Here is a 42,989-nt window from a genome sequence, read left to right as displayed (position 1 = left end):
AAGGCATAATTTCTGGTTTTACTCAGAAAATTAGTCTTTAAAAAGTGTAAACTATGTGCCTTTAACTTTGTAAAGGATGTGCCTTTAACGTACCCAGCTTGCACCTAACGTCTCGGCTATGGCAAGTAGGGCAGGCAAGGAAACTTTTCGTTTCCGTCTGCGCTCGTAGCCAAAGCTTTTTGTTTTGTGATTATTTTCATTTTTTTAATTGCCAAATCCAAAAGATTTGGCGGACTTAGTAAACACGCCCAAGACATTAAATATAGCCCTTTACGCCCTATTTACTATAGGTATTGTTACCTACAGTTATTTTAATACAGCTTTTCTAATGATAAATTTGCCTCTATGAGATATCTCAAAAAATCTTTGCCAAAAAATGTAATTTGAATATTTTCGTCATTTTCCTCCATTATAATTAGTCCATTCCTATGTAGGTATTTCAAGTATCTGTCATAAGTATATGATTTGTAGGCTTCAGGATAGTTTTTAGAAGCGTTGTCATAGTAAAGCTTTAGCGAGGTCTTTGATTCCACCGATGTATGATTTAACCTTTGTAAAAATCTTATTTGACTACCGAATATAGAATCATAAACCCTCTCAAAACTTTTAAACATAACCAACAGTTTGGAATATTTCTGTAACCTTTCCAGTTTATTTTGATATCCGTCAACTTCAGAAATTTTAGTTTCCTTTTCAATTATTTCTTCGGCTTGTTTAATAGAAACATTTGAATACATTCCTAAAGCATTATCCAAATAAGACTCATCATTTCCATCTCCTAAAAGTTCAAGAATAGAAGTGTCATTATTTTGGTCGTCCACAAGATTTGTTTCTAAAGCAGTCCCGCCGTAGCCAATTTTCTTTATATTGTTAATTAAGGTTTTAATTGGCTCCTTTAGTATTAGAAATATTATTATGGTAATTAACGGCCAGAAAATAGAGGCTATAAAATCTAGAATTAATTCGATAATGTGATAGTATTTCATAATTGTAGGTAACGTTTATGTATAAGAATAGTGCGGTTTTGTGTGCGAGGATTTTCCGAAGGAAAATCAGACGTAACAAAATTGCACTAGCCTTTGATTAAGCACTAATTTAAGCATTATTTTTATACGGTGTTACCTGTAGTAATTTTGTTAAATTCATTAGTCCAATGTTCGGTTTTAAATAAAAATTTGATTACAATAAATAATACAATTAAAAAAAACAGAATACTACTTAGATTAATTATTCCAGATAGTGTAGTGTTTTTTATTACCTCTTCAGGATGATTTCCGTATTTCATCCACATCATAGGAAAGTCAGTTGCTGAATGACAAATAATTAACAGTAATAAGGGAAAGCCAGAAATTCTGGACAAACCATATATGAGCCCACCAATAGTTGCTGATATTATTCCTATAACTCCTTGGTTATAATGTAGTACCCCAAATAGTATAGCACTTATTAATAAATATACAGGAAACTTTGATTTTTGAAATTTTCTAAATAAAATTCCTCTGAATATTAATTCCTCAGTTATTCCAATTGTTGTTGAAATCATTAATACGTAAAAAAAAGTATTCAATTCAAAATTGGTGATAGGGTTTTTCAAAAAAGCGATGAATAAAGGAATAATAAGTAATGTCCAAAGTGTTTTTCGATAAATTAGGGTAGGTTGAAAATTTAAAAGGTTTTTGCGGTTTCTATAAGTGTATATCAAGAAGAATAACAACGGTATAATAGATTCTAATAATTCTTTAATCAACTTGTTTTCTGAAAATAAGCGTGCAATAGAACTAGGAAGAATAACAGTAAATAGTATAGTAAAAAATGTAAATAAAATTAATTTAATTGTCGGCATTAAAAATTTATTTTTGGGATGTTCATTGATGTTGAGTGAGTTTTTTTTATTACAGGTAACGGTCTTGTGTATGAAATGTAGCGTGTAAAAAGACGCTAACTTTTCGGATTAGCACAGAGCCGAATTTTTATGTTTTGTTTTTAATTTTTCTATTCTAAAAGCCAAATTTAAAAATTTGACGGTCTTTGTAAATAAGTACAAACCTTTCGATTTAGCAATTATTAGCTATGTTTTATACACCGTGTTCTACACCGTTTTTATTCCGATGTAAACTTCCAATTCAACTTATTTTCAAGGATTTTTTGTTCCTTTTCAGTTAATCTCATAATTGCAATAGCCTGTCCGTATCCGTACCCATCATCAGATAAACAGTCCGTAATTCGGATACTTTTGCGTTCTAATTCTGCTTGACAAATCTTAAAAACACTTTCGTGAAGCCAGTCGTCTTGGTATTCAGGTTTAAACTTTATGAGCGAGTTGTTAGATTTGAAAGAAACTTCTATTGGACCAGTTTCAGATGTCCATTGTTCTTTTATATCAGTCGGGTCAAATTTTTTATTTGATAGTATTCCAAAAGCTTTTATTACTTCAATGTAGACGTTATTATCCATTGCAACGTCAGCCTCCAAGTCAATAAATAATAATTTGGTTCTATCGCATTCTGCAAGTTGGATTGCATCTAAATCCATTCCTGGGTCATATTGCTTTTCAAAAATCTCGGAATACCTCTTTTTTCGGTCAGCATAGATGGTATCATAAACTTCCAAATCACTCATACTTTCATAAACCTCAAAAAATCCAGCGTTTCGCAAAGTCTGAATATTTTCAAGAACTTGTTCCTTCGATATTTTACCTTCTTTTTTTGGTTGCAAGTTGCAAGATGTAAGTATTGTTAATCCTAAAATCAGAAATATTGTTTTCAATCTAATGTTTGTTTTAAATGGTGTAGAACGGTTTGCATATGAAACGTAGCGTTTAAGAATAGCTAATTTTCATGTTTTAGTTTGATATTTAAAAGTAAGAATAAAGCTCGAATGAACAATTTAAAAAGCTATGTTTTATATGCGTTGTTGTAAGGCGTAATTTTTTATAGTGAATTGTTCTTCAAAGCCTAATTTCAAATATAATCCTTTTCCCATATTAGATGATTGTAAAGTAATGTAATCACTATTAATTTCAATGGATTGATTTATTAAAAGTTTCATTATTTTTTCTGCATAACCTTTTCTCCTTTGTTCTGGTATTATTCCGACAGAATGAATACCAGTAACTTTGTTTGTTATATGCAGAATAGCTGTCCCAACGGCTTCATTTTTATGATAAGCAATATAATAATCTGTATTTTCTTGATATTTGTTTAATAACATAGGATTTATGAAATATCCAAAAGACTTAGAAAATAATACAGACCATAATTCAGTTTCTTTTTTTGTAGACACCTTTTTTAAACATAGGCTACTTGATTCAATAAATGAATGGTCAGGTTTTAATGACATTCCTATTTGTTCAAATTTAAGGTTGAATCCATTTTCTTCTAATAATTGAAAAGAATTATTATTGTGAATATTCCAATATGGAACTGTTAGGTTTGTAGAAATAGAAGATAGTTTTTCTTTAGCAAGAGCTATTTTAGTTTCATTAATATCGTTATGAAACCACAACCTATTGGGCCATTCTGAATCTTTCATTAAACAATAATCAAATTCTTTTTCGTGAAAACTAGCATTAAATGGTTCACTTACTGTTTGCCAAATAGAAATTAAGTTTTCGATATTTAATTTTATACTGTTCATTTTATATTGATTAATACGATTCCTAGAATCATTGATGACATTCCTATTGTCTTTTTTAATGTTATTGGTTCTAAAGGTAAATTTAACCAACCGTAATTCCCTGCAATTACAGCAAAGATTAATTGACCACATAGTCCTATTGAAATCATTGTAGAAATTCCAAGTTTAGGAATGGTGTAATAGTATAAACTTATTCCGAGTACACTAAAGAAGCCACCCGTAAACCATAAATAAATAGGAACTTCTTTTATTTGCATTATTGTCGGTAGGGATTTGTAATTAATAAGTACAAATACGAAAGAAAATAAAGTACTGCTGGAAAATGCAATCAAACTTGCTAATAATGGGTTTTTTAATAAAACACCCAATTGAGCATTTAAACCACCTTGCATAGCTAAAAATACACCACCAATAAAAGCTAAAATTAATAAAACATAATTATTCATATTGTTGTAAGCTTTTAGATTTAATTAGTTCACTAATACTTACATTTATCCAAGCAAAGACATAACCAGAAAATAAAGTAAAGGTTAATAAAAGAACGATATTTATATCTATTTGTGTTTTTGAACCAAACCAAATAATCATTCCTAAAAAGTAAGCAGGAATAGTATTTAAATATTTTAGTTTGGAGATATAAAATACTCCAATCATAACAATAAATACTATTAAAGGAAATCCTAATGAGCCAAGAGTTTCTGAAAAATAAGTGCCAAAGTATTGGATAATCATAGCTATTAAAATTCCAAAAACTTGTTGTACAAGAATCAGCAATGCTGTTTTAGTTTTTGTTCCAAATAGATAATAACTTACCCAAGCCATAAATAAAACCCAAGTAGGTAATCCAAAAAAGGATGCTATAAAAACAGCTATTGCTCCAGTTATCCCCATTGTTAATGCTTGTTTTAATGATTTCATTATGCAAAAAGAGATTTGATTGACTTTCTAACTTTTGGTGTGTGTTGGGAAGTGTCATTATCAGAACGATAACCAATAGTAGCAACAACAGAAGTGTTTAGCCCTTGTTTTTTAAGAGCTAATATGTCGTTGTATTTTTCTCTTTCAAAACCTTCCATAGGACAAGCATCTATTTTTAGTTCTGCACAAGCATTCAATAAATTTCCTAAGGCAATATAAGTTTGATTAGAAGTCCATTTGTCTTTTTCAATTTTAGATCTATTATTAACATCTGCTTTAATGAAATCTGAATAAGCTTTAAAATTAGATATATCAACTTGTTCTATTTCAGATTTTAAGGAGAAGTATTCATTTATATGTTCTTCTGTTATAATTGAATAATTGCAAAAAACAATTAAATGGGATGCCTCTGTTATTTGAGTTTGTCCGTAAGAAGCTGTTTTAGGTTTTCTCTTAGTTCTTGATTTTCTATAACAAAAACTTTATATAATTGGAGACCATAAGAAGATGCTGATAATTGAATAGCTTTCTTTATTATCTCTAAGTTTTCTGTAGAAACCTTTTTAGAAGTATCGAATTTTTTAGTGGCGTATCTCCACTCTAAATTATTAATTAAATTCATAATATCTTTCTTGTATTGATTAATAGCTCAAAGATAAAATGAGTAATAAAGTTGTGCCTTTACATATGTTGATTTAGAGGTTTTTCTTTAGATTCTTTCTTATTCTACTTAATTGAGTAGGTGTAATTCCTAAATGAGAAGCTATATGTAGTTTTTGTATTCTTTGGTCAATAGTTGGGTGTTTTTGTAATAGTTTTATATATCTATCCGTTGCATTTTCCATTACTAAAGAAACTTCTCTTTCTTCTTTTTCGATAATCCAGTTTTTTTCCAAGTAAGCAATATAAAAATTCTTTAAGTCTATATTTTCCTCTATGAATTGTCTGTATTTCTCATAATTAAGATTAATTAGACTTGTTTTTTCCAGAGCTTCCAATGTGAAATTAGAAGGAGTCTTGAGAAGGTATGAAACTGTAGAACCTGCAAAATCGGTTTCAAGAAAGATGTTTTTATTATAAATATTACCATCAAAATCTGTCACATATGCTCTTAAAGCTCCTTTACAGACAAAATGTACACTTTTCGCAATTTGCCCATTTCTTAATAAAACTTCATCTTTTTCTAATTCTTGAAATGTAATTATAGATTCAATTAATGACCAAGACTCTTCTGAAATTACTATATAGTTTTCAAACTTAGATTTTAATTCTGAAATGTATTTTTCTTTTGTCAATAGTGAGTTTTTTATGACTTACAACGTCTCGGCTAAGCGTAGTGCGGTAGTAAGGAAACTTTTCGTTTCCGTCTGCGCACGAAGCTAAAGCTTATTGTTTTGATTTATTTTTTCTATTCTAAAGCTAAATCCATAAGATTTAGCGACACTATAAATATACACAGACCTTTCGGTTTTCCCTAAAGTCCGCATTACGTTTAGGTATTGTTACCCAACGTTTTTTTCCGTCCGAGTTAATTTATCCGTCAGATTGGTAAGTCCATCTGCGTACCGATTGCGTTTGAGTAAAAAGTCAATTCACGCGGTATTTTTAAGTCCATCATTCCAAACGAGTTATTTTTTCGTCATACCAAACATCTTCATAACCTTTTCTGTCTATTTGAAATCTAAATCCGATATCAAGACTTAAATATTTTAGGATTTCTGGACACATTTCGATTAAGCAATGAGCATGTACAGGTCTGAAAAAATCATCTGCGTTAGACCATTCTCCGCTCCAAATATACCACCCGTTCATTGTTCCATGCGAAGGGTGTCGTAACCCATTTACAGGCTCAAATTCTAATTCGGTTCCTAAACCAATGAAAAGTTGTCCGTCGATTGGCGAAAAGTCTGAATTATATTTTTTGCAAATTGACTTTTGTACTTCAATATGTTCTTTAAATATCTCGATTTTCAAAATGTTGGGTAACGGCTTCGGCTATGGTTAGTACGGGAATTAAAAGTAATAAATTTCCGATTAAGGACTTAGCCAAAACTTTTTATTTTGTTTTATCTTTTTCTTTATTAAAGCCAAATCAAAAGATTTGGCGGACTTAGTTAAAAGCTCTAAACTTTGGGTTAAGCACCAAACCCGTATTAATTATAGCCATTGTTAGCGGCAGTCTTTATTTCGTCATTTTTGATAAAACACCTATAATTTCATTAACTAATTTCGGGTAATGTTCAAATGAACAAATAAAGTGTTGTGAATAAAACTCTTTTAATGTCGAGTAGTGAGAATTTTCTAATTCCCAGCATTTATTTACTGGTGAATTATATATACTGTATTCTTTATGTTTATGCTTTTTTTGAAAGTTTTCAAATTGGCTTAAATTTTCTTTTTCTTCAAAATTTAGAGTAAAATCCTTAAATATTTCTTTATGGTGTTCTGTGAAATCAGGACCAATCTCAGAATTATAAACGAGATAGGGTACTTTCTTCGCTAACTGTTCGATATTATCTACTTCACGAATTTTACTTATTGAAAAATCATCATCTAAAATATATAATTCAGCATTTGTTACTAATATTGAAATTATGTATGGTGGGTTAGTATCTACTAAATGTCCCCAAATGTTTGATTCAATGTCTCTTTTTATCAAATATGGTAGGGCATATTTAAGTTGTGAAATACCGTGTCTAATGTCTTTATCAAATACTTCTCCGCTTGTAATATTTATTTCAACTCCTTTTAAAGCGAAATCAAGTTTTTCTTCAAATTCGTAGATTAAGTCCTTTTCTATTTTTTTTAGTGAGAATTCGGCTAGAGATTTTATAGTATGCCCCAATGTGAAAGTTGAAAAGTCTGGTTTATTTACATCTGGAAGAAAAACCCATTTTTTACTTTCATCTCTATATTTACATTCAGTCAATAGTGTTAAGCTGGCATCAATTTTATCTTCAGAATCTATTGGAAAAAGGAAATAACCCTTTATATCTGTAGAAAATTCCTTTCTGCGTTCTCCATCTTTTCGGAAATATGAGTAGTCAAATGAAACACTAAAATCTAAATCAGATAGAATTTTTGCAACTTCATACTCCAATGGTATACTTGATGACAATAGTCTACTTTTCCATTTTTTTGAATCTTTCATTTATTTCGGGAGTATGTTTAGATTGCCGCTAACGCCTGAGCTAATATTAGTGCGGAGTAAGGAAGCCTTTTCGCTTCCGTCTTCGCGCTAAGCCTAAGCTTTTTGTTTGCGTTTTTTCTTTTTTTTATTATTAAAATGTCAAATCAAACTGATTTGGCGACCTTATAAAATTACACTAACGTTTTGATTAAACACCAAACCAACGCATTAATTTTAGGTTTTGTTAGGCAACGTTATTTATAATATTTTATTTCAGCATTAGTGTATTCCTCTGCGCTACTATTGTCCTTAGTTTTAAGTTTTATACAATTACCAATTTTGTCAAATCCCAAGCAAATTATATTGCTGGAGCTAATTATGCTTCCATTTGAATCGACTAACAATTGCTTGTCCATTAAGCCATTCCTATATTCCATTATGCTTTTTGGTAAATTAGACCCAAAAATCGATTGAATGTATGTCATTTTTTCTAGTTCCCCATTCTGATTATATGAAAATTCCATTGTTTTATGGGGCATTTTTTGGTATGTGATTTTGGTTGAATCCATAAATGAATTGTTGGTTGCCCTAAATTCGAATTGCTTAATTATTTTACCCTTGCTGTTGAAAGTGTTTTCAAATTTCGATTTCATTACAAGTACATGTGATGGATTGAAATAATTTTTTAAAATCAAGAGGTTATGGTTGTCATATTCAAAAACAAATATTTGAGATAACTCGGACTTAGAATATTGGCGTTGTTCCGAAATCATACCGTTTTCATTAAAGAAAAATTCATTATCAATTATAATTCCTTTTCCCTCGTTTTGATTACTAGTTAATTCTCCATCTTTTTCCGTTAAATGACTTTCGAATTTTAGATATTTCACTTGCCCTTTTAACCCGATTTTATCCAAATCCGTTAATATCCTCTTTTGGGTAGAACAATTTAATAAAATCGAACAAATCAGTAAAAGTAATAGTGGTATTCGCATGGATTTTAATGTTGCCTAACTTGTTATATCGAGAACAATATTCCGGTATATCCCTTACACATTTCGGGATAACAGGACATTTTGTTCTCGTTTACACCAAATATAATATTTGTAAGTAAATTATCATTTTAATTTATAAGAATAAAAAACTTTTTTGTAATAAAGAGGGGAAAACCTTTAATATTAAAAAGATTAGAATTTTCCGTAGTTTTGCAGCCTTAAATACGGGTTACCAATGAACATACAAGAAGTACTTACTACAAAAGTAAAAGAAGCTATAAAGGCAATTTTTAATGCAGAGCTGCCAGTGGTAGAGTTTCAGCCTACTCGTAAAGATTTTAGCGGAGACATTACTGTAGTTGTTTTTCCTATGTTACGCGTGGTAAAAGGGAATCCGGTACAAATAGGTCAGCAAATTGGAGAGTACCTTACCAAAGAAGTTGCCGAGGTAACAGATTTTAACGTCGTAAAAGGCTTTTTAAATTTAGTAATTGCAGATGCTTTTTATGTAAATTTCTTTAACAGCATTAAAAAAGAATCCCAATTTGGATATGCCAAAGCAAATAGCAAAGAGGCTGTAATGGTAGAATATTCTTCGCCAAACACTAACAAACCTCTACATTTAGGTCATATTCGTAATAACTTATTAGGATATTCCGTGGCAGAAATTTTAAAAGCTTCGGGCAAAAAAGTATATAAAACACAAATAATTAACGACCGTGGTATTCATATTTGTAAGAGTATGTTAGCATGGCAACGTTTTGGAAATAATGAGACTCCAGAAAGTACCGGTCTAAAAGGAGACAAATTAGTAGGCAACTATTATGTGAAATTTGACCAAGAATATAAAGCAGAGGTAGCAAATTTAGTTGCAAATGGTACGGCAAAAGAGGAGGCAGAAAAAGAAGCACCTATTTTAGTTGCTGCACAAGAAATGTTACGCAAATGGGAAGCTGGTGATAAAGAAGTGGTAAAACTTTGGAAAACCATGAACCAATGGGTATATGCAGGTTTTGATGTTACCTATAAAAACCTTGGTGTAGATTTTGACCAGCTTTACTACGAGAGTAATACCTATTTGTTAGGGAAAGATGTGGTTGCAGATGGTCTCCAAAAAGGGGTTTTTTATAAAAAAGAAGATGGTAGTGTTTGGATAGACCTTACGGACGAAGGTTTGGATGAGAAAATTGTTTTACGTTCCGATGGTACTGCCGTATATATGACCCAAGATATTGGTACCGCCATACAACGTGTTAAAGATTATGCCGATGTTGGCGGAATGGTATACACCGTAGGTAATGAGCAAGATTACCACTTTAAAGTACTATTCCTTATTCTAAAGAAATTAGGCTTCTCTTGGGCCAAAAATTTATTTCACCTAAGTTATGGTATGGTAGATTTACCTAGCGGAAAAATGAAGAGTAGAGAGGGTACCGTAGTAGATGCCGATGACCTTATGCAAGATATGGCGCAAACGGCAGCTACTATATCCGAAGAGTTAGGAAAACTAGAGGAATACTCTGCAGAAGAAAAAGACAAATTGTACCATATGATTGGTATGGGCGCTTTAAAATATTATATCTTAAAGGTGGACCCTAAAAAACGTATTTTGTTTAACCCAGAAGAGTCGGTAGATTTTCAAGGGAATACAGGGCCTTTTATTCAATACACCTATGCCAGAATACAATCTATTTTGCGTAAAGCAGAAAGTACGGGTGTGGCAACAGAAGATGCTGTAGATGCATCTTTCTCTTTACATGAGAAGGAGAAAGAGTTAATAAAACAATTACAAATTTTCCCAGAAACGATACAATTGGCTGCAGAAAATTATAGTCCGGCTATTATTGCAAACTATACCTATGATTTGGTAAAGGAGTTTAATTCCTTTTACCAAAATGTATCTATTTTAGGGGAGCAGGACGAGCAAAAGAAAATTTTTAGAGTACAGCTTTCTAAAAAAGTAAGCGCTGTTATACAAGATGCTTTTTCTTTATTAGGGGTAGAGGTGCCGGAGCGAATGTAAAAACCCGTCAATTCGAGTGCTTCGACAAAGGAGAAGTATATCGAGAATAGGGTTTTAGGTTTGGAAAAGTTTCTCGATACATTTTGTCTCTCTTTCAGGAGTCAAAACACTCGAAAAGACGTTTTTTATAAAAGTTTAATTAATTCACTAAAAATTCGTCAATTCGAGTGCTTCGACAAAGGAGAAGTGTATCGAGAATAGGGTTTTGGGTTCATAAAAAACGCAATAAGTAATATGCTAGATGGTATACATATTTTTGGTTTTACTGCCTTGGCTTTTATTCTAGGCTATCTACTCTATATTATTTATTATACGTTAGATTTATTTTTTCTTAATCCATTTAAAAGAATACCTCCGTTAACGGCAGAGGAGGAGAAAACTATAATTTATTATCTCCCTTTTTTTAAGGATTTACCTAAAAAGAAAAAGAAGCTTTTTAGAAAAAGAGTAGTTCGTTTTAGAGAAAGAAAAACCATCCTTTTTCATGAAGATGTAAAACAGCAAGAAAAAATTACACTTTTACTAAGTGCTACGGCTGCAATGCTAACTTTAAGTATGGCCGATTTTCTAATTTTATCTGTAGAAAAAATACGCGTATATCCAAAAGAGTATTATTCTATTCATACCAAGAAAAAGCATTATGGCGAATATAATCCGTCTTTAAAAATGTTAGTATTTTCAGCAGAAAATTTATTACAAGGGTTTAAAATCCCTAACGACAATATTAACTTGGCAGTACATGAGTTTTCGCATGCTATAAGTTTTAACGTTGCAAATAAACTAAACTTTAGGTCTTATGTTTTTATGTTTGGGATGCGTAAAATAAATAAGTTGTTTAAAAATCCAGATTTTATAGCAAGAGTAAATGCATCAAACTATTTTAGAGAATATGGTAAAACAAATATTCATGAGTTTTTTGCAGTATCGGTAGAATGTTTTGTAGAGAGTCCGCAGGAGTTTAAAATTCAGTTTCCAAAATTGTACTCTATTATCTCTAAAATGATACAGTAGTGTATTTGTATAGATAGTACGGAGAAATTTAAGCGTATTTTTAACATTTATTGTTTAATAAAACATATACATTCGCATCTTAGAAAATTATTTTTAAAGATATGTTATAGAAAAAAGACCATACCTTTTTCTAATAGAACACCATTGCTTTTTTATGTTGCATACATTTGCAGAGATTAAATTTTCACAAAATTAATAGAAGAATGAAATACCAATATTTTATTGCTTTTTTTTTACTTGCAATACTTACAACCTTTGGTCAAGTAACGGGTAAAATAATAGATGTAGATACACAAGAACCATTAGAGTATGCTACTGCTGCCATTTTTAAGCAAGCGAATAAAGAACTAGTAACAGGAGTTATTACAGATATTAATGGAGTATTTACTATTTCTAATCTAAAAAAAGGAACCTATTATTTAGAAGTATCTTTTTTAGGATATGAAACTAAAACTATAGAAAATATTGTTATAGAAAATAGCCGTACAAAAAAGGTTGGTACTCTAGGGTTACGAATAGGAGGTAATGAATTAGATGAGGTTGTGGTTAAAGCAAATAGGGCAACTGTAATAAATAAAATAGACCGTCAGGTTTATGATGCTAAGGTTTTTCAAAATAGCCAAGGAGGTAGTGCTACAGATGTTATTAAAAATTTACCATCGGTAAGTGTTAATGGTTTGGGAGATATAAGTGTACGTGGAACCACAGGTTTTGTAGCTTTATTAAATGGGAAACCAGTACAAGGTAATGCGGCAACTATTTTAAATCAATTACCAGCAAATGCAGTAGAAAGGGTAGAGTTAATTACAGCACCATCGGCAAAATATGACCCAGAAGGTAAAGGTGGTATTTTAAATATAATAACAAAAAAAGGTGCTATCAATGGTACGTATACGCAAGTTAATGTAAAAGGTGGTTTCCCTTCTATAGAAGATTATGATAATGGGGAGGCAGCGCAACGTTATGGAGCAGATATTACGTATAATGTACGTTCCGATACATGGAATGTTTCTCTTGGAGCAAGTTACCAACGTAATGATGTTACTGGTAGAAGAGAAGGAGATGTATATACCATTATAGGAGATACGTTTACTAGATTTCCGTCGGATGGAGAGCGTAGTTATGATGAAACTAACTACTCCGGAAGGTTTACACTAGACTATACACCAGATACAAAAAATGAATTTTCTCTTGGCTTTTTTGCAGGAAAGCGTTCTAAAGATAGAAGGGCCGATATTTTGTATTATGACAACCATTCTATTACTCCAGTTAATGGTACTACAAGAGATTATACTTTTCAATATTACAATGAAAACTTAAGAATACGAAAAGGAGATTTTGTTCTTGGTAGCTTAGATTACAAACATACTTTTACTAACAAATCTAAATTATCTAGTTCTCTACTGTATGAGTATACATTGCTAGGAGGGCCAACTACAAATAGAAATTTGGCATACCCTAATACACAAGTAATTTTGCAGGACGAGTTTAATACAAATGATAACCCACTTTACGGAATACGTGCTCAGGTAGATTATAGCTTTGTTCCTTTTTCTTTTGGGAATATAGAAACTGGTTACCAATATAGAAACTTAGACCATAAAGGAGATTTCGTGTATGAAAGACGTAATAATACAACGCAAGAGTTTGAGTTGGTTCCGGAATTTTCTAGTCAGGTAGATTTAACAAGAACTATACACTCGGGTTATGTACAGTTAAACGGTAAAAAAAGTAAATGGGATTATGCTGCAGGTGTTCGTATAGAAGCAATGGATAGGGTGTTAGATTTAAAAGATAAAACCCAAACTGTAGATACTACATATTCTTATAATTATACTAAGTTGTTTCCATCGGCTTCTTTACAATACAGCATAAATGATGCTACTAAATTAAAAATAGCATATAGCAAACGTGTAGAACGTACTGCCTCATTTAAATTAAACCCGTTTAGAGAAAGAGAACATTCCGAAACTTTAGAACAAGGGGATCCAACCTTACGTCCAGAATTTATAGATTTAGTAGAATTAGGAATCACTAAGAAATATAAAAATGGAAATTCGGTTTATGCTACCGCGTATTATAGAGATGTAAAGAATTTAGTAAATAGAGTTAACCAGGTTTTTAATGATACTATTTTAGATAGGATTTATTCTAACGTAGGAAAAGCACATGTAACAGGTATAGAATTAGGCACACAATTTAAGGCAACAGAAAACTGGTCTAATTTTATAGGAGGTAATATTTATAACTACACCATAGATGGTTCTTATGATGGGCGTAATGTAGATAGCGATGCCACAATTTTTTCTGTAAATGCAAATAGTACCTATACTTTTAATGACACAGCATCATTACAATTTACGGTAAACTATTTATCTAATCGTAAAACAGCACAAGGAGAAGATTCGGAATTTTATTTGCCAAATTTAACCTTTAGAAAAACCTTTTTGGACAATAAGTTGGTAGCCACTTTACAATGGCAAAATATGGACATGGGATTATTAAACACCAATGAACAAAGAATAACAACTAGTAGAGAAGGAGAGTTTTTTACTACTACCAATTATGTGTTAGAGGTAGATAGGGTTATCTTAAACCTATCCTATTCATTTAACAAAAACAAAAACCGTTCTAAATTCATAGAAAGTGAATTTGGTAAAAGAGAATTTTAAAAATTAATCCTAAAACTAGCGTTAGGAGTAGCACCAATAGATAGGTTTTGTATCGTTTCTATTTCATTAGATTGGTTTACTCTGTAATAGGTGTTAAGTATGTTTTTTCTGCCTGTAAAATTAAGAATAGCTGCTCCTGCAATTGCTTTAATTTTAGGTGTAAGTTTAAAGCTATAGGTAACAGAACCGTCTGCTCTAATATATTCGGGGAGGCGGCTGCTGTTAGGTTCTTGGTAGTTTATTCTAGAAGGGAAAAAAGTAGTGTTTATAGCATTATCTCCTTCTTGTGGCTGGGTATAGGGTTTACCACTTCTATAATTTAAGCCTAATCCTATTTTTAATTTTTTATAGCTATAAGTCCCTGCAATTGTAGCAGTATGTCTTATATCTAGATTGTTAGGAAAATTTTGTGGATTTAAGGTTTTAAAAGTATACGTATTAGTATTGTAAGCGTAACTTAACCATACACTATAAAAAATACTCTTTTTATTAATTAAAAACTCTACCCCTTTAACAGCATATTGCCCTATTTCTCCATTAAATTGGTATTGGTTTTGAAAGCCTTGTGTTGCCGTACTTATACCTTTTACTTCTTTAAAAAAGCCATCTAATCCAATATATAGATTATTACGGTCATAGTGTATACCAAAGGAAGCTTGTTTGCTTTTTGTAATAGGTAGTTGTTCCCCGTCAGATAAAATCCATCTTCTTTTTTCAATACCTAAAAAGTTTTGCTCTAAATCTATTATCTGGTTGGTACTTTGGTTTTTAAACTCTCCTTTGGTTTCCAGCTTAAAAACATCCGATACCTTATAACTAACAGCTAGTCTTGGTTCTAAAATAGTCTCTTTAAATGTATCTAGATTTTCTATGAAGTTTAATCTTGCACCAGCTTGCACATAAAATTTTTCTTCTTCTGTGTTATACGTTACTTCAGAAAATAAGGCGTGGGTTCTAATAACTCCTTTTATATTACTGTTAAAAGGCGGCTGCGTTACAAAAGTAAAGTTGGTTATCCCTACTTCATTTAAGTGATACCCATTTTTCCAAATAAAGTTAGCATTTGGTTGGTAGGTAGTATTCCATTTTAGTGCGGTTTCTAAAACCTCATTACGCTGTTCTAAGTTTTGGGAATTGTTGTTGTTAATGTTAGTAGCATTTAGGGTATACTGTGTATAGTAGCCTGTTAAATTGGTAGAAAAATAAGGGCTCCAACTACTAGATAAAGTTCCTCCAAAAGAAAAATTTGTTTGGTCTAAGTTACTAGTAGATTGTAGGCTGTCATTTCTTGACTCCACATAATCAAGTGTGTTGCTAGTGCGCATAGCATTAAAACGAACTTTATGTTTTGCATTCATATCATAAAGTAGTTTTCCCGTAAAATCATAAAAATAGAAAATAGCATCTCTTTTATTTTCTGCTGTTGTATTTTCTTTAGATACATTACTGTCTTGAAAAGCTTTTTCAGAAAAACGAGTGTAAGTAGGTGTGTCTAAAAAATCTGTGAGAGAGCGTCTTGCAGAAAACTGAAAACCTATTTTATTTGTGATGGGTATTCTTGCATAGGCGTCTCCGGTAATAAAATTTAAACCAGCTCCGCCTTTAATAGTGCTTGTTATGTTGTCTTTAGTTTTAATATCTAAAACGCCACTAACACCATCACCGTATTGCGCGCTACTTCCATTTTTTATACTTGTTATTTTGTCTGTTAAATAAGGGTTAAATGCCGATATTAAACCAAAAAAGTGCCCAGATTGATACATTTTTATACCATCCCAGAGGATAAGGTTTTGGTCATTAGTACCACCTCTAATATTAATATCAGAAACAGTTTCGTCTATACTTTTAATACCTGGTAGCGCTTGTATGGTTTTAAGAATGTCGGGTTCTATTTGGCCTGGTAAAATTCCAAAATCTGCTGTGTTTATACTAATACTACCATTGCTATTTTTACTTAGCCCTGTGGTAAGAAATTTATAAACTATAACTTCATTTAATTCCTGATACTTTTGCGCCATAACAATTTTGGTGCAAGTTTCTTTTTTTATAAGCTCTTTTGCGGTAATAAATTTGGTCTTGTATCCTAAAAATTTTATTTGAAGTAATGCATCCCTAGGGATATTAGAAATAGTAAACTCTCCATTAGAATTTGCAATAGTAGACTTTGTGTTATTTATAACTTGAATTGTGGCACTTGCAAGCGGTTTATTTTTGAAATTATCTAAAATTGTGCCGCAAATAGTTATTGTTTTTTTTAGAGTTATGGCGTAGTAGCGGTCGTTTATTTTTTGAATAGAAAGGTTCGTTTGTTCTGCTATATTCTCTAATTGCTCTTGTAAAGAACCAGTACTTATAAGGTTCGTTTTTATATTAGAAATAGCAGAGTCTACAAAAGAAAATTTTATAGCGTATGTGTTCTCTAACTTTTTAAGTTGTTCTTTTAAAGGTAAGGTAGCAGTTTGTGTTTCTTGTGCACTTCCTGTAGTATAACAGAGAAAAAGCAGTGCAAAAAGAAAAAAAGCTAATTTGTTATTCTGCGTTTTTAGCATAGAAAACTACTTTATTCCCCTCTAATGTGTATTGTATTTGAGTAGGAACGCTTATACTTTGCAACGCTAAATTAATGTTGGTATTGCTAAAAGTACCTGTAAATAATTGCTTAGTATCTATGTTTTTAGTTTCCACTGTTACATTATGTTGTCTTTGAAATTCGTTAAAAACATAAGATAAAGGAATGCTATTAAAAGAACTTTCTTTGTTTATCCAAGAAGGGGCAGTATTCTCCGGGCCATTTACGGCAATTTCTTTACCATCTATAACAAGAAAAGAAGTGCCTGCAGTTAGTTTGGTTTCTTTATTATTATAAGTAACACGTACCAAACCTTCAAAACAAGTAACTTCAAAAAAGTTATTTCTATTTTCAACATTAAATTGCGTACCTAAAACAGCCACAGTACCATTATCTGTAGCAACGGTAAAGCGTTTTCCTTTAGCAACCTTAAAATAAGCCTCTCCTTCTAAGGAAATGTTACGCTCTTTGTCCCAGTTTTTTTCACTATATGAAACAGAAGATTCTGCATTCAATAAAACTTCTGATGTATCTGGTAAAATTACTTCTTTGTTTTCCGCGTATTGGGTACTTATAGATTGATCTAAAGTTCCTAAATAAAAATAAGACGCTACTAGTAAAACCGCAACGGCTGCAGCAAGTTGTAAAAAGCGTTTGTATGGTTTTAGTTGTATGGTTTTAGATTCTTCTACTATACGTCTGTTTTTATGTTCATTCCAAGCGGCATCTATATTAAAAGCAGGAGCTTCTAAATTAGACGATGCCTCTTTTATTTTTATATAGGAAGCATACTCATCAGATTTTTTAAATTCCGCGAGTTCTGTATCCGTCAATTCATTGTTGAGCCATTTTGCTAAGTAATTTTCTTGCATTTTTTCTAGCTTATATGTTTATAACACCTGTAAAGGTAAATACCCTACTTTTTAATTTTGTCTAAAGTCTAAAGTCTAAAGTCTAAAGTCTAAAGTCTAAAGTCTAAAGTCCAATGTCCAAAGTTGTTTTGTTTTTCTTTTACTATTTTTTAATTTTTCACCAACAACCAACAGCTATCAACCAAATTTAAATCCCATCAATCTTTTCGCGCAAAGACTTTAGTGCCAAATGCATTCTTTTTTCAATAGCCTTTACACTTACGCCTTCCATTTCGGCAATCTCTTTATATTTTTTACCATCAATCCTGTTCAATAAAAAAGTGGTACGTTGGTTTTCTGGTAAACTATCTAAGGCAGCTTCTAGTTTTTCTTTAAATTGATTCTCTTCCATTAAAAATTCTGGAGACTCATTAGTAGTAGTCGCTACTTTATCCCTATGTTTAAAACGAACCTTTTCTGCTTTAATAACATTTAAATACAGGTTGTTGGCTATGGTATATACATAGGACTTAGCCTTAGGAGGTGCAACTTTACTACAGTTCTCCCATAACTTTACAAAAGCTTCTTGTACAGCATCATACGCTTTTTCTTCATTACCATACTTATAATATATGTAGTTAAATACCGTTTTAGAATGAGAAGAAAATAAAGCACTAAATACCTCTTCTTTACAAACGTTGTTTTGCTCTTTATTGTTCAAGGGGTTAATTTTACCTCAAATATATTTTAAAAAAAATTAACAGCAGAAGTAGGGTATTTTAAAAGTTGGTTGTTTTAGAGTTGTAGAAACAAATAAAAATCCAAATCGTTATGAAAAAGTTTTTTAAAACCACATTGTTTGCAAGTTTATTAGCACTTGCAATATCATTTACTTCATGCCAAGATGAATTTGAAGAAATATCTAACGGAGAAGAAAACGAGTCAATTACTGCAAACTCTGCAGCGGCAAAACTTATTACAGATACATCATCACAAGATGGTTCTTTTGATAATATTGTAGATGGTGTAAGTTGCTTTGCAATAGAATTCCCTTACACAGTTAATGTAAACGGCTTAGATGTAACTTTAGATTCTAAAGAAGATTTAGCAACTGTAGAAGAGTTATTAGATAAGGTTGATTTAGATAGTGATATTGTAGATATTATTTTTCCAATAACAATAACTTTAGCAGATTATACAGAAATTACTATAGCATCAAAAGAAGCATTACTAGAAAAAGCAAAAGAATGTATAGAAGGTGGTAAAGATGATGATATAGAATGTATAGATTTTGTATATCCTTTAACGGTTTTCACGTTTGATGTTAACAACCAACAAACAGGTAATGCTACTATAGAAAGTGATAAGCAATTAAGAAGATTTTTTGCAGGGTTAGAAGGGAACCAATTAGTGAGTATGGATTTTCCTGTAACCCTAAAATTATATGATGGTACAGAGGTTGTTGTAAATACGAATGCAGAATTGGCTGTAGCTATAGAAAGTGCAAAAGAAACTTGTGATGAAGATGATGATAATGACCATAATGATGATGATTTTTCTAAAGAGCGTTTAGATGCATATTTAGTTGCTTGCCCATGGTTAATACATGATGTGCAAAGAAATGAACAAGACCAAACAGAGCAGTATTTTGAATATGCAATGAATTTTTCTGCAAATGGTTCGGTAACTGCAAAAGATAGAGAAGGAAATAGTATTGAAGGAGAATGGACAACCAGAGTTTCTAATAATAGAGTTTTATTAAAATTAGAATTTACAGCTTTAATGGATTTTTCTTTAGACTGGTTTGTATATGAATTAGAAGAGGGTAAAATTAAATTATTTGCCGAAGGTGGTAATAAAATTATCATGAAGAAAGCCTGTAATGTTATAGATAAAGACCCAAATACATTACGACAAGTATTAAAAGAATGTAGTTGGATAATTAAAAAAGTAAAAAGAGATAATCAAGAGTTAGATCGTTTATTAGGATACGAGTTTAATTTTATGGCAGATGGTGTAGTTACTTTAAGTAATGAAGAGGTTTCTTCTGAAGGAACATGGGAAATAACACTTAATGCACAAGCAAGATTAGTAATGGCAATAACAATGGGCAATGAACCAGGTGTTAGTTTTGAATGGCCTTTGTCTGATCTTAGAGACAATCGTTTAAAGTTTGAAATCCCAGGTACTGGTTATGAACTTATTTTAGAGAGAAATTGTGATAATGATGTAGATGATGAAGATGTAGTATGGATAAGAGGTTTATTTAACGATAGCCTTTGGGAAGTTGCTCTTTTCTCAGAAAACCAAGACCCAAGTACAGAAGCGTATACAAATTATGAATTCTCTTTTAGTGCAAATGGTAAAGTAACGGTGTATAATCCTAATCAAGTAGAAGTAAGTACAGGAAGATGGTTGGTATATAGAAATAGCGATAATAAGTTAGAAATGATTATAACCTTTGGTGCAGACAGTAATTTTTATCCTTTAGCTAATGATTATATACTTTTAGAAGTAGAAGAAAATAGATTAGAACTAAAACATGAAAACGATAATGGTGGGTATGATCACCTTGTTTTAGAAAAAAAATAAACCTTTTTTACCCCACATTTTTAAGAAAAGCGCCTATTTTAATAATAGGCGCTTTTTGTATCACATATTTTTGCCTGTAAGCTACCCACTTACAGCGGATATTCTTAAATTTGCCTTCCCTCTTAATATAGCAAGAAGATGTTTGATAATTTAAGTGAAAAGCTAGATAAAGCACTCCACGTCTTAAAAGGACATGGTCAGATTACAGAAATTAATGTTGCAGAAACAACTAAAGAAGTGCGTAGAGCACTATTAGATGCCGATGTTAACTTTAAAATTGCAAAAGAATTTACCAATAAGGTAAAGGAAAAAGCATTAGGTTCTGATGTACTTACCACATTACAACCTGGCCAATTAATGGTTAAGATTGTAAAAGATGAGTTAACAGCATTAATGGGTGGTGAGACCGAAGGTATTAACCTTTCGGGAAAACCAACAATAGTTTTAATGTCTGGTTTACAAGGTTCTGGTAAAACAACTTTTTCTGGTAAACTGGCAAATTTTTTAAAAAATAAAAAGTCAAAAAATCCTTTATTAGTAGCTTGTGATGTGTATCGTCCTGCAGCTATTGATCAATTACATGTAGTTGGGGGGCAAATAAATGTTGAGGTTTATTCGGATAAAGAAAATAATGACCCAGTTGCCATTGCACAAGCAGGTATAGTACAAGCCAAAGCAAATGGTAATGATGTAGTAATTATAGATACTGCCGGTCGTTTAGCCGTAGACGAAAAAATGATGGCCGAAATCTCTAACATTCATAAAGCTATAGAACCGCAAGAAACTTTATTTGTGGTAGATGCTATGACTGGGCAAGATGCCGTAAATACAGCAAAAGCTTTTAATGATATTCTTAATTTTGATGGGGTTATACTTACTAAGTTAGATGGGGATACTCGTGGTGGTGCAGCAATATCTATTAAGTCTGTTGTAGATAAGCCAATAAAGTTTATTGGTACAGGAGAAAAGATGGAAGCTATAGACGTTTTTCATCCTTCTCGTATGGCAGAACGTATTCTTGGAATGGGAGATGTTATTTCTTTAGTAGAGCGCGCGCAAGAGCAGTTTGATGAAGAAGAGGCTAGAAAAATCCAAAAGAAAATTGCCAAAAATAAGTTTGGTTTTGATGATTTCCTGAAGCAAATTCAGCAAATTAAAAAAATGGGTAACATTAAGGATTTAATGGGGATGATACCTGGAGCTGGAAAAGCTTTAAAAGGGTTAGATATAGATGATGATGCTTTTAAACACATAGAAGCTATTATACATTCTATGACCCCAAGTGAAAGGTCTACACCTTCCTCCTTAAATGCTAGTCGTAAAAAACGTATTGCAAAGGGTAGTGGCCGTAATATTCAAGAGGTAAACCAATTATTAAAGCAGTTTGACCAGATGAGTAAAATGATGAAAATGATGCAAGGTGGTGGCGGTAAAAAGATGATGCAAATGATGGGCAACATGAAAGGAATGCGTCCTTAAAAAACAAAACACATTAACTATATATGGTGTTATTAATGCACCTTTTTAAACAGTATTTTGCAAGAAAATGGAATTACTAGACGGTAAAAAAGTATCAAACGAAATTAAAGATGAAATTGCTGCTGAGGTAGCAAAAATGAAGGAAAGAGGGGAGAAAGTACCACATTTAGCCGCTGTTTTAGTAGGTAATGATGGGGCTAGTTTAACCTATGTAGGTAGTAAAGTTCGTTCTTGTGAACGTATAGGTTTTGAATCTACTTTGGTGCAGTTGCCTAGTACCACTTCAGAAATAGAATTGCTAAATAAAATTGAGGAGTTAAACCAGAATGACGATATAGATGGTTTTATTATACAATTACCATTACCTCCACAAATTAATGAGCAAAAAGTTTTATTAGCTGTAGATCCAAATAAAGATGTAGATGGGTTTCACCCAACCAACTTTGGTAAAATGGCGTTAGATATGAGTACTTTTATTCCAGCAACGCCTTTTGGGATATTAGAGTTACTAGAACGTTATAAAGTAGAAACCCAAGGAAAACACACCGTTGTAATTGGTAGAAGTCATATTGTGGGTCGCCCAATGAGTATTTTAATGGGAAGAAAAGGGTGGCCAGGAAATTCTACTGTTACTCTTACGCATAGTAGAACAAAGAATATTACACAGATAATATCACAAGCAGATATTGTAATTTCGGCCTTAGGAGTACCTAATTTCTTAAAAGCAGAAATGGTAAAAGACGATGCTGTTATTATAGATGTTGGTATAACCAGAGTGCCAGATGAAACTAAGCCTAGAGGATACCGTATTACAGGAGATGTAGATTTTGATAATGTAAGCAAAAAAGCATCTTTTATTACTCCAGTTCCTGGAGGAGTAGGACCTATGACTATTGCTATGTTATTAAAAAATACGTTATTAGCAAGAGAAAGACATAGAGCCTCTAAAGCATAATTTTTTTTTTAGAAATAAAGATAGAGCCCTAAGGACAACCTTAGGGCTTTTTTTGTGCTAAAAACATTTTTAGTATTAAGGATTTTTTACAATAAAAAGAAGTATCTTTTTGTCATAAAAACCATATAAGATGAAAACGTTTACGCCTTTAATAGTTTTATTTTTTGCTCTTACTTTTACTATATCTACATACAGCCAAACAGGTAAAGTTTTTGATAATTTAGAAATGCCTAGTAAAATATTAAAAGGAGCGCGTAAATATGCGGTTTATTTGCCACCAGATTATGAAACCTCAGAGCGGAGCTATCCTGTACTTTATTTATTACATGGTGCAGGGGATGATCAAACAGGTTGGATACAGTTTGGAGAGGTACTACGCATTACAGATGAAGCTATAAAGAATGGCTCAGCAACATCTATGATTATTATAATGCCAGATGCTAATAGTGGAGAAAGAGGTTATTTTAATGCAGGCGATTGGAAATATGAGGATTTCTTTTTTGAAGAATTTATGCCTTATGTGGAAAAAAAATATCGAATAAAAAAGGAGAAAAGATATAGAGCAGTAGCAGGTTTATCTATGGGAGGTGGCGGTAGTTTTATGTATGCACTTCGTCATCCAGAGTTATTCTCTTCTTCTTGTCCATTAAGTGCTTATGTGGGGGCTTTAACAATTGAAGATTTAAAAATGCAAATAACAAGGATGGGTAAATCCTATACAGAAGAGGAGATACAAAGTTATTTTGAAAATTATAATGCTTTAAATTTGATAGCTTCTAAGCCTGTGGAGGAAATAAAATCTGTAAAGTGGTATATAGATTGTGGCGATGATGATTTTTTATATGAAGGAAATAGTTTAGTGCATATTGCTATGAAAAAGAAGGATATTCCACATGAGTACAGAGTTCGTGAAGGTAAACATAGTTGGGTATATTGGCGATCTGCTTTACCAAGTGTGTTAGAGTTTGTTTCCGATACTTTTCATCAGAACTAATTTTTATGTAGCATGAATTTTTTAAAAGAAACCTACTATTTTGATTTTAATAGCCCTGAAATTCAGGAGTTACTATCGGAATACAAAAAAGAGCAGTTAACTAAAAAGGAAATAGCAAAAGCATTATACCTAGAAGTTCGAGATCCTTGGTGTTATGACCCTTATTATTTTAGTTTTTCTAAAGAAAAATATAAAGCTAGTACTATTGCTAAAAAAAACTAGAGAACTTATGCTTTTAAAAAACCTAGGATTTGGTTGTTTACTTGCTCTTGATGCATGGAATGTCCTAAACCTTCTGTAGTTATAAAAGTACTGTTTTTCCAATTTTTATGCACGTTTTCAGAATCTTCATAAGGTGCTATTTTATCTAATTTATCATGGAATAAAAGTCCTTTATTCGTATTGGTTTGTACATATGCTGCAGTAGAAAAATCTTTAATATAAAAATCAAAACGCTCCTTAATATAGTTTTCAAAAGCTTTTAATACTCTAGTGTTAAATTTTAAAATATTCTGGAAGTTGTTTACCAATTTATAAAATTCAGAAGGAGACCCTATGGTAACTATTTTCTCTAAGTCTTCATTATGGTTTTTATACGTATTGTAAAGAATGGTCATGCCGCCCAAAGAATGTCCAACAATATGTTTGGGACGGTGTTTTTCTACCATTTGTTGTAGAACCTCTGCATATAAGGGTACATATAAATGTTTTCCGCTAGAGTGTCCATGCCCTGGAGCATCAAAAGCAATAATATTAAATTTTTCTTCTTTTAATTTTTCGATGAGGTTTCTCCATCGAAACGTATTGCTTTCCCAACCGTGAACTAATAGTACTGTTTCTTTTTCACCAGCCCACTGATAGGTTTGTATGCTGTGTTTAGCAATAGAAAGCTGCTCTTTTTTAGCATTTTCTAAGTATTCTTTTTGATGCTCACCAACGCGACCTTTACGGATAGTACAGAAAAAATAAAATACTTTTTCCGCAGTTTTCTTGGGAGAAAAAAGTGCCATTAGATCAAAATATTTGCCGTAAGCTAATGGGATTATTTTGTATAAAAGTTTTTTCATGTGGTTACATTTAGTAACTTACTCTAGTAAGGAGAGTTAAAAGTACAAATTCATTTTATCATTTTTCAATGTTACAAATAACATATTAGGTATGGAAAAAGAAACTATTGTTGATAATCAGCGTGTTAAGACCGAAAAAAAATTAAAAAAAATGTTTGGGCATATAGATTATCGTAATCCGCCAGAGTTGTGTACCATTCGCGACGTGCTTTCTTTGTCTTCCGATAAATGGAGTACTCTTATTATTTTATATTTGGGGTACTTTCCTATTCTTCGTTTTAATAAATTAAAGAAATATGTTTACGGCATATCTAATAAAGTTTTAAGTGAGCGCCTTAAGGCATTGGAGACTTATGGGTATTTAGATAGGAAGGTATATGCCGAGGTTCCTATTCGTGTAGAATACAGTTTAACAGAATTTGGTCAAAACTATGTAGAGAAATTACTAGAGCTAACGGAATGGATGCAAAAAAATAACCCCATGATTTTAGCAAATAAAGATAAGTTTCAGATTTAAAAATAAAAAAAATTCGTTTTTTGAATAAAAAAGAATATAATATAAAAGATAAATTTATATATTTGTACTGTAATAAAAATTAATACAGTATATAAATTGGTAAAAACAAGATTTTCAATAGCATTGCATATAATGACATTATTGGCTATGTATAAGGAAGATTGGTTAACATCAAGCTTAATAGCTGGTAGTCTAAGTTGTAACCCTGTATTAGTTAGGAAAGAACTTGCAACACTTAAAGAAGGTGGTTTAATAGAAAGTAAGGAAGGTAAAAATGGCGGAATTAGAATACTTAAGAGTGCTGATAAAATTTATTTATCCGAAATTTTTAATCTTGTAAAAGGATCAGATACTGTTTTGTCTTCTTTAAAAAATAAACCAAATCCTAATTGTAGGGTAGGTAAACAAATAAATATTAAGTTAGATACTATATTAAATGATATTGATAACGCCATTAGTAATGAATTACAAAAACAAACGTTAGAAGAATTTAAAAATCAGTTTTGATTTTTTTTAACTTAAACTGTAATAAAAAAAGTTACATTTAAAAATAATACGAAGTATATGAATACACAAAACAAAACAATTAAAATTAATGGTCTTTCTATTTTTTATAGGGAGGCAGGAGCACAAAACAAAGAAAAAATTATTTTGCTACATGGTTTTCCTTCTTCCTCGTATATGTACAAAGATTTAATAAAAGAGCTTTCAACAAAATATCATCTTATTGCTCCAGATTTTCCTGGTTTTGGTCTAAGTTCAGCTCCAACAACATCAGAGTTTGATTATACATTTGATAATGTGGCTAATATAATGGAAGATTTCATAGATGCTCTTCAATTAGATTCTTTTTACCTATTTGTTCAAGATTACGGCGGACCAATAGGATATAGAATTGCAGTTAAAAGGCCTAATCTTATTAATGGATTAATTATTCAAAATGCCAATGCTTATATGGAGGGATTGGGAGAATGGGCTATGAAAATTGGGAAGTTTCAAAAAGATAAGGATACAGATGGCCTTATCAATTTTAAAAATTATTTATTGTCTTTAGATGGACTTAAAGAGCAACATCTTGGTGGAGCCTTAAAACCTTTAAGTATTGACCCTTCATACTATTTAATGGATAATGCTTTTTTAAGTAGAGCAGGTGCAAAAGAAATACAAACAGCTATGTTTTTTAATTATGGTTCAAATTTTTCGAAATATGCAGAATGGCAAAACTACTTTAAAATTCATCAACCTAAAACCTTAATTGTTTGGGGAATAAATGATAAGTTTTTTAATAAAACAGGAGGTGAAGCATATAGCAAGGATATAAAAAATATTACTTCATGTTATTTCAATGGAGGACATTTTTTGCTTAATGAATATGCCGTGGAAGTTGCAGAAAAAATAAAAGATTTTATAAACTAATAGGTATTAATTAATAAAAAATAAATTATGAAGATTACAATTATTGGAGCTGGTGGAAAAATTGGGCAAAGAATCACAAAAGAGGCCACATTAAGAAAACATAATCTAAAATTAATTAGTTCAAAAGACAATAGTTTTTTTGAATTAAATGATGCAAATATTCAAAATGGAAACATTTTTGATACTGAAAAATTAACTGAAATTATAAATGGAAGTGATGTAGTGATAAGTGCTTATGCTCCACCACATGATAATACAGATTTAATTATTGATGCCTCTAAGTCACTTGTTGAGGCAGCTAAAAGAGCTAATGTTAGATTAATTACAGTAGGTGGTGCTGGTAGTTTAAAAGTAAATGAGGATTTAGTGTTGGTTGCTACTCCTACTTTTCCCACTGAACATAAAGCTATTGCTATTTCTCATAAAAAAGCATTAGAAAATGTATATCAGAAAGAATCGGAATTAAATTGGACTAATGTATCTCCATCGGCTTATATATTTGAAGGAGAAAGAACTAATAAATTTAGAGTTGGGGATGATTATTTATTAGTTAATGAAAAAGGTGAAAGTTCTATTTCTATGGAAGATTTTGCTGTTGGAATTCTTAATGAAGTTGAGAATTATGATTTCCCAAAACAACGTTTTACAATTGGGTATTAAGCAATAAGCTTTATAGTACATTGTTTAGATACTATAGCGGTTTGGATGTAAATTTAAACCGCTTTCAACTTTTTAATTAAGTAACTTGGTATGCAAAATAAGAGTACTTATATACTATTGTATATTTCACAAAAGCATAATAATTAGAAGTCTTTATACATGCAAAAATTAAAAACTCACTACCACCCTGAGATAAAAACATTAGAAAATAAATTTGTTTTTACAAGGCTAGCAACTAGAAGTATAGCTATGAAAGGAGAAACTATTTTGTTACTTTATACAAGACGGTATAATGATTATAGTTTACCAGGTGGAGGTTTAGAAGCGGGAGAAGATAAAATTAAAGGAATGATTCGGGAGCTTATAGAAGAAACTGGTGCTAAAGATATAAGAAACATTACTCCCTTTGGAGTTTATGAAGAATACAGACCTTGGAATAAACCAAATTATGATGTGCAACATATGATTTCTTACTGCTATAAATGTGATATAAACCAAGAACTTGGCACTCCCAATATGGAGAAATATGAAACTAATAACGGTATGACGCCCTTATGGATTAATGTTAATGATGCTATTAAACATAACGAAAAAATTCTTGCAACAGGTGATAAAAAAGGAATGTCTATTGAGCGTGAAACTTTTTTATTAAAACTTATAGCTAAGAGCATGCATTAGTGGTAAGGTTCTTTCATTATAAATCCCAACCAATCATCATGTATTTAATTTTTGCCAAATCTGGAATTTGAACAGCCTCTATATTGGTATTGTTGTAGCGTACATTTTCGGGTAGTTCTTTTTTGTCTATTGTAAAATACACATCACTATCTTTTATTAAAATTAATACATTGTTTAAAGATGTAATTACTTTACGTATAGTATATTTTTCTTTAATATCTTTAAATGTACTACTAATACCTATACCATTACTTGTAGTATAGCGCGGGTCTTTTATTTGTACATTTTCAATAGTTGCAATACTATCTGTATTTGGTGTTAGTGTAAGTAAATGTTTACCACCTTTTTCAAAGATTTTTATTTTACTAGCCCCTCTTCCAAAATTGCCTCTTACGGTATCGGTTACTATAGAATCTTCGGAATAAATTAATTCTAGGTCTCTAATAAGGCTTTCCTTTTTTAGTTTACCAACTTGTTCTTCTGTTATAGAAAAAATAGGGTCATTTTCTTTTTTACATTGAATGGCAAATAATATAGAAAATAGAAATATAGTTTTTAATAAATTTCTCATAATACTTAACGAATAACTTTTTTAAGAACACCTAAAACACCACGAATAAATGTAGCACTGGTTAGTACTTTAACAATTGGATTTTGTCTTGTACTAGTTCTTCTGGAGGATGTTTTTCTACTTCTTGGTTTATTTTTTTCTTTTACTGCTTCTTTCTCTGCTTTTTCTATTTTTTCATTTAGAATTTCATAAGCACTTTCGCGGTCTATTTCTTCATTGTATTTTTTAACTAAATCTGATTTGCCAATAGCTTCTTTTAGTTCTTTAGAAGTAAGAACATCCATTCTACTCATTGGAGCTCTTAAAAGGGTAGCGGCAAGTGGGGTTGGTCTTCCTTTTTCATCTAAAGCAGAAATTAGCGCTTCCCCAATTCCTAATGAGGTTAAAACCTCTTTAGTGTCATAAAATTCTGATTCTGGATAATTTTCCGCAGTAAGTTTTATTGCTTTTCTATCTCTTGCTGTAAAAGCACGTAAGGCATGTTGTACTTTAAGGCCTAATTGCGATAATACTTCATTAGGAACATCGGTAGGGTTTTGGGTTACAAAATATAAACCTATTCCTTTAGAACGTATCAGTTTTACAATACTTTCTATTTGGTCTAGTAATGCTTTAGAAGCTTCTTTAAATATAAGGTGTGCTTCGTCTATAAACAAAACCAACTCTGGTCTATCACTATCTCCTTGTTCAGGAAAAGTAGCATAAATTTCGGCCAAAAGGCTCAGCATAAATGTGGAGAATAATTTTGGTTTATCTTGTATATCTGTTAATCTAAGAATATTTATATATCCTCTCCCATTTTCATCAATCCTAGTTAAATCTTCTACATCAAAAGATTTTTCACCAAAAAATAAGTCGGCACCCTGTTGTTCTAACTCTATAATTTTACGTAAAATAGTTCCGGTAGAGCTAGTAGAAATACGTCCATAGTCTTTAGTGAACTCTGCTTTACCAGTGCCAGTAGCATATTGTAAAACTTTTTTAAAGTCTTTAAGGTCTAATAAAGGTAGTTTCTTATCATCGCAATATTTAAAAACAACAGCAACAATTCCGGTTTGTGTTTCTGTTAAATCTAATATTCTAGAAAGTAGCGTAGGGCCAAATTCAGAAACAGTAGCTCTAAGTTTTACACCATCTTGTTCGGATAAAGAAAGTATTTCTACAGGAAAACCTTTAGCTTCAAATGGAATTCCAATTTTTTCATGACGTTCATCAATTTTAGCATGCCCAGGACTTGGTTGTTCCAAACCGCTTAAATCCCCTTTTAGATCCATAAGCATTACAGGAATACCTTTTTCAGATAGGTTCTCGGCCAAAACTTGTAAAGTTTTGGTTTTACCAGTACCCGTAGCACCAGCAATAAGACCGTGTCTGTTTAGAGTCTTTAAAGGGATTTTTACTAAAGCATTAGTTACTGCTTCGTTTTCTAACATTGCAGCGCCCATGGTAATAAAATCTCCTTTGGTAGTGTATCCTTTTTCTATATGTGCAAAGAATTCTTCTTTGGTAGCCATGAAAATTATTTTTTATAAAAATAGGGGATTTTTAGGCAATTGTAAAGTCTGTTTATATTCTAATTAACACTTTATTCTTTTAAGTTCTGGTATTTAGCGTCTTATTTGCTTGTAATTTTTTGTTAAACCTAAGAAACTTCCAATTATGAGCGCTACATAAATTATAAATCTAAGAAGTTAAATGTATCTTTGCCAAATGGTAAATGAGGATGTATTAGCATTGGTAAATAAAGGAGAAATGCTTCCTTTAATGGAAGAATTTTATACAATTCAAGGAGAAGGTTTTCATAAGGGAACCGCTGCATATTTTATACGTGTAGGAGGGTGTGATGTTGGTTGCCATTGGTGTGATGTAAAAGAAAGTTGGAATGCAGAAACGCATCCGCCAACAAAGATTGATGGTATTGCCGAGAAGGCGGCAAAATATTCGGATACTATTGTAGTTACTGGAGGAGAACCTTTAACATGGGATATGGGGCCAATAACAAAAGCATTAAAAGCTAAAAATTTACAAACCCATATAGAAACTTCTGGTGCTTATAAATTATCTGGAGAATGGGATTGGATTTGCTTATCGCCTAAAAAAAACAAATTACCTTTTGGAGAAATTTATGATAAAGCCCATGAACTAAAAGTGATTGTGTATAATAAGCACGACTTAATTTTTGCAGAAGAACAAGCGACATTAACTAATAAAGACTGTATTTTATACTTACAACCAGAATGGAGTGTAAAAGACAAAGTTGTTCCTCTTATTGTAGATTATGTAATGCAAAACCCAAAATGGAAAGTTTCTTTACAAACACATAAGTATTTGAATATACCGTAAAATTTCTTAGAAGTCCAAAGTCCAAAGTCCAAAGTCCAAAGTCCAAAGTCGAATGTCAAAAAGTTGTTTGGTTTTTGGCTCTTAGCCGTTGGTAAATAAGCAATCACTTTTATTCTAGTTACTATATTTTTTGTTGCGATTTGTATTTTACCTAACCATCAACCCTCAACTTACCTACCACCATTGGCTTTTAAATCTAAAATACATTCAGCTCCTAAGTTTTGAGCTTTAGATTTACTTGTTTTTCCGCTTTCTAGCATTTTTAAGACACTAATTCCGTCTAACCTGCAACTTGCTTGTAAGTTGTTTGTAGAATTGTTTTTAGCACTTTTGTTTGTTTGCTGAAAAGAAAGCTCGGCACGCATTAAACAACCATCTGTGGTGCAATGACTTTGAGCTTCCGGGTCTTCATGCGGGTTTACCATTTTAGTTTTTAAAGGACTTTCTGGCTCATCTTCAAAACCTAAATTTACCAGACCAAATAAGTGCCCAAATTCATGATTTAATGTTGCAGTTTCAATATCTTCCGTAGTAATAACAAAACTCCTTGCAGATAATTTTTTAATTGTTTTTTCATAAATAACCATAGAAGTATTTCGGTATACCGCTCCTAGAGTTACTAAATCCTCTTCTTCATCGTCTTCATCGGAAGGAGCATCAGCAAAATAAATATAAAAAGCCAGTGTTTTTCCATCATTATATACAGTTCTATTTTCCTGCTCTAGTTCATTTATTTCCTCTAAAGTTAGGGTTTCTTCATTCGGGGAGCTTAATTCTTTGTAAACAACTTCTATAGTTTGTTTAAAAGAATGTTCTTTTAAAAAGAGGGTTAAATTATCTATTGTAGCATCTGTAGGTTTAAAATCTTTAACGTATGCAACTTCAATTATAAGTTCATCAAAATTTTCATTAGATAAAATATCGTTTGCAGATTCTCCAGTTCCTTTAAGGTTGCCCGCTTTATTTACAAGTTTGGTAGGTTTTTCATCTTCATTATCAGATTTTTTAGAACATGAAAAAAGTAGCCCTAATACTAGTATAATACTTAAGAAACGGAATTTATTCATCTTCTAAAGATAATTGTTTTATATAAAGTCGTAACGAATAAGCTATGCTTACTATTATAAAGAAAGTGTTAAACGTGCTAAAAAATCGAAATGATCCCCTTCAAAAACTAATTCGCAATCTAAATGGTTATAATTGGCCGCTCTTTGTAGTGTATTAAAATCTAAATAGAGCCAAGGGAAAGTGTTGCTTTTTTTTCCTTTATATTCCATATGAAAACTAACCTCTCCGTAATAATCTATCCCTTCGGGAATCCAATAACCGCCATCTTCATCATCTTCATACATATAAATAATATCACTAGAATCTAATAGAATTTGTCCATTCGGTTTTAATAAGGACTTTAAGTGCGAGAAGAATTTATCTAATTTATTTACTTTTTCTGCAATACCAATTCCATTCATTAACAAAAGAAGCGTATCAAATTTTTGGCCTTTAAAATCATACAAATTAGTATGGATTGCATTTTTAACTCCTCTAAGTTCGGAAGCTTCTATTGCACCTTTCGAAAAATCTATAGATGTAACAGGTAATTCTTTGTTTTGTAGTTCTAAGCTATGACTGCCAGCACCGCAGCCTATATCTAAAATAGTTCCTTTACATAATTTTAAAGCTTTTTTTTCTAAAGCGGGCATTTCTTTAAAATTCCTAAACAAGTACGGTAATGGTAATGTATCTTCTTCTTCTAAGGATAAATATGTTGTTATATCTTCGGTATAATTTCCTTTTTGATAATCTAAAAGTGCCTGCCCGTAAATGTCATTATCCATTATATTTGTACTTTGTAACAAAAGTGAGATTTTTTATGCAGTTTAAAAAGAAACCCATGCAACAGTTAAAATATTTTTTATTATTTCTTTTATGTATTCCTGTTTTTTCTAATGCTCAAGATAAAAATACAACCGCTTTAGTAGGCAATTATTTAGAGGTAAATGGCTCCATGGGACAATATAACTTTGCTTATGATGAGTTATTAAAAATGTTGAAAGGAAGATACCCAGAGAATAATAGTAATGCAGAGGGTTGGAAATATTTAAAAGAAAACAAAACAAAAGCTGTTGGGGAAATGAAAACTTTGCTAATTCCTATTTATGAAACTAATTTTACGAAGGAAGATATTTCTAAAATGGTTTCATTTTACACTAGTGCTACAGGAAAGCAATTACTTACAGATAGGTCTAAAATGAACCCGGCACAGAAAGAGAAACTAAATACTTTTTATAATTCTGAGGTTGGAAAAAAAATCATTGAAAAGCAATCTATACTTGGAACTGAAATTTCTAAAGCATCGGAAGGGTGGAGTAGAGATTTGTATGAAACAGCTTTAAGTTTATTAAAATAATGGAACAATTTCTTAAAGAATTAGGTAAGAAGGCAGATGAAAAACAAACTGAGAACAAAAAGTTTTTTACTAAACTAAAAAAGAAAGTACCCAAGAATCTAGACTATATTATGCAAGAGTTGCATGAAGAAGAGTTTAAAAAAACAGATTGTTTAGAATGTGCAAATTGCTGTAAAACCACTGGGCCTTTGTTTACAAATGCCGATGTAGAACGTATTGCGAAACATTTTAGGCAAAAACCACAAAAATTTATAGAAAATTATTTACGTGTAGATGAGGATAATGACTATGTTTTACAACAAGTGCCTTGTGCTTTTTTAGGTGCAGATAATTATTGTTCCATTTACGATGTAAGACCCAAAGCGTGTAGAGAGTTTCCACATACCGACCGTAAAAAATTTCAGCAAATAAGTAATTTAACCATGAAAAATGTTGCTATATGCCCTGCTGCCTATAATATTGTTGAGGAAATGAAAAAGAGAATAAAATAAGTTTAAGAATAGATAAGATATTTTTTTCTAATTTTTTTGAATTTTTCTATACCGGGCTTCCAAGTTTCTTTTATTGCTTTTTCTGTTTTTTTGGCTCCAATTTGTTGTTGTAATTTTTCGGTTCCGGCGTGTTTTGTAAATCCGCTTTTTAGAAAGATGCCTTTTTCTGTATGTGCATTATTATATGCATCAATAAGCCATTTTAAAGTAACTTCATTCATAGTAGTAATATCAGAAAGGTCTTTTCCGTAACACTTAGTTCCATTTTCTTTAGGGCTTTTAGAACCAAAATTAGGTCTTGGCCAAAATTTAAAACTATACTGTGTGCTATCTAAAAAAGATGCACCATAGCGTTGAAACTGAAATTCGGTTCCTCTTCCTGCATTTATAGTAGTTCCTTCAAACAACCCAAGGCTAGGATATAAAGCAATAGAAGTTGCATTAGGTAAATTAGGAGAAGGACGTATAGGTAAATTATAAGGAGTTTTATGTGTCCAATTTTTTAGAGGAATAACCTTTAAATCTGCTTTTACACCATTAGAAAGCCAACCTTCTTCATTTATCATTTGCGCATATTCGCCAATTGTCATTCCATAAACTAACGGAATTTCTGTCATTCCCAAAAAGCTAGTATGCGCTGCTTCCATAGTTGGGCCATCTATATAATGTGCGTTTGGATTAGGGCGATCCAAAACTAAAACAGGAATATTATTTTCTGCACAAGCTTCTATAACTAATTGTAATGTGGCAATGTATGTGTAAAAACGAACACCAACATCTTGAATGTCAAAAACAACAATATCTAAATTTTCTAGTTGTTTTTTTGTTGGTTTTCTGTTTTTTCCATGAAGCGATAGTATAGGTAAACCTGTTTTAGTATCTACGCTATTTTTAACTTTCTCACCAGCATCTGCCTTACCACGAAAACCATGTTCTGGAGAAAAAACAGTCTTAATTGTAATAGAATGGTTAATAAGAGAATCTACTAGATGGGTATAACCATTTTTTTTAAATACCACACTAGTTTGGTTAGCAACTATGCCTACTTTCTTGTCTTTTAGTAATGGAAGGTAATCTGTTGTGCGGTTTGCAGCAACTAGGATAGAGTCTTTTTGGGTGTTGGCAACAGCAAAATCTTTATTCTTTTTGTTAGAATCGGATGTTTTTCCTTGGTTTCCGCATGCTGTAAATACAAAAAACCATAATAAAAATGTACTTTTGATACTTGGTAAAAACATCATAATTTGAATTTAGAATACTTTATAGCCAAACGACTTATTAAAGGTAAGGAGCATAAAATTAGTATATCTGCACCAATAATAAAAATTGCAATTGCAGCAATTTCTTTGGGAGTTATTATGATGTTAATTGCTATAGCAACAGGGGTAGGACTTAAGCATAAAATAAGAGAAAAAATTACCGCTTTTAATGGGCATATTCAAATTTATAATTACGATAATAATGCTTCCGAAGTTTCTGTAGTTCCCGTTTCTTTAGAGCAAGAATTTTACCCAGAGTTTAAAAATATTTCAGGAATTTCTCATGTGCAAGCTGTAGCAACTAAAGGAGGTATTATTCGGTTAGAAGACACTTTTGAAGGAATTATTGCTAAAGGTATAGGAACAGATTTTAATAGTACTGTATTTAAAGAATATATTATAGAAGGGAGTATGCCCAATTATAATGGAGATTTAAATAGCGATGCCCTTGTTTCTAAAATAATGGCTAATAGACTACAATTAAAAATTGGAGATACTTTTCCTGCAATATTTTTGAAAGATGATGATCCTTCTAAAATTCCAAACCAAAGAAAATTTAAAGTTTCCGGTATTTATGATAGCGGGTTTGAAGAGTTTGATGGCACCTATATTTTTGTAGACATACGCCATATTCAACGCATGAATAAATGGGAAACAAACGAAATTGGTAATTTTGAGGTGTTTCTTGATGATTTTGATACTATAAAGGAAAAAAGTAATGAAATTTACGGTCAAACACTTTCCAATTTAGATACCCAAAATATTACAGATAAATACTATAAGATTTTTGAGTGGATTGGTTTATTTGATTTTAATATTGCTATAATCATTGGTATTATGATACTAGTAGGCGGTATTAATATGATAACAGCATTGTTAGTCTTAATACTAGAACGCTCACAAATGATTGGTGTTTTAAAAGCACTTGGCTCTAGTAATTGGAGTATTCGTAAAATATTTTTATACAATGCGGCTTATTTAATTGGTGTAGGATTATTTTGGGGAAACCTAATTGCGTTGAGTTTTTTATGGGCCCAAGAAAAATACCATCTTTTTAAATTCCCAAACCCTGAGGAATATTATATAGAATACATACCAGTACACATAGATTTTTTTAGTGTCTGTATCCTAAATCTTGGAGTACTATTATTGTGCTTGCTTATGTTGTTATTACCATCCTATATTATCACAAAAATTTCTCCAGTAAAGGCTATTAAATACGAATAGATTGTTCATAATAGCCACAAAATTAAGAAAACATAATGTGTGGTTTATTTATGAAATATATGAAATATTGTGTATTTTTTAATTAAATATTTAAAATATTTGCAATATTTTAATAATAATCGTAAATTTTAATACAATTAGGTAGTTTGTTATTTGTAAAAGATAGTCTCTTTAATGATATTGTAAATACTATTTTAAATAATGAATGTCTTACAAATTTATTTTTTTAAATTTTAACTAATACCACTACTTTTTTTTAAAATTTTATTTTAAAACTCTTAAAATTATAGCCTTAAATAGTTGTTAAATAGAGTCTTATAATTTTTAAGATTATTAGGTAAAAATTATATAAAAAGTAATTAGTATTTATTTTCTCAGTTTAAAAAACTGTAGGTATTTTTGAAGGAATATTCTTATAAACTATATCTAGTTAACACTCAAATATGGACTTTAAATTTGTAATATGGTAGAACTTATTTTAGGAAATCAGATTGTAAAAATTGATGCAGGAGAGTTGGTTAGTTACCAAGTAAATGGCTATGAGGTAATACATCAAAAAGGGACTCCAGGATGGCGAAATTCTGATACAGAAATGTTTCCTATTATAGGACCAACAAATGAAGCTTGTTTTAAAGTAGAAACACCTAAAGGATCAGCAACTCAAGATCAGCATGGTTTATTACGAGAAATGGTTTATGGCCGTATGGAGGTAACCTCTACTATGGCAACATTTAAAAAAGAATATTTTCCAGGTAAAGTTGTAAAAAACTCAAAATACCCTAGTAAATCTAATGTAGAGTTTTTATCCTGGCCTTATAACTTTAGTTTTTTAAAAGTTTTTAATTTGTCTGATACAGGACTAGAAATAAAATTTATAATTAATGGTGATAAAGGAATGCCATATATGTTAGGATACCACCCTGCTTTTAAAATTCATTCCAGTAATCCGGAAATTATTGCAAATAATACAAAGATTACATTGCCAGAAGTATTAAAAGTTGGTAGTAGAGCATTACCTATAGTAGATTGCGATACAATAACTTTAGTTGACGAAAAAAAAGTAGAGATAAAGACACAGGGATTTAGTAATTTTATGCTTTGGACAGAAGTATCTAACATGCTTTGTGTGGAACCTATATCTTTTTACCCTTATGCTGTTTCGCAAGATGATTTACACCATGGGTTTAAAACACAAGAAGCAAAGGAAGATACTTTTAAAGTCCACATAAAAGTATTTTAAATTATATAAATTGAGTAGTTACCAAAAAACCTTTTCTTTTTTCTTTTTATTATTTGTTTTTTGGAGCTGTAGAGATAAAGTTTCCGAAAGAATAATTTCTCCAAATAAAGAAATAGATACCATTGTATTTGCAGCCTTACCCAGAACGGTAAAAAGCCCAATAAATAATAAAAATACTAAAGATAAAGTTGCTTTAGGGAAGTTATTATTTTATGATCCAATTTTGTCGGGAAGTAAAGATATTGCTTGTGTAACTTGCCATCATCCTAGTACTGGCTACGCAGAGTTTTTAGACGTATCTATAGGAACTAATGCTAAAGGTTTTGGAAGCAAAAGGGTATTTAACTCTCCCAATACAATACCATTTGTAAAAAGAAATGCACATACTGTTTTAAATACTGCTTTTAATGGGTTGGGGCAAGATTTAGAGTATGATCCAGAAAATGCCCCTATGTTTTGGGATTTAAGGGCTAATAGTTTAGAAGAGCAAGCTTTAATGCCAATTAAAACTCTAGAGGAAATGCGAGGTTCTAAATTTACAGAAGAAACTATTTTACCAGAAGTAGTAAAAAGGCTGAAGCAAATTCCAGAGTATAAAAAACTTTTTAAAAATGCTTTTAGTGAAGAGAATGCAATAAGCGAAGAGAATTTAGGAAAAGCAATTGCAGCTTTTGAAAGAACTTTGGTAGCAACTAACTCTAGATTTGATCAATATATGCGGGAAGATGAAAATGCCATACTCTTATCAGAAAAAGAAGGTTTTTCTCTATTTAAACAAGTTGGTTGCGCAAATTGCCATAATGGTCCAATGTTTTCAGATTATAAAGAACATGTTTTGGGAGTTCCAGAAAATATAAAAATAAAAGAGATAGATAGTGGCGTAAATAGGAGTTATGCTTTTAGAACACCAACTTTGCGTAATTTAAGATTTACTGCTCCTTATATGCATAATGGAAGTTTTTTAAGCCTTCAGAAAGTGTTAGAATTTTATGAAGATATTTCCAATAATAAAACAATAAATAAAAACGTATCTCCTAAAAATTACGACCCTTTTATTAAGCAATTAAATTTATCAGTAAAAGAAATGTCTCTTATAATATCGTTCTTAAATACGTTAAACGATACAGATTTTGATAAGGAGATTCCAGAAAAAGTGCCTAGTGGTTTGCCAGTAGGAGGAAATATTAAGTAATCGTTTTCGTAGAATAGCTTAAATTTGTAGAATGTTTAAATTTTTTCCATTTCTGCAATGGTTAGGAACCTACAAAAAAGCTTATCTATCTAAAGATATAATTGCTGGGCTTACTGTTGGTATTATTCTTATACCGCAAGGTATGGCGTATGCTATGATTGCTGGTTTACCCCCTGTATACGGTTTATATGCATCTTTATTACCAATATTAACTTACGTTTTTTTGGGAACATCAAGACAGGTAGCCGTAGGGCCTGTTGCTATGGATTCTCTTTTGGTAGCTGCCAGTTTAGGTACTTTAGCAATAACTAGTATAGAAAATTATATTGCCATGGTAATTGTTCTTGCATTTTTAGTAGGAGCAACGCAAGTGCTGTTAGGTGTTTTTAAAATGGGTTTTTTAGTAAACTATTTATCAAGACCTGTTATAAGCGGTTTTACTTCTGCTGCAGCATTAATTATCATTTTTAGTCAAATAAAACATTTACTAGGAATAAAAGTAGAAAGAGCAACCTATTTTCATGAACTATTAGTTAATGTTTTTTCTAAAATTTCGGAAACAAATAAATTCGATTTACTAATAGGTATAATAGGAATACTATTAATTATTCTACTTAAAAAAATAAATAAAAAAATACCATCCATACTTATAGTAGTAATTATAGGAATTGCAACCGTTTACTTTTTTAATTTAGAAAATTTTGGAGTTAGTTTGGTAGGGAAAGTACCAAGTGGTTTACCTTCTTTTAAACTACCTAATATTAGTTTAACAGTAGTGAAAGACTTATGGGTAATGGCAATAGCATTAGCAATGGTGGGTTATTTAGAGGCTATTTCTATAGGTAAAGCTATAGAAGAAAAAACAGGTGAAGAAACTATAGATGCTAATAAAGAATTAATAGCAATTGGTTCTTCTAATGTAATAGGCTCCTTTTTTCAGGCTTACCCCGTAACTGCAAGTTTTTCTAGGTCGGCTATAAATAGTGAAGCCGGAGCAAAAACTAATTTGGCAGCATTGTTTTCTGTAGTAATGGTGGTAATAACGTTACTATATTTAACTCCAGTATTTTATTATTTACCTAAAGCTGTTTTGGCAAGTATAATAATGGTTTCTGTTTTTGGTTTAATAGATTTGGAATACGCCAAAAGGTTATTAAAGCATAGAAAAGATGAATTTTTTGTACTGCTAATTACTTTTTTTATAACACTTTTTATAGGTATTAAAGAGGGAATCTTAGTAGGGGTCCTAATTTCACTTTTATTAATGGTATACCGTACTTCTAATCCACATTTTGCTGTTCTAGGAAATATAAAAGGAACAGAATACTATAGAAACATTAATAGATTTGGAGAAGATGTTTTTATACAAGACAATTTATTAATAGTTCGTTTTGATGCACAATTATATTTTGCAAATGCATCCTATTTTAAAAAGGAAATTTATAAATGTATAGAAACAAAAGGCGCAAATTTAAGGGGTATTATTTTAAATGCAGAAGCAATTAATTATATAGATTCTACAGCAGCTAATATGCTAAAGAAGTTAATAAAAGAATTAGAAAGTAAACACATAAACTTTTATATAGCAGGTGCTATAGGGCCTACAAGAGATATATTATATTCTAGCGGGATTATAGAAGTTTTAAAAAGAGAAAATTTATTTGTAAAAACTAATGAAGCTGTATTACAATTTAATAATCCAAAAAGAGAGACAGGATTGGGTTTTAAAATAGCCCACCAGAATAGGATGAACAGTGACTAATGTTACAAAAGAAGATTAAATTAATTTATAGTTTTGGTAAACTAAATTTAGAGTTATGAAAATAGAACAAATATATACAGGTTGTTTAGCGCAAGGTGCTTACTATATAGAAAGTAAAGGTGAAGTAGCAATTATTGATCCTCTTAGAGAGGTGGCTCCGTACATTAAAAAGGCAAAAGAGGCCAACGCTACTATAAAATATATTTTTGAAACCCATTTTCATGCAGATTTTGTAAGTGGCCATGTTACTTTGTCTAAAGAAACAGGTGCGCCAATAATTTACGGCCCTACAGCAAATCCTACTTTTGATGCTATAATAGCTAATGATGAGCAAGAGTTTAAATTGGGAGAATTAGTAATTAAAGTATTACACACTCCAGGGCATACTATGGAAAGTACTACGTATTTAATAAAAGATAAAAATGGTAAAGACTATGCTATTTTTTCTGGAGATACTTTGTTTTTGGGGGATGTTGGTAGACCAGATTTAGCTCAAAAAGCAGCAGATTTAACACAAGAACAATTAGCAGAAACATTGTTTCATAGTTTACGAAATAAAATAATGCCTTTGGCAGATGATGTTATAGTATACCCTGCACATGGTGCTGGTTCCGCATGTGGTAAAAACATGATGAAAGAAACGGTGGATACTTTGGGGAATCAGAAAAAAATGAATTATGCATTAAGAGCAGATATGACTAAGGAAGAATTTGTAAAAGAGGTGACAGATGGATTAATGCCACCACCAAAATATTTTCCTTTAAACGTAAAAATGAATAAAGAAGGTTATGAAGATATAGATGTTGTTTTGGATAGAGGAAAAACAGCATTATCTCCAGATAAATTTGAAAATTTAGCAAATACTACAGGAGCTATTGTTTTAGATGTACGAACCCAGGCAGAGTTTGTAAAGGAGCATGTGCCACGTTCTATATTTATTGGTTTAAATGGCGATTTTGCCCCATGGGTAGGCGCTTTAATAGCAGATGTAAAACAACCAATATTACTTGTAATACCAGATGGTAAAGAAGAAGAAGCTGTAATACGTTTATCTAGAGTAGGTTTTGATGGTACTATTGGCTTTTTAAAAGGTGGGCTGCAAAGCTGGAAAGATTCAGGAAAGGATTTTGATACGATATCTTCTGTTGCAGCAGCAAATTTAGAGGCAATATTAAATGATGGAACTACACCTGTTTTTGACGTTCGTAAAATTGGAGAATACCAATCTGAACATATTATAAATGCAAAGCACACGCCATTAAGCGATTTAAATAATTATTTAGGAGAATTTCCAGAAAAGGAAACTTTTTATGTGCATTGTGCAGGAGGCTATCGTTCTGTTATTGCTGCATCTATTTTAAAAAGTAGAGGTATACATAATTTGGTAGATGTTGCTGGTGGGTTTGCTGCAATTAAAAAATCAAATATAAAAGTATCAGAATTTGTTTGTCCAACTACTTTATAGGCAATAATAATTTATAAGTAATACAACTTTAAAAATTTAGTTTATGGAAAAAATGAGTGTAATAGCAATAGCGTTAGTAACTTTTTTAGTTATAAATTTTCTGTATTCTAAAGTTCTTAGAGTATATGTTAAAAAAGAATTTGGAAAAAAATGGTTAACCATTTGGGGGAATAAAGTTTATTTCTGGCAAAGTTCCATATTTGTTAGCTCTGCAGGAACATTTTTAGTAATGTATTTATTTAGAATGTTCTAATACTATAAATACAAACTGATATATATCATATTTTTTAAGGATTTACTTGCATAATTTTATGTAAATAATAAAACTTTAAAAAAATGGCACATATTTTTCCTTTAGTAGACTGGTCCAATGGTATTATAATGATTGGTGTTTTTGGAGTAGTAGTCTTAATTTTAATAGGAGTATTAGTAGTTTTTATGAATAGCGGCAAAAACAAGGAGTAGCTCTTTTACAAGTTTATAAATTATTTTAGATAAAAAAGGGTAATAAATTAATACATTATGTATTAATTTATTACCCTTTTTGGGTTTTTTAGAAATATTTACTTATATTTATGTAGGAATATAATTACAAATTTTATACTAAAAAATATATTTGTAAGTTATAGTATTGAAGAAAAATTAATGGTTAGTGGTTAGTTGATGTCTGTATTTATATATAGCTAATTATAGGCATCAACTCTTTTAAATTAAAAAGAGATATGAATTTTATTTTACTATATATAGTTCTTATATCTATTATTTTTGTTTTGTGGCTTTTGTTTGCATATCAAATGCTTAAAAAATTTAAAAGACCACGTAGTTAAATATGCGCTTCTTTTGCCGATAGTGAAATTACATTTTGTGGT

45 protein-coding genes (1 of these 45 cut by a window edge) are annotated in these 42,989 nt (G+C 31.1%); 23 read left to right on the top strand and 22 right to left on the bottom strand.

Going from position 1 to position 42,989, the window contains the following annotated elements:
* Positions 1-311: 311 nt before the first annotated feature.
* The 12 genes from CLV91_RS12875 to CLV91_RS12825 all read right to left on the bottom strand — a co-directional run bounded on the left by CLV91_RS12875 (position 312) and on the right by CLV91_RS12825 (position 8,679).
* A complete protein-coding gene (locus CLV91_RS12875; protein WP_121068601.1) occupies positions 312-986 on the bottom strand; it encodes a hypothetical protein in 675 nt (224 codons plus the stop codon).
* A gap of 122 nt (positions 987-1,108) precedes the next feature.
* Complete coding sequence (locus CLV91_RS17040) at positions 1,109-1,843, bottom strand: CPBP family intramembrane glutamic endopeptidase (protein ID WP_121068599.1); 735 nt, start codon at positions 1,841-1,843, stop codon at positions 1,109-1,111.
* Between the two features lie 257 nt (positions 1,844-2,100).
* Entirely contained in the window at positions 2,101-2,655 is a 555-nt protein-coding gene (locus tag CLV91_RS12865; RefSeq protein WP_147406424.1) for a hypothetical protein, read from the bottom strand.
* 246 nt (positions 2,656-2,901) lie between these two features.
* Complete coding sequence (locus CLV91_RS12860; protein WP_121068595.1) at positions 2,902-3,636, bottom strand: GNAT family N-acetyltransferase; 735 nt, start codon at positions 3,634-3,636, stop codon at positions 2,902-2,904.
* On the bottom strand, positions 3,633-4,082 hold the full coding sequence (locus tag CLV91_RS12855; protein WP_121068593.1) for a DMT family transporter: 450 nt from the start codon (positions 4,080-4,082) through the stop codon (positions 3,633-3,635). The genes CLV91_RS12860 and CLV91_RS12855 overlap by 4 nt, the downstream gene beginning before the upstream one ends.
* Positions 4,075-4,554: a DUF1097 domain-containing protein gene (locus CLV91_RS12850; RefSeq protein WP_121068591.1), complete on the bottom strand. Its 480-nt coding sequence runs from the start codon at positions 4,552-4,554 to the stop codon at positions 4,075-4,077. The genes CLV91_RS12855 and CLV91_RS12850 overlap by 8 nt, the downstream gene beginning before the upstream one ends.
* Positions 4,554-4,805, bottom strand: a complete 252-nt coding sequence (locus CLV91_RS17060) for a nitroreductase family protein (RefSeq protein WP_317124778.1) — start codon at positions 4,803-4,805, stop codon at positions 4,554-4,556. Before CLV91_RS17060 ends, CLV91_RS12850 begins: the two co-directional genes overlap by 1 nt.
* Before the next feature lie 161 nt (positions 4,806-4,966).
* Positions 4,967-5,176: a nitroreductase family protein gene (locus CLV91_RS17055; protein WP_317124776.1), complete on the bottom strand. Its 210-nt coding sequence runs from the start codon at positions 5,174-5,176 to the stop codon at positions 4,967-4,969.
* A gap of 73 nt (positions 5,177-5,249) precedes the next feature.
* A complete protein-coding gene (locus CLV91_RS12840; RefSeq protein WP_121068589.1) occupies positions 5,250-5,849 on the bottom strand; it encodes a Crp/Fnr family transcriptional regulator in 600 nt (199 codons plus the stop codon).
* Between the two features lie 319 nt (positions 5,850-6,168).
* Complete coding sequence (locus tag CLV91_RS17110) at positions 6,169-6,528, bottom strand: immunity protein Imm33 domain-containing protein (protein WP_121068587.1); 360 nt, start codon at positions 6,526-6,528, stop codon at positions 6,169-6,171.
* Between the two features lie 208 nt (positions 6,529-6,736).
* Positions 6,737-7,705, bottom strand: a complete 969-nt coding sequence (locus CLV91_RS12830) for a hypothetical protein (protein ID WP_121068585.1) — start codon at positions 7,703-7,705, stop codon at positions 6,737-6,739.
* Positions 7,706-7,938: 233 nt separating this feature from the next.
* Positions 7,939-8,679, bottom strand: coding sequence for a hypothetical protein (locus CLV91_RS12825; protein ID WP_121068583.1), 741 nt, complete (start codon positions 8,677-8,679; stop codon positions 7,939-7,941).
* A 235-nt stretch (positions 8,680-8,914) separates the two neighbouring features.
* On the opposite strand from CLV91_RS12825, the gene argS reads away from it, so the two are divergent.
* The 3 genes from argS to CLV91_RS12810 all read left to right on the top strand — a co-directional run bounded on the left by argS (position 8,915) and on the right by CLV91_RS12810 (position 14,385).
* Entirely contained in the window at positions 8,915-10,702 is a 1,788-nt protein-coding gene (gene argS / locus CLV91_RS12820) for an arginine--tRNA ligase (RefSeq protein ID WP_121068581.1), read from the top strand.
* 234 nt (positions 10,703-10,936) lie between these two features.
* A complete protein-coding gene (locus tag CLV91_RS12815; RefSeq protein WP_121068579.1) occupies positions 10,937-11,713 on the top strand; it encodes a zinc-dependent peptidase in 777 nt (258 codons plus the stop codon).
* A 203-nt stretch (positions 11,714-11,916) separates the two neighbouring features.
* Positions 11,917-14,385: a TonB-dependent receptor domain-containing protein gene (locus tag CLV91_RS12810; RefSeq protein ID WP_121068577.1), complete on the top strand. Its 2,469-nt coding sequence runs from the start codon at positions 11,917-11,919 to the stop codon at positions 14,383-14,385.
* Here CLV91_RS12810 and CLV91_RS12805 read toward each other — a convergent pair.
* The 3 genes from CLV91_RS12805 to CLV91_RS12795 all read right to left on the bottom strand — a co-directional run bounded on the left by CLV91_RS12805 (position 14,382) and on the right by CLV91_RS12795 (position 18,526).
* Positions 14,382-16,934, bottom strand: a complete 2,553-nt coding sequence (locus CLV91_RS12805; RefSeq protein WP_121068575.1) for a TonB-dependent receptor — start codon at positions 16,932-16,934, stop codon at positions 14,382-14,384. The two genes, CLV91_RS12810 and CLV91_RS12805, sit on opposite strands and share 4 nt — an antisense overlap.
* Positions 16,915-17,826: a FecR family protein gene (locus CLV91_RS12800; protein ID WP_121068572.1), complete on the bottom strand. Its 912-nt coding sequence runs from the start codon at positions 17,824-17,826 to the stop codon at positions 16,915-16,917. Before CLV91_RS12800 ends, CLV91_RS12805 begins: the two co-directional genes overlap by 20 nt.
* 187 nt (positions 17,827-18,013) lie before the next feature.
* The gene (locus CLV91_RS12795) at positions 18,014-18,526 is read right to left on the bottom strand and encodes an RNA polymerase sigma factor (protein WP_121068570.1); all 513 of its coding nucleotides are present in this window, start codon (positions 18,524-18,526) and stop codon (positions 18,014-18,016) included.
* Between the two features lie 110 nt (positions 18,527-18,636).
* Between CLV91_RS12795 and CLV91_RS12790 the strand changes: the two genes are divergently transcribed.
* The 5 genes from CLV91_RS12790 to CLV91_RS12770 all read left to right on the top strand — a co-directional run bounded on the left by CLV91_RS12790 (position 18,637) and on the right by CLV91_RS12770 (position 24,047).
* Positions 18,637-20,397 (top strand): hypothetical protein, encoded by a 1,761-nt coding sequence (locus tag CLV91_RS12790; protein ID WP_121068569.1) that lies wholly within the window; start codon positions 18,637-18,639, stop codon positions 20,395-20,397.
* Positions 20,398-20,535: 138 nt separating this feature from the next.
* Complete coding sequence (gene ffh / locus CLV91_RS12785; protein WP_121068567.1) at positions 20,536-21,876, top strand: signal recognition particle protein; 1,341 nt, start codon at positions 20,536-20,538, stop codon at positions 21,874-21,876.
* Between the two features lie 67 nt (positions 21,877-21,943).
* Entirely contained in the window at positions 21,944-22,831 is an 888-nt protein-coding gene (locus tag CLV91_RS12780; protein WP_121068565.1) for a bifunctional 5,10-methylenetetrahydrofolate dehydrogenase/5,10-methenyltetrahydrofolate cyclohydrolase, read from the top strand.
* Positions 22,832-22,961: 130 nt separating this feature from the next.
* The gene (locus CLV91_RS12775; protein WP_170146755.1) at positions 22,962-23,825 is read left to right on the top strand and encodes an alpha/beta hydrolase; all 864 of its coding nucleotides are present in this window, start codon (positions 22,962-22,964) and stop codon (positions 23,823-23,825) included.
* A gap of 12 nt (positions 23,826-23,837) precedes the next feature.
* On the top strand, positions 23,838-24,047 hold the full coding sequence (locus CLV91_RS12770) for a hypothetical protein (protein ID WP_121068563.1): 210 nt from the start codon (positions 23,838-23,840) through the stop codon (positions 24,045-24,047).
* Between the two features lie 5 nt (positions 24,048-24,052).
* Here CLV91_RS12770 and CLV91_RS12765 read toward each other — a convergent pair whose 3' ends face one another.
* Entirely contained in the window at positions 24,053-24,892 is an 840-nt protein-coding gene (locus tag CLV91_RS12765) for an alpha/beta fold hydrolase (RefSeq protein ID WP_121068561.1), read from the bottom strand.
* A gap of 91 nt (positions 24,893-24,983) precedes the next feature.
* On the opposite strand from CLV91_RS12765, the gene CLV91_RS12760 reads away from it, so the two are divergent.
* From CLV91_RS12760 to CLV91_RS12740, 5 genes are all read left to right on the top strand, one after another.
* On the top strand, positions 24,984-25,409 hold the full coding sequence (locus tag CLV91_RS12760) for a winged helix-turn-helix transcriptional regulator (protein WP_121068559.1): 426 nt from the start codon (positions 24,984-24,986) through the stop codon (positions 25,407-25,409).
* 96 nt (positions 25,410-25,505) lie between these two features.
* Positions 25,506-25,916, top strand: coding sequence for an Rrf2 family transcriptional regulator (locus tag CLV91_RS12755; RefSeq protein WP_147406422.1), 411 nt, complete (start codon positions 25,506-25,508; stop codon positions 25,914-25,916).
* 57 nt (positions 25,917-25,973) lie between these two features.
* Positions 25,974-26,825 carry an alpha/beta fold hydrolase gene (locus CLV91_RS12750; RefSeq protein ID WP_121068555.1) on the top strand — a complete coding sequence of 284 codons (852 nt, stop codon included), beginning with the start codon at positions 25,974-25,976 and terminating at the stop codon, positions 26,823-26,825.
* A gap of 27 nt (positions 26,826-26,852) precedes the next feature.
* Positions 26,853-27,485 (top strand): NAD(P)-dependent oxidoreductase, encoded by a 633-nt coding sequence (locus CLV91_RS12745; protein WP_121068553.1) that lies wholly within the window; start codon positions 26,853-26,855, stop codon positions 27,483-27,485.
* A gap of 159 nt (positions 27,486-27,644) precedes the next feature.
* Positions 27,645-28,163 carry an NUDIX hydrolase gene (locus tag CLV91_RS12740; protein ID WP_121068551.1) on the top strand — a complete coding sequence of 173 codons (519 nt, stop codon included), beginning with the start codon at positions 27,645-27,647 and terminating at the stop codon, positions 28,161-28,163.
* Positions 28,164-28,179: 16 nt separating this feature from the next.
* Here CLV91_RS12740 and CLV91_RS12735 read toward each other — a convergent pair whose 3' ends face one another.
* Both CLV91_RS12735 and CLV91_RS12730 read right to left on the bottom strand, forming a co-directional pair.
* Positions 28,180-28,734 carry a hypothetical protein gene (locus tag CLV91_RS12735; protein WP_121068549.1) on the bottom strand — a complete coding sequence of 185 codons (555 nt, stop codon included), beginning with the start codon at positions 28,732-28,734 and terminating at the stop codon, positions 28,180-28,182.
* A gap of 5 nt (positions 28,735-28,739) precedes the next feature.
* Complete coding sequence (locus CLV91_RS12730; protein WP_121068547.1) at positions 28,740-30,248, bottom strand: helicase HerA-like domain-containing protein; 1,509 nt, start codon at positions 30,246-30,248, stop codon at positions 28,740-28,742.
* A gap of 196 nt (positions 30,249-30,444) precedes the next feature.
* Here CLV91_RS12730 and CLV91_RS12725 point away from each other — a divergent pair, with 196 nt between their 5' ends.
* The gene (locus CLV91_RS12725; protein WP_121068545.1) at positions 30,445-31,077 is read left to right on the top strand and encodes a 7-carboxy-7-deazaguanine synthase QueE; all 633 of its coding nucleotides are present in this window, start codon (positions 30,445-30,447) and stop codon (positions 31,075-31,077) included.
* 170 nt (positions 31,078-31,247) lie between these two features.
* On the opposite strand, the gene CLV91_RS12720 is transcribed toward CLV91_RS12725, so the two are convergent.
* On the bottom strand, positions 31,248-32,144 hold the full coding sequence (locus tag CLV91_RS12720) for a hypothetical protein (protein WP_121068543.1): 897 nt from the start codon (positions 32,142-32,144) through the stop codon (positions 31,248-31,250).
* Between the two features lie 54 nt (positions 32,145-32,198).
* Positions 32,199-32,912, bottom strand: a complete 714-nt coding sequence (locus CLV91_RS12715; protein WP_121068541.1) for a class I SAM-dependent methyltransferase — start codon at positions 32,910-32,912, stop codon at positions 32,199-32,201.
* 56 nt (positions 32,913-32,968) lie between these two features.
* Here CLV91_RS12715 and CLV91_RS12710 point away from each other — a divergent pair, with 56 nt between their 5' ends.
* Positions 32,969-33,484 carry a DUF2059 domain-containing protein gene (locus CLV91_RS12710; protein ID WP_170146754.1) on the top strand — a complete coding sequence of 172 codons (516 nt, stop codon included), beginning with the start codon at positions 32,969-32,971 and terminating at the stop codon, positions 33,482-33,484.
* Positions 33,484-33,975, top strand: a complete 492-nt coding sequence (locus CLV91_RS12705) for a YkgJ family cysteine cluster protein (RefSeq protein ID WP_121068537.1) — start codon at positions 33,484-33,486, stop codon at positions 33,973-33,975. The genes CLV91_RS12710 and CLV91_RS12705 overlap by 1 nt, the downstream gene beginning before the upstream one ends.
* A gap of 2 nt (positions 33,976-33,977) precedes the next feature.
* Here the strand turns inward: CLV91_RS12705 and CLV91_RS12700 are convergent, their stop codons facing one another.
* Positions 33,978-35,216, bottom strand: coding sequence for an exo-beta-N-acetylmuramidase NamZ family protein (locus tag CLV91_RS12700; protein WP_121068535.1), 1,239 nt, complete (start codon positions 35,214-35,216; stop codon positions 33,978-33,980).
* A gap of 3 nt (positions 35,217-35,219) precedes the next feature.
* On the opposite strand from CLV91_RS12700, the gene CLV91_RS12695 reads away from it, so the two are divergent.
* The 7 genes from CLV91_RS12695 to CLV91_RS17035 all read left to right on the top strand — a co-directional run bounded on the left by CLV91_RS12695 (position 35,220) and on the right by CLV91_RS17035 (position 42,585).
* A complete protein-coding gene (locus CLV91_RS12695) occupies positions 35,220-36,461 on the top strand; it encodes an ABC transporter permease (protein WP_121068533.1) in 1,242 nt (413 codons plus the stop codon).
* 463 nt (positions 36,462-36,924) lie between these two features.
* A complete protein-coding gene (locus tag CLV91_RS12690; protein WP_121068532.1) occupies positions 36,925-37,701 on the top strand; it encodes an aldose epimerase family protein in 777 nt (258 codons plus the stop codon).
* 10 nt (positions 37,702-37,711) lie between these two features.
* Complete coding sequence (locus tag CLV91_RS12685; RefSeq protein ID WP_121068530.1) at positions 37,712-38,893, top strand: cytochrome-c peroxidase; 1,182 nt, start codon at positions 37,712-37,714, stop codon at positions 38,891-38,893.
* Between the two features lie 31 nt (positions 38,894-38,924).
* The gene (locus CLV91_RS12680; RefSeq protein WP_121068528.1) at positions 38,925-40,655 is read left to right on the top strand and encodes a SulP family inorganic anion transporter; all 1,731 of its coding nucleotides are present in this window, start codon (positions 38,925-38,927) and stop codon (positions 40,653-40,655) included.
* A gap of 55 nt (positions 40,656-40,710) precedes the next feature.
* Positions 40,711-42,120 (top strand): MBL fold metallo-hydrolase, encoded by a 1,410-nt coding sequence (locus tag CLV91_RS12675; RefSeq protein WP_121068526.1) that lies wholly within the window; start codon positions 40,711-40,713, stop codon positions 42,118-42,120.
* A 43-nt stretch (positions 42,121-42,163) separates the two neighbouring features.
* Positions 42,164-42,373: a hypothetical protein gene (locus CLV91_RS12670; RefSeq protein WP_121068524.1), complete on the top strand. Its 210-nt coding sequence runs from the start codon at positions 42,164-42,166 to the stop codon at positions 42,371-42,373.
* 83 nt (positions 42,374-42,456) lie between these two features.
* On the top strand, positions 42,457-42,585 hold the full coding sequence (locus CLV91_RS17035) for a hypothetical protein (protein WP_262697347.1): 129 nt from the start codon (positions 42,457-42,459) through the stop codon (positions 42,583-42,585).
* A gap of 358 nt (positions 42,586-42,943) precedes the next feature.
* Here the strand turns inward: CLV91_RS17035 and CLV91_RS12665 are convergent, their stop codons facing one another.
* Positions 42,944-42,989 carry the 3' end of a 3'-5' exonuclease family protein gene (locus CLV91_RS12665; protein WP_121068522.1) on the bottom strand. It continues 1,340 nt past the right edge of the window, so the window shows 46 of its 1,386 coding nt (coding positions 1,341-1,386); its start codon lies off the right edge, out of view — the gene reads right to left on this strand; it ends in the stop codon at positions 42,944-42,946.

The sequence above is a fragment of the Maribacter vaceletii genome, assembly GCF_003634105.1.
Lineage (GTDB): Bacteria > Bacteroidota > Bacteroidia > Flavobacteriales > Flavobacteriaceae > Maribacter_B > Maribacter_B vaceletii.
This window is presented reverse-complemented; position numbering and strand designations above follow the sequence as displayed.

What these genes read in the sequence shown, in the direction of transcription:
- CLV91_RS12780 (WP_121068565.1), top strand. Translation starts at nt 21,944, where the DNA reads ATGGAATTACTAGACGGTAAAAAAGTATCAAACGAAATTAAAGATGAA.
- CLV91_RS12775 (WP_170146755.1), top strand. Translation starts at nt 22,962, where the DNA reads ATGAAAACGTTTACGCCTTTAATAGTTTTATTTTTTGCTCTTACTTTT.
- CLV91_RS12675 (WP_121068526.1), top strand. Translation starts at nt 40,711, where the DNA reads ATGAAAATAGAACAAATATATACAGGTTGTTTAGCGCAAGGTGCTTAC.
- CLV91_RS12765 (WP_121068561.1), bottom strand. Translation starts at nt 24,892, where the DNA reads ATGAAAAAACTTTTATACAAAATAATCCCATTAGCTTACGGCAAATAT.
- CLV91_RS12760 (WP_121068559.1), top strand. Translation starts at nt 24,984, where the DNA reads ATGGAAAAAGAAACTATTGTTGATAATCAGCGTGTTAAGACCGAAAAA.
- ffh (WP_121068567.1), top strand. Translation starts at nt 20,536, where the DNA reads ATGTTTGATAATTTAAGTGAAAAGCTAGATAAAGCACTCCACGTCTTA.
- CLV91_RS17055 (WP_317124776.1), bottom strand. Translation starts at nt 5,176, where the DNA reads ATGAATTTAATTAATAATTTAGAGTGGAGATACGCCACTAAAAAATTC.
- CLV91_RS12800 (WP_121068572.1), bottom strand. Translation starts at nt 17,826, where the DNA reads ATGCAAGAAAATTACTTAGCAAAATGGCTCAACAATGAATTGACGGAT.
- CLV91_RS12830 (WP_121068585.1), bottom strand. Translation starts at nt 7,705, where the DNA reads ATGAAAGATTCAAAAAAATGGAAAAGTAGACTATTGTCATCAAGTATA.
- CLV91_RS12670 (WP_121068524.1), top strand. Translation starts at nt 42,164, where the DNA reads ATGGAAAAAATGAGTGTAATAGCAATAGCGTTAGTAACTTTTTTAGTT.
- CLV91_RS12720 (WP_121068543.1), bottom strand. Translation starts at nt 32,144, where the DNA reads ATGAATAAATTCCGTTTCTTAAGTATTATACTAGTATTAGGGCTACTT.
- CLV91_RS12730 (WP_121068547.1), bottom strand. Translation starts at nt 30,248, where the DNA reads ATGGCTACCAAAGAAGAATTCTTTGCACATATAGAAAAAGGATACACT.
- CLV91_RS12825 (WP_121068583.1), bottom strand. Translation starts at nt 8,679, where the DNA reads ATGCGAATACCACTATTACTTTTACTGATTTGTTCGATTTTATTAAAT.
- CLV91_RS12740 (WP_121068551.1), top strand. Translation starts at nt 27,645, where the DNA reads ATGCAAAAATTAAAAACTCACTACCACCCTGAGATAAAAACATTAGAA.
- CLV91_RS12815 (WP_121068579.1), top strand. Translation starts at nt 10,937, where the DNA reads ATGCTAGATGGTATACATATTTTTGGTTTTACTGCCTTGGCTTTTATT.
- CLV91_RS12735 (WP_121068549.1), bottom strand. Translation starts at nt 28,734, where the DNA reads ATGAGAAATTTATTAAAAACTATATTTCTATTTTCTATATTATTTGCC.
- CLV91_RS12710 (WP_170146754.1), top strand. Translation starts at nt 32,969, where the DNA reads ATGCAACAGTTAAAATATTTTTTATTATTTCTTTTATGTATTCCTGTT.
- CLV91_RS12810 (WP_121068577.1), top strand. Translation starts at nt 11,917, where the DNA reads ATGAAATACCAATATTTTATTGCTTTTTTTTTACTTGCAATACTTACA.
- CLV91_RS12690 (WP_121068532.1), top strand. Translation starts at nt 36,925, where the DNA reads ATGGTAGAACTTATTTTAGGAAATCAGATTGTAAAAATTGATGCAGGA.
- CLV91_RS12805 (WP_121068575.1), bottom strand. Translation starts at nt 16,934, where the DNA reads ATGCTAAAAACGCAGAATAACAAATTAGCTTTTTTTCTTTTTGCACTG.
- CLV91_RS12725 (WP_121068545.1), top strand. Translation starts at nt 30,445, where the DNA reads ATGGTAAATGAGGATGTATTAGCATTGGTAAATAAAGGAGAAATGCTT.
- CLV91_RS12790 (WP_121068569.1), top strand. Translation starts at nt 18,637, where the DNA reads ATGAAAAAGTTTTTTAAAACCACATTGTTTGCAAGTTTATTAGCACTT.
- CLV91_RS17040 (WP_121068599.1), bottom strand. Translation starts at nt 1,843, where the DNA reads ATGCCGACAATTAAATTAATTTTATTTACATTTTTTACTATACTATTT.
- CLV91_RS12860 (WP_121068595.1), bottom strand. Translation starts at nt 3,636, where the DNA reads ATGAACAGTATAAAATTAAATATCGAAAACTTAATTTCTATTTGGCAA.
- CLV91_RS12745 (WP_121068553.1), top strand. Translation starts at nt 26,853, where the DNA reads ATGAAGATTACAATTATTGGAGCTGGTGGAAAAATTGGGCAAAGAATC.
- CLV91_RS12770 (WP_121068563.1), top strand. Translation starts at nt 23,838, where the DNA reads ATGAATTTTTTAAAAGAAACCTACTATTTTGATTTTAATAGCCCTGAA.
- argS (WP_121068581.1), top strand. Translation starts at nt 8,915, where the DNA reads ATGAACATACAAGAAGTACTTACTACAAAAGTAAAAGAAGCTATAAAG.
- CLV91_RS12850 (WP_121068591.1), bottom strand. Translation starts at nt 4,554, where the DNA reads ATGAAATCATTAAAACAAGCATTAACAATGGGGATAACTGGAGCAATA.
- CLV91_RS12855 (WP_121068593.1), bottom strand. Translation starts at nt 4,082, where the DNA reads ATGAATAATTATGTTTTATTAATTTTAGCTTTTATTGGTGGTGTATTT.
- CLV91_RS12750 (WP_121068555.1), top strand. Translation starts at nt 25,974, where the DNA reads ATGAATACACAAAACAAAACAATTAAAATTAATGGTCTTTCTATTTTT.
- CLV91_RS17035 (WP_262697347.1), top strand. Translation starts at nt 42,457, where the DNA reads ATGGCACATATTTTTCCTTTAGTAGACTGGTCCAATGGTATTATAATG.
- CLV91_RS12705 (WP_121068537.1), top strand. Translation starts at nt 33,484, where the DNA reads ATGGAACAATTTCTTAAAGAATTAGGTAAGAAGGCAGATGAAAAACAA.
- CLV91_RS12700 (WP_121068535.1), bottom strand. Translation starts at nt 35,216, where the DNA reads ATGATGTTTTTACCAAGTATCAAAAGTACATTTTTATTATGGTTTTTT.
- CLV91_RS12875 (WP_121068601.1), bottom strand. Translation starts at nt 986, where the DNA reads ATGAAATACTATCACATTATCGAATTAATTCTAGATTTTATAGCCTCT.
- CLV91_RS12715 (WP_121068541.1), bottom strand. Translation starts at nt 32,912, where the DNA reads ATGGATAATGACATTTACGGGCAGGCACTTTTAGATTATCAAAAAGGA.
- CLV91_RS12680 (WP_121068528.1), top strand. Translation starts at nt 38,925, where the DNA reads ATGTTTAAATTTTTTCCATTTCTGCAATGGTTAGGAACCTACAAAAAA.